The organism is Desulfocucumis palustris (genome assembly GCF_002933875.1).
Taxonomy (GTDB): Bacteria; Bacillota; Desulfotomaculia; order Desulfotomaculales; family Desulfocucumaceae; genus Desulfocucumis; species Desulfocucumis palustris.
Map to the genome: position 1 here is coordinate 57672 of NZ_BFAV01000172.1, position 46106 is coordinate 103777.

Here is a 46106-nt window from a genome sequence, read left to right on the forward strand (position 1 = left end):
AACAGCGCTCCCAGGGATTCCGGGGATATATCCTTAACGGTTATCCGGTAGCAGGGTGTTCCAGTCCCCACCAGACTCATCTCCGTTGACAGCTGCTCTATGGCCAACTGCTCCGCCATGGTATGTCCGGCAAAATAGGAATACTCCTTCTCCTTTGAAAACTCCCCGGTCAGGGGAATGTCCCCGGAGAAGGCTTCAACCCTGGCAAAACCTATTACTTTGTCCGCCGGCCCCTCTTTGAAAAGCTGCAGAATTGAATGCTGGTCCGTGGCTCCCAGGCTGGTTAAAGGAGTGGTCCCCGCGTTAACCGCCTCTCCCTTGCCGGACAGCCTTTTGCCCAGGCTTTCCGCCCAGAGCTGCACAAACCAGAGCCCGAATTCAAAAAGAAAGCTGCTGTAATTAAAAAGCACATGGATGGACTTTCCCTTTAGCGCCAGTTCGTACAGGCATGTTCCCAGGGCGAACAGGCTGTTATTCTCCGGCGGGTTGTCAATTATCGACCCGTGCACCGCCCGGGCCCCCGCCATAAGCCTGGCGCTGTCCACCCCGGCAATTTCCGAGGGCAAAAAGCCCACCGAGGAAAGAACCGAGTACCTGCCGGGCAGATCCCCGGGTATGTGCAGCAGGTGGCACCCCAGGTCCCGGGCGATATGGTTGATGCCGTTGTCCGCTTTATCACAGATTATCACTATATCCTTTACATCCCCGCCGGCCTCCCGGTATTTTTTATAAAAATATATAAACTGCGCCGCGGTTTCCGGGGTGGAGCCGGATTTGCTGGTATAAATCAGGGCTGTCTTTTTAATATCGATGATATTCTCCAGTTTGGCCACCAGCAGGGGGTCAAGATTGTCCAGTATAAACAGCCGGGGCTCATCCCGCCGCTCCATGTTATAAAAGGGCCCTTTGAGGAACTGCAGCACCGCCCTGGCGCCCAGGGCGGACCCGCCGATGCCCAGAACCAGAACGTTTTGGTATTTGGTTTTTATTTTTTGGGCCAGCTCTTTAATGCCGGGTATGGAGGCCTCCTCAGCCAGGGAAAGGGCCAGGGGGGATTTTCCCTCTTTTAATGAAGTTTGAAACTGCTCAAACACCCCGGCATACTTTCGGGGGTATCCCTTAAATTCATTTGCCGGAATAAATCCCCCGGCGCCGTCGCCACCCAGCAGGTGTCCGATATCAACACTCATTATCCCGTTCAAAATAATCACTCCTTGTATGCTATGACCAACAGGCTAATTTCCAGCCGGTCATATTTATTTTTAAAGTTGCTATTGGGTTTTGGGATATACCCCGGGACAAGCACTGTACAACCGATAGCGGGGCGGTTCATTCACTCCTCGCTTACTACCGGTTCGGACGGGGTTGTAAAATCCCTTTCTTCCCGGCGTTTTCCCCCGGAAATGTCCCCGGACAATTCCAGCACGTCCTCCACGTAGGCCCGCAGCACCTCGGCCACACCCCAGGCCTGGGCAATACAGCCCCTGGGTATCACCGGCTCGTTTCCGTCGAATATTTCGGAGATAAAGCCCACCCCGTGATCCCGGAGATGATCCCGGAAGGGCCTGATGAACAATTCCGCCTGCCGGCGGTCTTTTTCCCGGTACCCGTGAGCCTTGCGGTAGGCGGTAATAAAAGGGCCTATCAGCCAGCTCCAGGTGGTGCCCTGGTGATAAGAGCCGTCCCTTTTCACCCGGTCGCCCTGATAAACCCCACGATACCCGGGATGATAAATGGAAAGGCTGCGCAGCCCGTAAGTAGCGTAAAGCTCTTTCCACACCCGGCTTAAAACCTTCCTGGCCCGGTCCGGGGAAACCGGCGAAAAGGGCAGGGCCATGGCCAGCACCTGGTTTGGACGAAAATGGTCGTCGGGTCCCTCCCGGCCAACCACATCGTAGTAATAGCCGCCCTGCTCATACCAGAACTCCCTTTCAAAACTGTCCCTGACCTTTTCCGCCAGCCCTTTAAGCCGGAATTCCTCGCCCGCCAGCTTGTAAAGCCTTTCCATTACCATCAGGGCATTGTACCACAGGGCCGATATTTCCACCGGTTTGCCGTGCCTGGGGGTGACCACCCAGTGGTCCACCTTGGCATCCATCCAGGTCAACTGGTTCTCCGGCCCGCCGGCCCGGATAAGTCCGTCATCGTCCATTTTTATGTTGAACAGGGTGCCTTCCATGTGCCGCCGTATGATTTCCTTTAATACCGGATAGATATTTTCTATTATAAAACTTTCGTCCCCGGTGTATTGCAGGTATTTATAAACGGCATGGAAATACCAGAGGGAAGCGTCCACCGTGTTATATAACGGTTCATGGCCCGCACTGTCCGGAAACATGTTGGGCAGCAGGCCGTCCTTGCAATTGCGGGCAAAGGTGAGCAGTATCTCCGCGGCGTCGCTGTAACGGCCGGTAACCAGGGTGAGCCCGGGCAGGGCTATCATGGTGTCCCGGCCCCAGTCGTTAAACCAGGGGTATCCAGCTATTACGCTTTTCTTCCCGGTGGATTTGCGCCAAACCACAAAGGCGTCCGCGGCCCGGGTCAGGCAGCGGGAAAGCATGTCCGGGCAATTTGCCTTTTGGGTCAGGGCTTGCCGCCTTTCCTCCTCAACCCGGAGCAATTCGCCGCCGTCAAAATTACTGTAAAATAAGCCGCCGTCCTCAATGCTGGCCAGAACCGTAACCGACCTTTCCTCACCGGGGGTTAAACCAACGGTAAAATGTCCCGGTATGTAATGGTCCTCCACCGGGTTTTCCCCCCGCTGGTCCTCCGCCGGATAGAACATTCCGGTAAACCAGCCGTCACCCCGCAGAAAGCCGCCGTCACTGCATATAATTTTCAGCGGGGGAACTCCGGGGGTCACCTTGACCTCCACGCCGCCTTGTATTTCATTGGTTTCAAAGGCTATCTGACCCCGGCGGACGGTCCAGTGAAAATCCCGGCAGTTGACCATCGGCACCAGGCGCAGGGTGGCCGGAGAGGAGCCGTTTTTAACACGGTATAAAATAACGGTGGTATTTTTCCCGTACGGCATAAAAATCCGCTTTTCCATAAAAACATCCGCAAAGCTGTAGATAAACCCGGGTACCGGGTCCGCCGTCATTATCTGCTGATGTATAAAACCGAATTCGGAAACCCCTTGCTCCGTACGGTTGGTGGCCAGGTTGTAGACCTGCCCCCCGGCCTCGAAGCGCTCGTCAAGCTTGGCCAGCAGCAGCGTCCTTTCCACCGGCGGATTGAGGGACGCCACCAGCAAACCATGGTATTTGCGGGTGTTGGCGTTGATTATGGTTGAAGAGGCGTAACCTCCCAGACCGTTGGTAACCAGCCACTCCTTCCGGACAGCCTGCTCGAAATTCGGCCAGTCTCCCTTGCCGTACCTTAACTCGGACAGCTTGAAACCCTCCTTAAAACAATATCTTTAAACTTTACAGCTACTCATAAACATTACTGCGGAAAATCCCCCGGAGGCCGGCCGCCCATGGCCAGAGCCACGGCTCCCAGCAACCCGGAGCGCTTGCCCAGGGCGGCGGGAACCACTTTAACCCTTTCCAGCGCGCCGGGCATTGCCCGGCTGCGAAGCTCCTCCTCCATAGTTTCCCACAGGGGCTTTCCCGCATTCATGGCCCCGCCCCCCAGCACCACCAGGCCGGGATTCAACAAATTTACCACATTGGCCAGGCCCATGCCCAGGGCCCTGCCGGCCCCCCAAAGAATTTCCAGGGCCTCTTCGTCCCCCCTGCCCGCGGCAGCCGCCACGGCTCCGGCGTCTATATCCTCAATCCTGCCCCCGGCCTCGGCCAGTATCGCCCTGCCGGCCCCGGCGCCGGCCATCTCCCTGGCCCTTGCGGCCATGGCGGTGCCCGAGGCCAGTGCCTCCAGACATCCCCTTTTTCCGCAGCCGCAAAGGGGCCCCATGGGTTCCACCACCATATGCCCCACTTCCCCGGCCCCGCCGGAAGCTCCGTGATATATTTTGCCGTCCAGAATGAGCCCCCCGCCGATACCGGTGCTCACGGTGACATATACCATGTTCCTTTCACCGGCCCCGGCCCCAAAGGTGTGCTCCCCCAGGGCCGCCAGGTTGGCGTCGTTATCCACCAGCACGGGAACAGCAAACCGCTTTTGCAATATTTTTTTCAGGTGCACATCCCGCCAGCCCAGATTGGGAGCCTGATAGAGAACTCCCGTTTCCGGATCAACGGGCCCGGGAACCCCCATACCCAAACAGCAGATATCCCGTCCGGCCCCGCCCGAATTATAAACCTCCTCCACCGTCCCGGCTATGCGGCGGATTACCGCCTCCATGCCTTCCCCGGGATTGGTGGGGACCCTGGTTTCGGCCAGCAGCTTGCCCCGGCTGTCCGCCAGGGCCGTATATATTTTGGTACCCCCCAGGTCAACCGCGGCCAGGCACTTATTCAAAGGCTCCACTCCATCAACAGGGTTTGGGTCAACCGGTAATAAACCGCTGGATAACATGAGCCACACCGCCCTCGGTATTGGCCAGGGTTACATAATCCGCCCTGTCCTTAATTTCATCCCTGGCATTGCCCACCGCGACCCCCAGGCCGGCATAATCCAGCATCTCCAGATCGTTGTAGCTGTCGCCCACGGCTATGATTTCCTCCCGGGAAATGCCGTAATATTCAGCCACCATTGCCAGGGCATGGCCCTTATTGGCCAGGGGGTGGGAAAACTCCAGAAAATGCGGCTTTGATTTGGTAATATGCAGCTTTTCCCCGAAAAGGGATTTTAATTCCGGGGAAATTCCGTCCAGCTGCTCTTCCTCGGCCACCGCCAGCACCTTGGTGGGATCAAACCGCTCTTTGAGCAGAAACTCCTCCAGGTCCCCCACTTCTATGGGTTTAACCCCGGCAACGGACACATACAGGCGGCTTTCCGGGGACTCTCCGGCGATCAGCAGATCATCGTCCTTATACAGATTGATGTGGTAGCCATAGGGTTTAATCGCCCTGATTATTTTCATGGCCATATCCCCGGGCACCGGGTAATGGGTTAATGTTTCCCCGCTGTCCGGTTTTTTTACCAGCGCCCCCTGGTAGGATATGGCTGGTGTGTCCAGCCCCAGTTCCGTAATGTAAGGAAGAGTTGCCCGGTACATCCTGCCGGTGGCCAGCACAACCTTTACCCCGGCCTTTTGGGCCCGGCCTATGGCCTCCCTGTCGGCGTCCCCTATGCGCAGCTGTTTATCCAGCAGAGTATCATCCAAATCCATTGCGATCATCTTATAATCCGTCAAAAAATATCACCCCGGTGTCAAAATTTTTGCCGATTAAAAATAAAAACCCCGTGCACTGAGGTCAGTTCACGAAGCTTTCACAGGCTCTCCCTATATAATATCAGTTTTTGTCTGAATAAGAAAAGGAGAAAAACCTGGCCACGGCCTCCGCCGCCCTGCGGTTCATCCCCGGGACCGCCGCCAGCTCCTCCACCGAGGCGCCGCCTATGGCCTCTATGGAAGGATAGGCCCTGGCCAGTTCCCGGCGGCGGACCTCCCCTATACCTTCTATCTCCTCCAGCAAAGATTTTAAATTCCTTTTGGTGCGGAGCTGCCGGTGGTACGAAACAGCAAAGCGGTGCGCCTCGTCCCGCAGTCTCTGAAGCAGGTACAGAGCCCTGGAGTCCCTGGGCAGCCGTATGGGCTCAGGCCTGCCCGGGGCGAAAAGCAATTCCTCCTCCTTGGCCAGGCCGAATATGGGAATACCCGCTATTCCCAATTCCTCCATGGCCTCCAGGGCAGCGGAAAGCTGCCCCTTGCCGCCGTCTATGATGACCAGGTCGGGCATCCGGTGGAATTTGGCCTGCCGGCTGGAAAGCTGGCCGGTGTCGATCAGTTCCTTCTCTTCCCTGCCCCGGCTGAACCTGCGCCGGATAACCTCCTTCATGGAGGCAAAGTCATCCGGTCCCTGCACCGTCTTAATTTTAAACCTTCTATACTGGTCGGAAGAAGGCTTGCCCTCCTGGAATACCGCCATGGAAGCCACCGTTTCGGCGCCCTGGATGTTTGATATGTCAAAACACTCCATGCGGTAGGGCGGTTTCTCCAGTCCCAGTTCCCGGGCCAGCAAAGCCAGCTCCTCCTGGCCGTCCCTCCGGGCGATCCTTTCAAGCTGCGCCTCTTCCAGGGCCAGCAGCGCGTTTTTGGCAACCATGTCAATTAATTGTTTCTTTTCACCCCGGACCGGTATTTTAATTTGAACCCTGGAGCCCTTTTTACCCGCCAGCCAGGAGGATATAACCTCCATTTCACCGGGCTCCAGATCGGAAACCAGTATTTCAGAAGGTATGAAGTCGGCCCGGTGGTAATACTGCTTTATAAAGGCGGTCAGCACCTCCGCCCTGCCGTCCCCCTGGGTGCCGTTCAGTATAAACCGCTCCCTGCCCAAAAGTTTTCCGTTCCGGATAAAAAAAACCATCACGCAGCAGTCGTCCACCCCCCGGGCCATGGCCACGGCATCCTGATCCCCGGCGCCGGAGGAGATAACCTTTTGCTTTTCCAAAATATCTTTTATGGATCTGAGCTGGTCCCTGATTTCCGCCGCCCGCTCAAATTCCAATTTTTCAGAAGCGTCCTCCATGCGGCGGGTCAGCCTTTTGACCAGTTCTTCCTGCTTTCCCTCCAGGAAAAGACAGACCTCCCGCACCATGGAAAGGTAGTTCTCCTTTTCTATCATTCCGCAGCAGGGACCCGTGCACCGTTTGATATGATAATTAAGGCAGGGTCTGCTTTTTATGGCGAACTCCTTTTGTTTGCAGGAACGCAGCGGGAAAAGCCTCTTCAGCAGGCTTAAGGTCTCGTGCACCGCCCCGGCCCGGGTGTAGGGGCCGTAATAGCGCCCCCCGTCCTTAACCAGCCGCCTGGTGATGTGCGCCCTGGGATATTCTTCATTCAGAGTGACTTTTATATAGGGGTAGCTTTTGTCATCTCTTAAAGAAACATTATAGCGGGGCCGGTGCTCCTTGATCAGGTTGGCTTCCAGTATCAGCGCCTCGACCTCGCTGTCGGTGACAATATACTCAAAGTCAGCGGCCCTGGACATTAGGGATCTCACCTTGACGGACAGGGCGGCGGCCGACTGAAAGTACGAGCGCACCCGGTTTTTCAGGGAGAGGGCCTTGCCCACATATATAATTATTCCCCCGGCGTCGCGGAAAAGGTAAACCCCGGGCTTGTCAGGCAAATATTTAAGTTTCTCCTCCGGGGTCACACCCTCACCCTCCTTATCGCATATAACACGGGGACGGTTCTATTGTTATGCATATAACACGGAGTGCGACAGGGGACGGTTCTCAAGTGTCGCATTATTGGCCTTCAATATATCAACAGAACATTTCCTTTGACGGCTTGCATGCTGCAGGGGACGCCGGCTATCCCAAATATAAAGGGGAACAGCAAAAGGTGAGACAAACGGGTTTATTTCGGTGTCCCGCAATTGGTTGACACATGTACAAAGGAATTGTCCCCTTGTTAACGTGTTATTTGGCTCATAACAATAGAACCGTCCCCGTGTTTTGTTATAGAACCGTCCCCGTGTTTGCGGAATGCGACACCGAGAACCGTCCCCTGTCGCACTTTAGAGTGCTTTGGAGTGGCGGATTTCACTGCCGTCACCGTCGGAGCAGCCGTAGGTTCCACCCTCAACCGGGGCCGTATCCAACACCTGGCGCAGGAATTGCCCGGTATGCGACCCGGGTGCCCTGACAACTTCCTCGGGGGTGCCTGAGGCCACCACCGTGCCGCCCCTGTGTCCTCCCTCCGGACCCAGGTCGATGATGTGATCAGCGGTTTTTATCACGTCCAGGTTGTGTTCGATGACAATAACCGTATCCCCGGCGTCCACCAGCCGGTGCAGCACCTTGAGCAGGCGGTCGATGTCGGCCATGTGCAGGCCGGTGGTGGGCTCATCCAGAATGTACACCGTCTTGCCGTTGGAGCGGCGGGACAATTCCGTGGCCAGCTTTACCCGCTGAGCCTCGCCGCCGGAAAGTTCCGGGGCCGGCTGCCCCAGCCTGATGTAGCCCAGGCCCACGTCCTGCAGCGTCTGCAGCCTGCGGTATATTTTAGGAATGTGCCGGAAGAACTCCACCGCCTGTTCCACGGTCATATTCAGCACATCGGCGATATTTTTCCCCTTGTACCTTACCTCCAGGGTCTCCCGGTTGTAGCGCAAACCTTTGCAAACCTCGCAGGGAACGTATACGTCCGGCAGGAAATGCATTTCAATCTTGATTATGCCGTCGCCCTGGCAGGCCTCGCAGCGCCCCCCCTTGACGTTGAAGCTGAACCTGCCCGGCTTGTAACCCCTGACCCGGGACTCCGGGGTCTGAGAAAAAAGCTCCCTGATATCATTGAACACCCCGGTATAGGTGGCGGGGTTTGAGCGGGGGGTACGGCCTATGGGGGACTGGTCCACCTCTATCACCTTGTCCAGGTTTTCCAGGCCCCTGACTTCCCGGCAGGCCCCGGGTTTGATTCTGGACCTGTTTAATTCCCCGGCCAGTTTTTTATAAAGCACCTCGTTCACCAGGGTGCTTTTTCCCGAGCCTGAAACCCCCGTTACGCAAATAAATACATTGAGGGGAAATTCAACATCAATGTTTTTAAGGTTGTTCTCCGCGGCTCCCCTGACCTCCAGAGCCTTTCCGTTGGGCTTCCGGCGCAGGGCCGGCACCGGTATGGATTTTTTGCCGCTTAAGTATTGGCCGGTGACGGATTCCGGAACTTCCATTATTTCATCCACGGTTCCCTGGGCCACCACCCAGCCGCCGTGCTCGCCCGCCCCCGGGCCTATATCCACAACGTGGTCCGCCAGCCGGATGGTGTCCTCGTCGTGCTCCACCACAATCAGGGTGTTGCCCAAATCCCGCAGCCGCATCAGGGTGTTCAGCAGCCTGCGGTTATCCCTCTGGTGCAGCCCTATGCTGGGCTCGTCCAGTATATACAGCACCCCCATCAGGCCGCTGCCTATCTGGGTGGCCAGGCGTATACGCTGGGCCTCCCCCCCGGACAGGGTTCCGGCGGCCCGGTCCAGGGTCAGATAATCCAGTCCCACATTGACCAGAAAACCCAGCCTTTCATTTATTTCCTTCAATATTTGCCTGGCGATCAGCCGCTCCCTTTCGGTCAGGTCCAGCCCCTGGAAAAAGGAGAGAGCCTCCGCCACCGGCATGCGGGTCACCCCGGTGATGTTCATTTCGCCCACCCGCACGGCCAGCGCCTCCGGGCGCAGTCTGGCGCCCTTACAGTCGGGGCATGGCCTGGCGCTCATGTACTGCTCTATTTCATTGCGCATGTATTCGGAATTTGTCTCCCGGTAGCGGCGGGACAGGTTGTTCACCACACCCTCGAAGGGCATGTTGTAATCATGTGCCCGGCCGTAGCCGTCCCCGAATATAACATGAATCTTCTCACCGCCGGTGCCGTAAAGTATTCTATTCAGGTTTGCAGCGTCCATTTCCGATACCGGCACATCCAGGCTGAAGCCGTATTTCTCAGCCACCGCCTCAAAAAAGGAATAGGCGTTGCTGCTTTTCATCCAGCCCTCGATGGCCCCGCCGGCAATGGATTTTCTCCTGTCCGGTATAAGCAGTTCCGGGTCAATTTCCTTGTTGACCCCCAGGCCGGTGCAGGTGGGACAGGCCCCGAAAGGATTGTTAAAGGAGAAAAGCCGGGGGGCGATTTCCGGCAGGCTGATGCCGCAATCCGGGCAGGCAAAATTCTCGCTGAATATGATTTCTTCCCCTTCCGCCACCGATGCCACGGCCAGTCCGGCGGCGTGCTTTAGGGCCGTTTCCAGGGAATCCGCCAGCCTTCTTTCGGAACCGGGCCTGACAATTATACGGTCCACAACTATTTCTATGGTGTGCTTTTTGTTTTTGTCCAGTTTTATTTCCTCGGACAGATCCCTTACCTCGCCGTCCACCCGGACCCGGCTGAAGCCGCTCTTGCGAACCTCCTCAAAAAGTTTCACGAACTCGCCCTTTTTGCCCCGGGCCACCGGGGCCATAATCTGGAGCCTGGTGCCTTCGGGAAGCTCAGCCAGGCGATCCACCATCTGCTGAACCGTTTGCCGGGTTATGGGCTTGCCGCAGCCGGGGCAACCCGGCCGGCCGGCCCGGGCGAAGAGCAGGCGGAGATAGTCGTAAATTTCAGTAACAGTTCCCACGGTGGAGCGGGGGTTGTGGGACGTGGTTTTCTGGTCGATGGAAATTGCCGGGGAGAGTCCCTCGATGTAGTCCACATCGGGTTTGTCCATTTGTCCCAGAAACTGCCTGGCGTATGAGGACAGGGACTCCACGTAGCGCCGCTGCCCCTCGGCATATATGGTGTCAAAGGCCAGGGACGATTTGCCCGATCCGGACAGGCCGGTGATTACCACCAGCTTGTCCCTGGGAATTACCACGTCAATATTTTTCAGGTTGTGGGCGCGGGCGCCCTTAACCACTATTTTGTCAAGCATGTAAAAGCCTCCGGGTTTGTTATTCTATATTATCGGCATGCAAACCCAGGCCCGTAGACTTAACCGCAGGTGGGTTTGCCAAAATTCTGGTGACTGGCCCTGCTGACTTTTTTTAATACTATTTGGTTGTCTTCCAGGTAGATTACAAGCCCCGTGTTCTGATCCAGTTTCAGCACGTCCATGATGTCCTTGGTCAGCGCCAATTCTCCCTGGCTGGTGAGTTTGGTGGTATCGTAAATCATATAACTCCCCTTTCCTGTCTTGAACGTCTTTCCCTAATATATAAAAGGAGTGCTGTACCGGCAAGGGGGTTATAATGTCTGCCGCTGTCACCTTTAAGGAGGCCTGTCGACAGTTTTTAACCGGATCGGGAACTTTTTTTCAGTATTAAATAACCATGACAGTAATTTTATGCCATTATTATAACCACTGGTTCAATAAAACAGTTTTTAACACACCCGCGGGGTTCAGCAATTGTCGATATACATCAGCCCGCGTCGCTGTCCCGGGGGAGCAGCCTGCTGTCCTTACCCTTAAGCTCCAGCCTCAGTTCTATCAAAATGTCCCGCAGCTCGGCAGCCCGTTCGAACTCCAAAAGCCTGGCCGCCTCCCTCATTTCCTTCTCCAGTTTGGCTATGGCGGTCTTAAGCTCTTTTTTGGTCATCCTGCCCTTTTTGGTGCTGGGCAGGTAGGCCGCTTTTTCCTCCGCCACCCTGGTGCCTTCGATAACGTCCCGCACAGCTTTGATCACCGTTCTGGGTGTTATGCCGTGCCTCCGGTTGAATTCCACCTGGAGCTTGCGCCGGCGATCGGTCTCGCCAATAGCCCGGGACATGGAGCCGGTAATCCGGTCCGCGTACATGATCACCTTACCCTCCACGTTGCGGGCCGCCCTCCCTATGGTCTGGATCAGGGAGCGCTCGGAACGCAGGTAGCCTTCCTTGTCCGCGTCCAGTATAGCCACCAGGCTCACCTCCGGCAGGTCCAGGCCCTCCCGGAGCAGGTTGATGCCCACCAGCACATCAAACACCCCCAGGCGCAGATCCCTGAGTATTTCCATGCGCTCTATGGTATTGATATCCGAGTGCAGGTAGCGTACCTTGACGCCCATTTCCTTGAAATAATCCGTTAAATCCTCCGCCATCTTTTTGGTCAGGGTGGTCACCAGCACCCTCTGGCCTTTGGCCGCCCTGAGTTTGATCTCGGCATACAAATCGTCAATCTGCCCCCGGGTGGGACGCACGGAGATCTCCGGGTCCACCAGCCCGGTGGGCCGGATAATCTGTTCCACCACCTGGACGCTGTTCTTCTTCTCATAATCGCCGGGGGTGGCGGATACAAATATCACCTGGTTCAGCTTTTGCTCAAACTCGTTGAATTTCAGGGGACGGTTGTCGAAGGCGGAGGGGAGGCGAAAGCCGTGCTCCACCAGCGAACTTTTGCGGGACCGGTCCCCCTCGTACATTCCCCCCACCTGGCTCACCGCCCAGTGGGATTCGTCGATAAACATAATAAAGTCCTTGGGAAAGAAATCAAGCAGGGTGTAGGGCGGATCCCCGGGAGCCCTGCCGGTAAGGTGGCGGGAATAATTTTCTATGCCGTTGCAATAGCCCATCTCCTGCATCATTTCAATATCGTAATTGGTTCGCTGCTCCAGCCTCTGGGCCTCCAGCAGTTTTTCCCGGGCGCGCAGCTCCCGGAGCCGCTCCTCCAGCTCAGTGGTTATGGTATCAACGGCGCTCCTCATCCTGTCATGGGAAACGGCATAGTGGCTGGCCGGAAATATCGCCACATGGCGGCGTTCCCCCAGCACTTCGCCGGTGAGCACGTCAAACTCCATAATGCGCTCCACCTCGTCCCCGAAAAAATCCACCCTGATAGCTTTTTCCGCCGCAGCCACCGGGAATATCTCCAGAACATCCCCCAGCACCCGGAAGGTCCCCCGGGTAAAATTAATATCGTTGCGGCTGTACTGTATGTCCACCAGCTTGCGCAGCACGGCGTCCCGGTCGTACATGCCCCCCTTGCGCAGGGAAAGAAGCAGGCTGCTGTATTCCTCGGGGTCACCCAGCCCGTAAATGCAGGAAACACTGGCCACGATAACAACGTCCCGGCGCTCAAAAAGGGCCATGGTGGCGGAGTGGCGCAGTTTATCGATTTCCTCGTTTATTGAGGAATCCTTCTCAATGTAGGTGTCCGTATGGGGAATATAGGCTTCCGGCTGATAATAATCGTAATAGCTGACGAAATACTCCACGGCATTTTCCGGAAAGAACTCCTTGAACTCGGAGCAAAGCTGGGCGGCCAGGGTTTTATTAGGCGCCAGCACCAGGGCGGGACGCTGCGCCCGCTGTATCACCTGGGCCATGGTGTATGTTTTGCCGCTGCCGGTAACTCCCAGCAGGGTTTGGTATCTATATCCCTTTCCCAGCCCGTCCACCAGCTGGTTTATGGCCTTCGGCTGGTCGCCCTGGGGAAGGAAATCGGAACTCAATTTAAATTCCGGCATTGTAATCACCCGCGTTTCTTTAGCATAGCAGACCTTTGTAAAAATTAATTGCAACACTATTAATTATACCAGAAGAGGCAACCAAGGCAAACATATATTCTATTTCATAAAGCCCCTTTAATCCGCCTGTTGCCTCCGAACAAAAAGAAGACGCCCCAAAAGCATCTTCCCCGAATATTTTATAAACCAATGTTATATTTTCAGCACCGCTTCCACGAACTTTGTCAAATCATCAAGATGGTGCTCAATAATTTCCTTGACAATATTCAGATTTATCTTCTGGTAATCGTGAACGGCTATATTGCGAAAACCCACCATGGCCTTTAACCTGTGGGCCATTTCCCCGTCCAGCAGGCCGGCCTGGCAGATTATATCAAAAACCTCCCGGCTGCTTTGGGGGATTCCCAGCCTCCGCTCGGACACAATGTGCATTGCAACGTCTATGGCCGCCTCGCAGGCCCTTTGTATATTAAGTATTATGGAATCCTGTCTGGTTATATTCGCCAGATTCTCGGGATTATTGCGGTATTCTTCGTTAATTCTCCGTAAACATCGCTCAATGGTGCGGGATTTATTAATGGTAATATCGTCAACCATATATGCTCCCCCTTTCAGCCAGCTTTTCCAGAATACAGCGCCGCTCCTCGTTTAATTTTGCGTATTTTTTCAGCACGGTCAGGCAAAACAGCATTCTTTTCTTTTCATCAGTGGAGTGCACTACGGTTCCCTTGCCCACAACCTGGGCCTGAAAAACCGTCGAGGCTTTTTTTAAATCTACCAGGTCCACTTCCCTGCCTAAAAGGCCGGCCAATTCCTGGGCGGTCATGAAAACGAAATAATCGCCGTGTTCTTCATCACTTAAAAACGCGATATCGACATCGCTGTAAACACCGGCGTTTCCTTTGGCATATGAGCCAAAAACAATAATAAGATAGGGTGAAACCCTCTGCAACAGCAAATTTTTTATTATTTCCTTATCAAAATGGCTTATCTCCAAGCTCATATCAAAACACCCTCCCGGGCTATCTAAAACAACACTAATAACTTTTTTCCGGCGGAAATGTCCCCGGACAAAACCATACAACAATGCTACCATATATTGTAACATTGTTCACGCCGATTTTAACCTTAAATTAAGCCTCCGGTAACAAGGAAATGATGCAAAATATGGTGAATAATGAAATATATACCCCGGAATCAAAGAGGTGGCTCTGACATGCCAAAAATTTTTATATCTTTAATATTTATATTTATGGCCGTTATGCAATTTAATCCGCAGCCGTGTTACGGAAAAGACGTCAGCATTATCTGGAAGGTTACCGGGTTAAATAAGCCTTCCTCCGAACTGCTGGTCAGCCCCGGCGGACTGTTGTGCGTCCCCTCGGGAAATAAACTGTTCATGGTGGACGCAAACGGCAAAAAGGTGTTGGAATTTAGCTGCCCCGGCGGCTCAAAGGACTCCCGCCCGGTATTGGGCGGTAATGGCTCGGTTTTTTTACCCGGAGATAATTCCGTCCAGGAGATCAAGCCCAACGGGAATATGGGCTGGAACTTCAAGGTTCAGGGGGTTAACAAAGCCACATCCATTATTTCTTCCGGCCCCCCGGGCCTGCTGTACCTGCCCCTGCCCTCGGCTCTTTATGCCATTGACGAGCAGGGAAATTACAAGTGGAAGACAGCCTGGGACAGCACCGAAATCAACCGGCCCTGGGCGGACACCAAAAGGGAAATAATAGCCTGCGCCGCCGGCGCCGATTATCTGTACGTGGTATATGGAGAAAAAAAGAGCGGTTATACACTGGCGGCGGCAACCAGCGAGGGTGAAATCAAATGGCGTTACCGGCTGGGAACTATTAAAAGCGCCGGCCTGACAGCCTTACCGGACGGCAGCCTCTATGTTTCGTCCAACCCCGGCAAAATAGACCTGCGCACCAAGGGTAAAGTTTACCTTTTTGAAAAGGACGGCAAAGGCAAGCCAAAATGGATTTTTTCCGCGCCCTTTGAGGAACTGACGGCTCCCACCGTTTCAGAACACGGCAATATTTATTTCCGGGCCGCGGAATACCTGTATGCCGTTGATATGGACAACGGGAAGGAAGTCTGGCGGCAAAAGCTCCTGGAAGCAAAAACACCGCCGGTGGTGGATGAAACCAAAAGGAGGATTTACCTGGGAACGGACGACGAACGGCTGCTGGCTCTCAATCCCCAAAACAGACTGATCTGGGACCTGAAACTGGAGGGCAAGGTTGTGGGCAGGCCCCGGGTGGCTGCCGGCGGGGTGCTTTATGTTGTAACGGATAAGGGCAACCTCTATAAAATAAAGGATGAGGAGCCGGACTACCGGAAAGGTGAGACAAATGTTATCTAATAAAAAAATGATATCCCAAATCGCCATGCTGGCATTAATTATACCGACCCTTCTGCTGTGCCGGTTTTCTCCCGCCATGGCGGCCACCGCAAGCAGCACGCCCATATATACCGATTTACAAAACCATTGGGCGCAAAGCCGGATCACCCGGCTGGCAACCCTGGGCTGGCTGGGCCTTTTCAGAGGCCAAGAGATGTATCCGGACCAGGCGGCAAACAAACTGGAAGCCCTGGCCCTTACCATGAAGGCCGCGGGTTTTACCCCCGCCCCGGTGAATAGCTCCGCCGCCGGGAAAAAAACCGTAAAACCGGCGGCCGCCGCTAAAAATATGAACATCCCCGCCTGGGGAAGGCGGTACTTTGAGCTGGCAGTGGAAAAAGGCTTTGTTCCCGACCAGGCCCAGGAAGCTTTTGCTCCCGAAAAACCCGTGACACGGCTGGACCTGGCCAAAATTCTGGCCAGGACGCTATACCTGACGCCGCCGCTGAACGCCTCCTCCCTGACTGCGGAAAGCCCAAACACAACCCCATCCCCGGCATTCACGGACGGCTACCTGATACCGGCCGAGGATCTCCCATTGCTCCAGGCGGTTGTGGACGCGGGAATTATGGCCGTGTACCAGGACGGCACATTTGCCCCTTACGGCACCGTCACCCGGGCCGAACTGGTATCAATCATAAGCCGGCTGATCGACCTGGGATGGATAAAAATCAGTAATGGGCAGCAGTTTACAGGGCGCATCGCAAAGATTGCCACCACCGGGAAAACCCGGGAACTGGAGCTGGTTACCCTGTCCGGTTCCAAAAAGTATAAATTGTCCGGAAGAGTGTTGTGCTACAAGGACGGAACGGCATGGCCCGTTTCCCTGTCGGCCGGATATCGTTCCGAGATAATACTGGACAGCAAAAAAACTGTGGGCTGGATAAACCTGCTGGAGAAAAGCACCACCGCGGCAAACCCGGAGAAAATTAGAGGGTCGATAAAATCAATTGTGCTGGGCAACACCAATTATTTGATTATAAATGATTTATTTTGCAGGGATCATATGCTGCCCCTGGCCTGGGACCTGGTTATTGACGGCAAAAAAGCGTCCCAGAACGTTAAAAACCTGAAAAACGATTCCTTTGTGGATATAGAAGTCGACGGGGGACAGGTTAAAAAGATAACCCTGCTGGATACCAAGACCAAATCGGACACCGTTGTAAAAGCCGGAGACGGGACATTATATCTAAAATCCAAAGTGTCTAAAAACAAGCCGGGGTGGCTAAACCACTGGGATCTGGCAAGAATTGTGGATCTGGACGGCAACCCCCGGAGCGACATTCTGCCGAACGACAAGGTGGAAATCACTTACCTCGATCCGTTTCCAGACGAAATAGACGACGAAATACCCCTGGAAATTAAAATTACCACCAAAAAGAAATAAAGCGACTCCTCCGGCGGTCTCCCAAAGCCCGGGCCGATCTCCCCAAGGCTATTTAGCAAAGCCCATACTTTCAAAAAATTAAACGCCCGATTTTCCGGGCGTTTAATTTTTTTACTGTCCCCCCTGGCCGCCTTCCTGCTGCTCCTGCCCTCCCTGGCCCTGCTGGCCCTGACCTCCGTCCGTGGCTTCTATCTTCTTTACCTGTCCGTTAATCTGCACTTCCACCGTTTTGCCGTCCATGGTGGTTATCTTCAGCATGGTTTTCTGGCCCTGTTGACCTTGCTGCCCCTGCCGGTCACCCTGGGAGGCCTGCTGTTCTCCGCTTCCGGAGCCGCCGGAAGAGCCGCCGCCTCCCTGCCCGCCGCCGTCCTGTTTTTCCTTGCCCGTATCCTTTATGCCGGCCCAGCGCTGCTTCAGCAGATATATATTTTGAGGCTGCACCAGGCGTACCGGGGTTATGCGGGAGGGCACGGAATAGCTTCCGCTGGTGGACTGCCCGTCATATTGCCAGCGATCGTCTTTGGCCAGGCCCACCGCCGCGTCCAGGGCATACTGTCCCAGCAGATCCGGCCTGGTGTCGACTTCAGCGTCATGCTCCCCGGCAGCCAGGGCATCAGAGGCTTTTTTATCGGCCCCCACACCCACGGTAAGCACACTGTTGTTCAACCCCGCCGCCTTCAACACATCCACCGCCGACAGCGCCAGACGGCTGTCCGTCGCTATCACCGCGTCTATCCCGTTTTTGTTTGCCGCCAGGGCCTGCTGCAGGTTAAAGGGCACCTGGGCCGGGTCTCCCCTGAAATGATTATATTCCGCCACAACCCGGGCCCACTGGCTGTCCGCCAGCACCGCCCTGGCTGCGGCCGCTATTTCCCGGGAGGCCGAATCGCCCGGATCGCCGGCCAGAAGAACCACGTTGGCCGCCTGCCTGCCCCGAAGCTGCGCTTCCGGAGGCACAGCGCCGGCGCCTGCGGCCTGCTGGCCTCCCGTCTGCTGCCCGCCTCCGGCTCCCTGCTGCTGGCTTTGATTCTGCTGCCGGGACTGGCCCTGCTGCTGCCCCTGGCCGCCTCCCGGGGCGGCGCCCTGGCCTGACTGGGTTTGCCGGTTTTCTGTTTCACCGGCTGTGCCGGGCTCTCCAGGGGCCACTGGAAGCCCGTTTCTTTTTCGCACCGCGTTTATCACGTATTCCGCCATCAGGCGTCCCGCCAGGACGTGGTCGGAGGCAATATAGGCCTCCACCGGGGCGTCCACGGGCAAAGTTTCCAGGGCCACCACTTTAATATTTTTTTCCACCAGGCTCCGGAGAAGCCGGGCTCCGTCCTGGGGGTCCACCGGCTGCAAAACCACGGCCTTAACCTTCTGCCCGGCCAGCTTTTCCAGTTGGCCGGCTTGCCGCAGGGGGTCATTTCCGGCATCAAGCCAGGTTATATCAAGCTTCTCTTTTTTCTTTCTTTCCTCCATCACTTTTTTTATTATTTTGTTTCCGTCCCTTTCCATATCCGCCACACAGACGGCAATCTTCGTTGGCGGAGACAGCGGCTTACTCTCCGGCCCCCCCCTGCCGCCGCACCCGGCAAGTCCTACGGTCGTTATACACGAAAAAAGAAGCCCTGTGATAATTGTTCTTAACGGGAGCACCATCATTAAACACCCCCAAATTGATTACTGATAATTTTTATTATGCTTAATTACCCGGGCAAATATTTAACGGGCGCTTCTGAACGCCCGTCATGCGGCATAGATTTAACTGGAGGTGTTGAAATGAAATATATGGAAAAAATATTTCGCCAGGTCGCATCCATGATATTTATTCCCCAGAAGCCGGTAACCGATCTCCTCTATATGGTGGAAGAATGCCGTCACGCCTGGCAGTACGCTAAAAAGGAATTTGATATGTGCGATCAGGAAATGGTGGACTACGTGGTTTTCAAACTGAATGCGGCGGAAAGGCAATACATGGCATTGCTGGCCAAGGCCAGGCGCGAGGGTCTTAAAGCCTGGCCGGACGAAATCGCCGCTGCCGCCGCCCGGCAGGAATGCGCTGAAAAACAGCGCTGCCGCAAATCCATAGAAATAAATTAACAATGTGGTGAATAGTGATCCTTATCAACCAACTGACGATATCTGGCAACCACCTGTTTCAAATCCTCCCAGGCGTCCCTTTTAAGGGAAGGGTTGCGCAAAAGGGCGGCGGGGTGGTAGGTGGGCATGATGTGGACGCCGTCCTTTTGCACCCATCTCCCGCGGTCCCTGGTTATCCTGCCGCTGGAACTGACAAGCTCCTGCAGGGCGCAGGCGCCCAGCAGCACCATGATAACTGGCCGGATCAGCCTTAACTGGGCGTCAAGATTGGGCCGGCAGGCCGCCCGCTCCTGCTCCGTGGGAGTTCTGTTGCCCGGTGGGCGGCATTTTATTGTATTTAATATGTACACGTGCTTAAACCTTTCGAAACCGCAGGCAGCCAGCATTTTATCCAGCAGTTGTCCCGCCGGGCCCACGAAGGGCCGCCCCAGGCGGTCCTCTTCACCGCCGGGACCTTCACCGCAAAACACTATCCTGGCTTCCGGATTGCCCTCCCCGAAAACAACGCCCCGGCAGCCTTTCCTTAAATGGCAATTGTCGCACTGACGAACTGCTTGCTCAAGGATTTTGAAGTCGTCTATGGCGGACAGGTCCATACCAACACTCCTTGCCTTTTATTAATTCCATAATTTCATTAAGAAATGCCCCCAATAAGGCGATCTATTTTACCCTGTTGTAAAGCTCCTCCATAAACCTGGTGAAGTCCTCCTTGTAGTTGTCCGAGTCCAGGCAGATTATTTTCATGCCCTTTCTGCCGTATACCGCGTCGAAAACAAAATTCGGCTTCACTGTCACCATGTAAGCCTTGCAGTTGGTTTTCATCACTTTAAAGAGTTTGCTCCACATGTACCTGATATCCAGATCCCTGAAGCTGTATCCCAAAAATAAAACGGTCTTGCCCAGCAGGTCGGAGCGCAGTTTAATGTCCAGGGCGCCCTCCATGTCCAGCCGGTTGTGATAATCCGTTTCGCTAATAATCAATGTTTCGTCGTGGTCCAGGGTTCCGTGAAATTTTACAATCTGGGTGACATTTTCCCCGGCGCAAATTATATCATCAAGGGTGGCGATGCGGCAGTACGGCACCCTGTGATGGCGAAAGGCCGTTTCTATCAGTTCGTCAAAGTTTGTTGTATAAATCAGAGGAAAATGCATTCCCACCAGGTACCGGTGAACCAGTGAGGAACCTATATCCACCTCAACGGAGCGCAGGCTTCTGTCTATGAGCTTGCTGATCCTGTTTTTGCTGCCCCCGTTTTTAATTATATGGTACTCGCAAATTTGCAGGTAGTCCCCGTGGCAGCCTAGAATGTCGGGATCAATCTCCAAATCCTGGGCCACCAGCTCAATCATCGACTCCCAGCCCGGCAGGCCTAAATTTTTGGACATTCCCGCTCCGATAAAGGGTATTATCTTTTTGTCCTTTATTTCCTGGGCCAGTTCGTCCACTATTTTGTCGTAGGATTTATCGTACAGGAGGAACACCCCCTGCCGGGTTAGTCAAATATTGTTTAAATTTATCCGCGGCCAGCCTGCGGTGGGAAAAGGCGTTTTTCTGTTCCCTGGTCATCTCGGCCATGGTAATGTCGAATCCGTCGGGAATAAACAGACACATCCAGGTGGATACGCAGCCCGCCGGCTCCCGGGCTATGGTACCCCGGACTTCCCCTTCAAAATAATGTATCTGCCTGCCGTCGCAATAGCCTATGGTGGTCCTGACCAGGGCACCGCGACTGTCCTTGCAATGGATCAGGCTCAACAAACCATCCACATTCATGCGCTTCCAGAAAAGCTGGGTAAAAGGGCCTGGTATCCCCCCCAGTTCATCTATAAACAGCCCGGTATGGTCCACAAAAAGAGGCGCCCGCTTGGTCTCATAAGCTTTTAAAACCTTTTCCCTGACCACATCCCGGGGATCGTCGCTGAAGGTCTCCCGGATTATCAGCTGCAGGGGGGCAAATTCCACCGGCTGCAGCAGCTCCCTGTATTCCGTTATTTTCAATTCACTGGAACTTACAAAGCGAAGAATACCCAATCCTTTCCTTCAACCCCTTCCACAACACCACCTGCCGAAAGCGCGCCCGGCGAGTCTAAATTATGATTGTCTGCAATTAATATTTTTATAACAAAAAAAGGGCGGTTAGCCCTTTTACGAACGTTAATTATCTTCCTTCTCCAGTATAATCTTGTGGTCCACCAGGGCAAGCTCGGCGATTTTGGCTTTGATTATCTTGCGGCGGCCGAAAATATCCTCAAGCACCAGGCCGTCCTCGTGGGGCAGCACCTTATCCACCATTTCCAGCAGCAATTCATCCTTTCCCGACTGACGCAGGTAAGCGTTGGCTTCACACATCGAAAACCACCTCCCGGTTTTATAGAAAGAATTATTAAATTATAGCCCCGATCTCCCTGCCATGTCAACTCCCTGAAAAGTCAGGCGGCCTTGCCTCCAACCTTGCTTTTCAGCACTTCCAGGCCCCTGTTGAACTGTTCGTCCGGCGTACCGGGTTTTTCTCCCCGGGATACGGTAACATCCGGTACAATACCCTTTTTATTTATATCATGTTTTCCCGGGGTGAGATAGCGGGCTGTGGTAAGTTTGACCCCGGCCCCGTTATCCAGCTCAAAAACCGTCTGCACCACACCCTTGCCGAAGGTCTTCTGGCCCACCAGGGTTCCGGAACCCGTGTCCTTTATGGCCCCGGCCAGTATTTCCGCGGCGCTGGCGCTTCCCCCGTTCACCAGCACCACCAGGGGCAGCTCCAGATTGTTCCCCCCGGCAGGCAGCATCTCGGTCCTGCCGCCCCGGTATTCAATATAGACCGCCGGTCCCCTGGGTATAAAATTGCCGGATACCTTCACCACCGATTGCAGTTCCCCCCCGGGATTGTCCCGGAGATCCAGCAAGATGCCCTTTAGCCCCTGCTTTTTTAAATCCCCCAGCAGTTTTTGCAATTCATCCGGGGTTTTCTCCGAAAACTGGGAAATTACAATGTAACCGAGGTTATCCGGAAGAAGCTTTCCCTCCACCGTGGGAACGCTTATTTCCTCCCGGGTCAAGGGTACCGTAAAGGGCTCCTTCTCTCCCGGGCGCAGCAGGGTAAGATTGACTTTAGTGCCCACCGGGCCGCGCATTAACTGAACCGCGGTGTCAAGATCAATGCCCTTGGCGTCCCGGTCGCCTATCCTGGTAATAATGTCGCCGGTGATTATTCCGGCCTTATGCGCCGGAGTTCCGCTGTAAGTGCGGGCCACGGTCAGAAAATCATCCTTTATACCCACCAGAATTCCCAATCCGCCGAAGGTGCCTCTTATCTGGTCCTGGAGTTGCGTATATGTCTTGGGCTCAAGATACACTGAATAAGGATCGCCCAGGGCGTCCACGATTCCTTTAATGGCGCCGTCCACCAGCAGAGTGGATTCCGTTTCGTACAGGTACTGGCTGCGCACCAGGGATATCACCTGAAATAGATTCCCAAAATGTTTAAAATTGTGCACCAAAAGCCAGCCCGAGAAAAAAATAATACCCAGAAAAACTGCAGCAAGGCCGGTAAGCCACCGGCCTCTCTTTCCATAATAACCGCCTCTGCCGTAATACAAAAAACTTCCACCTTTCCGCCTGCGGGTCGCTCCCGCGGCTCAACAAATGGCAACTCCGGCACCCTGGGGACATTCCTTCACGAAACCAGCAAAATTAAGGGATACCTGGTTTTTTGCGAAACCTGTTATAAATAAGGCTTTTGATAAACATAAGAAGGTGTGTCCCCATATCTTATTATACTACACCAGGCAGAGGTTAATTACAACAATATGGAAGCGCCCCTGTGGCCGGGTTTGAAACTTACAGGTACCCGGTGGGATTCACCGCGGTGCCGCTTTTATACACTCCGAAATGCAGGTGCGGGCCGGTGGACATCCCTGTGGTGTCCACTTTGCCGATGGCCTGGCCCTTCACTACCTCCTGGCCCTTGGAAACCGATTGGGACATCAGGTGGGCGTAAAGGGTTGTCAGCCCGGCGCCGTGATCTATAATAATCACCTTGCCGTAACCGCTCATGGTGCCCACATTTATCACCGTGCCGTTCTGGGCGGCCACCACCTTGGTGCCGTTGGGCGCGGGGATATCTATACCCTCGTGCTTGCGGACGTATTTTAATATCGGGTGCATCCTGCTGCCGAAGGGCGAGGAAATACCGGTATGCCCCGGCACCGGCCAGGTAAAAGCCCCGGTGCCCTTGGCGGGGGTGTTCTTCTGCTCCCTATTTACAATCTCCCGGATTATAGCCTGCTCCTTGGCCTCCAGCGCGTCGGCCTCCTGCTCAAAACGGTCCAGGTCATTTTTGGCCTGGCCCAAAAGCTGTCTTTTTTCCGCCTGTTTGGCCTCCAGCTCATCCTTAGCTTTTTGCTGCTGGACGATCAGGGAGGAAATCAGCTGCATACTCTTCTCATAGCGGTTTTTTTCCTCTTCCACCCGCTTCTTTTCCTCGTTCACCTTTTTAACTATTCCGGCGTCCCGGTTTACCACCCTTTTCAATAAATCAAGCCTGTTGACAAAATCCCCGAAGTCGTTGGAATCCAGCAATATCTCCAGGTAGCTCACATTCCCGGCCAGGTACATTCCCCGCACCCGCTGATTTAAAACTTCTTTGCTTTCCTCCAGTTTTTCCCGGGCTTCCTTTAGATTATCCTCCGCCTGCCTCAGCCCGGTCTGGGCCGCCCGCAGATTGCCGTTCAACTGGTCAATCTGCTTTTCCCTGGCATAAATGGAGTCATTCAGGGTTTCCACCTGGGAGGCATAACTGCGAACCTCTTTTTTGGAATTATTTATTTCCTGCTGCTTTTGTTTAAGCTTGTTCCTGGTGTCCTGAAGGGTCTGCTCCAGGCTGGCGCCTCCGGCAACCCCCGTCCAAAGGGCCGTCACTGCGAATACCCCGGTTAAAAGCAAGGCAATTTTCCTGCGAAAACCGCTGTCGTTCAAGGGTAACCCCTCCGTATCTACTTATGGTACATTCCCTCCCCCGCATGTTTCACAGGAAGGAATTCCGGTAACACCATATCACACCTGAATATATTTCCTCACGGAAAACGCGCTTCCCAGCGCCCCCACAACAATTCCAATACCCATCAGCCCGCCGGTCACGGTCAACAATATCTGGCGGTCGGTTACCAGGGTTACGAAGGGAAGGACTTCATCCAGCCGGTTGACCAGCGACACATACCCCAGGTAAACCACTGAGGACGCTATGGCGGCCCCAACAAAGCCCAGAATCATCCCCTCCAGCAGAAAGGGAAAGCGCACGAACCAGTTGGTGGCCCCCAGGAATTTCATAATGCCGATTTCCCTGCGCCGGGCGAAAAGGGAAAGGCGAATGGTGGTGGATATCAGCAGCAGCGCCGCCACGCCCAAAATCACCATCAAGCCGCCACCGGCCAGGCGGACCCATTTAATCACCGCCAGCAGTTTCTCCACTATGCCCCGGCCGTAATTAACCTGGTCAACTTTTTCCAGCTTTTCCATTTGCGAAGCCAGGGCAGGGACGTCATTGGCCTTTTCGGCCTTGATTTTAAAGGCGTCGGGCAGGGGGTTGTCCTCTTCCAGCCCCTCCAGTATATCCTTGCGGTCCCCCAGATTTTCCCTCATTTCCTCCAGGGCCTCGTCCCTGGAGACAAATTCCACCGTGGCCACCCCGGGGGTTTTTTTCAATTCCTTTTCCATATCCCTGATTTCTTCCCTGGTGGCTCCATTTTCCAGAAAAACCCTTATTTCAACCCCTGATTCCAGGCTTTTGGTAAAAGCCTGGGCATTCATCACCAGCAGCACGGATATGCCCAATATCAACAAGGAAATTGTAACAGTCCCCACCGAGGCCAGGGAGAGCCAGCCGTTGCGGAAAATGGATAAAAAAGCCTCCCGCCAGTAATACCCCAGTGTGTTAAGACTCATTGCTGTAGACCCCGCCTTCCTCGTCCCGGGTAATCCGCCCCGCTGTCATGGAGAGAACCCTTTTTTTCATGGTATCAACAATTTCCCTGGCGTGGGTGGCCATCACTATGGTGGTTCCCTTGCTGTTTATTTCATTGAAAAGATTCATCAGCTCCCAGGAAGTGTCAGGGTCAAGATTGCCCGTGGGCTCGTCGGCAATAATCATCACGGGATTGTTTACTATGGCCCTGGCTATGCACACCCTCTGCTGCTCCCCGCCGGAAAGCTGGGCCGGCATCATCCCGGTCTTCTCCTCCAGACCCACCTGGGCCAGCACCTCGGGAACCCTGTTTCTGATGGCCCGTTTGCCCGCCCCCACCACCTGCATGGCAAAGGCCACGTTCTCATAAGCCGTTTTTTGGGGCAGCAGCCGGAAGTCCTGAAAAACCATGCCTATTTTCCTGCGCAAATGCGGTATTTCCCGCCCCTTTAACCTGGCTATGTTTTTGCCGCTAAAAAGGGCCTGTCCCCGGGAGGGCAGTTCTTCCCGGAAAACTATTTTAATCAGGCTGGATTTTCCAGCCCCGCTGGGTCCCACCAGAAATACAAATTCCCCTTTACGCACATGCAGGGTTACATCGTTTAAAGCCTTAACCCCGTTGCTGTATATTTTTGAAACATTATAAAGTTGGATCATTTTACACCTCTTGTTATGCCTGCTTTACTCCGCACTCCGAAGCATTTCGACATTTACGGCAAAAAGTCCTTTCCAAAAAGTTAATAGAAAAGGGAATTTAACCTAAATTGACGAACTAAAAATTAATACAAAAAGAAAATCGAAGCTGGAACTTTTTGGGGGTTACCATCGTCAATAATTAAATAGAAACATAAGGAGGGTGTTAATTGATTAAAAAATATATTACCGCCGGGATTTCCGCTGCGTTTGCGGTATCCGTGATTATGACCCCGCTGAGTGCCGGGGCCGCCGTTACACCGGGCAAAACATACAATGACACCACGGGGCACTGGGCCCTGCAGGTGGTGGAAAAGGCTTCAGCCATAGGGTTGATGTCGGGGTATCCGGGGGGTTACTTCAAACCGGAAGGCCAGATGAGCCGCCTGGAAGCCATTTCAGTGATCATCAGGGCCATGGGCCTGGAAGACCAGGCGCTGCAAACAAAAGCCCAGGGCAGCGGAATTACCATGCCCCCGGGGATGACCTGGGGCGAGGGCTATCTGGTGCTGGCCGCCCAGAAAGGACTTTTAAGCAAGGAGTACGTGCCTTCGCTGAAATACCGGGATGCCATCACCCGGGCGGAAGTGGCCACCCTGGTGGCGGTGGCCCTGAATATTAAAGGCGACCCCGCAAAATTAACCTATTCGGACAACAATTCCATACTGGAGCTGTATAAACCTTACGTGGCGGCCGTAACGGAAAAAAATATAATGACCGGTCTGGGCGGCAACCAGTTCGGCCCCAACCAGGTTATGAAGAGGGGGCAGATGGCGGCCCTGATGGCCAAGCTGGCCCAGGACGGCTGGTTTAAATTTGGAGCCGACCGGCTGATTGGCGGGACAGTGGTAAGCTTCGACGCCGCCACCGGACTGCTGGTGTTCAAAAAAGCCGACGGCACCGTATTGCAAAAAACTCTCTCCGAAAAGCCGGCTTTGTTCAAAAATAGCTCCGCCGCCACCCTGGAGGACATAAAATACGGAACCCCCATTGTGGTGGCCCTGAAGGGCAGCGAGGCAATTCAATACCTGGAGGTATCCTCCGCCGCCCCGCCGGCCACCAGCCCGGTATTTGACACAACGGTAACGGGCAGGGTAACATCCACACCCGGGGCGGCCGGCACCAGCATCACCATTGCCGACGGAAAAAACAGCGGCAAAAATTATACACTGGCCCCGAACCTGGTGGTTAAGGACAGCACCGACACCTCCTCCCTTTCGGCGGTAACCGCGGGCAAGTACATAACAGCCCAGATAAATAGCAGCCAGGTATCGTACATCCAGATACTGCCCACGGTTTCCAACCAGGGAACCGTGCAGACAATAAGCTCCGGCTCATTGAAAATTTCCACCGGCAGCGGCAGCTACACCTACACCCTGAAGAGCGGCGAAACCATTGTCAGCGGGGCCGCTCCGAAGACCGGCGACACGGTAAAGGTAATATCATACCAGGGCAAGGCGCTGGAAATAATTATCAATTCATCGGCGGCCAGAGTGGAAGGCGTTATAACGGAACTGGACACCGACTCCTCCCCGGGAATCACCCTGGAGGATGAGGACGGCGGCGAGAAAACCTTTGATATTACCGACGATACGGCAATGACCAGGGATGGCGACGATATCGATCTGGAAGATATAATGATCGGAGCCGAAGCCAGAATCAGATATATTGCTAAGGAAGCCATTGAAATTGAAATAACCGAGGACGAGAACATCACGGTTGAAGGCGAAGTGGTAAAAGTCGATGAATCCAACGAGAGGATAACCATCGAGCAGGACAGCGGAAACCAATTCCGCCTGGATGTGGACAGAAACTGCTCCTATAGAAACAGCGCCAACTCCACCAGCGTCAGTGATTTGGGAGATATAAGAAAGGGCTGGACCGTGGAAATCACCCTGGATGACTCCGAGGCCACCAGGATCAAAGTGGTGGACGACGACGGAAATTCCGACGACGAAGTAGAAGGTACCGTAACCAACCTTAAGCTGGGCTCCAGCACAAAGATCACCGTTAAAGTCAACGGCAGCACTAAAACCTATAAAATTACCGATGACACAGACATTACAAAAGATGGGGACGACATAGACGAAGACGAAATAATGATCGGTGCTGAAGTGAGGATTGAACTGGACGACGATGAGGCCACAGAAATTGAAGTTACCAACGACACCGACGACATTACCGTGGAAGGAACAATATACAGCATAGATGAGAATAATGACCGCATCACCATTAAACAGTCCAACGGCGCAAAATTCAGACTGGATGTCGACAGAAAATGCAGCTTTAAAGATACGGTGGACACCAAAAACAAGCTGGATGAACTGGATGATCTGGAGACCGGCTGGGAGGTGAAGCTTACTCTGGAAGACGGGGAAATAACCACATTGAAAGTTACCGATAAATAGCCCCGTGCCATAACCAAAGCCCCCCCCCCGGTAACAAGGGGCTGTTGCAAATTGCATTTGGAAACAAATAGGCGCCTGGGAACTCAAAAAATTTAAGGGTTCTCGGACGCCTTTTTTACCTGAAACTTATTTTTTTACATTTGTCAAACAACCTGGTGCTCAACCTGGAAGCTTTCAGTTACTATTTCTTCAACTTTAACACCGCTTTAACCGCGCCGGCAATTCCCGCCGGGGTCAGGTTAAACTTCTCCAGCAGCGCCTTGGGGTCTCCGGATTCCCCGAACACATCCGGCAGGCCTACCCGCTTAATGGGGACGGGACAATTCTCACCCAGCACCTCGGCTACAGCCCCGCCCAGGCCGCCTATAATGCTGTGCTCCTCGGCGGTTACCACCGCCCCGGTTTCCTTTGCCGCCTTAACCAGAGCCTCAACGTCAATAGGCTTGATGGTGTGGACGTTCAGCACCCTGGCGTTTATGCCTTCCGCGGCCAGGTTTTGCGCCGCCTCCAACGCCGCGGCCACCATTATTCCGGCAGCCACCACGGTAACATCGCCGCCATCCCGCATCTGCACCGCCCGGCCGGGTTCAAACACAAAATCCTCCCCGTGCAGGTCCGGCACCCCGGAGCGGCCCAGGCGAATATACACGGGGCCGTTTATTTTTACCGCGGCCCTTACCGCGCCGGCTGTTTCCGCCGCATCGGCGGGCACGAACAAGGTCATGTTGGGAAGGCTGCGCATTATGGCGATATCCTCCACGGACTGGTGGGAACCTCCGTCCTCCCCCACGGTGACCCCGGCGTGAGTGGCGGCAATTTTAACATTAAGTTTTGTGTAGGCAATTGAATTTCTTATTTGCTCGAAGGCCCTTCCCGCCGCGAAAACGGCAAAGGAACTGGCGAAGGGTATTTTCCCCGCCGCGGCCAGGCCTGCGGCGGTGCCCATCATATTCTGCTCGGCCACACCCATGTTGAACAGCCTCTCCGGAAAAACCTTCCCGAAGTCCGCGGTTTTAGTGGACTTGGTGAGGTCGGCGTCCAGCGCCACTATCCGGCTGTCTTCCCTGCCAATTTCCGCCAGGGCTTTTCCATAAGCCTCCCTGGTAGCTATTAATTTTCCCATGTATATTACGAGTCAAGCAACGATCCTCAAGTCAGGGGTGAGTCACAGGAACCGTCCCCTTGACTCACTCCTGACCCTTTGACTTAACCCCGGAACCGTTACCTGACTCAACACCTGCCTTTCTTCATCAATTTAATAAAGACTATGCCAATTCCTCCAGCGCCCTTTTCAGTTCCTCGGGCTTGGGGGCAACCCCGTGCCAGCCGGCCTGGTTTTCCATGAAGGACACACCTTTGCCCTTTACGGTTTCCGCTATGATCATCTGCGGCTTGCCTTTTACCTCCCCGGCCTTTGCCACCGCGGCCAGTATCTCTTTGATGCTGTGACCGTTGATTACCTGTACGTCCCAGCCGAAGGCCCGCCATTTGTCCGGCAGCGGTTCGGGACACATAACGTCCTCAATACACCCGTCAATCTGCAGGCGGTTGTGATCCAGAAAAGCCGTTACATTGTCCAGCTTGTAGTGGGCCGCGGCCATGGCCGCCTCCCAGACTTGTCCCTCCTGGGATTCCCCGTCCCCAAGCAAAACATACAGCCTGTAATCCCTGCCGTCCAGCCTGGCCGCCAGGGCCATGCCGTTGGCAGCCGAGAGCCCCTGTCCCAGTGACCCGGTGGACATTTCCACCCCGGGAAGTTTCTTCATGTCGGGGTGCCCCTGCAACGGGCTGCCAAGCTTGCGCAGGGAGAGCAAATCCTCCTCGGGGAAATAGCCCCTCCCGGCCAGTGCGGCATACAGCACCGGCGCCGCGTGCCCCTTGGAAAGCACGAAACGGTCCCGGTCCGGCCAGCCGGGCTTTGCCGGATCTATGCGCATTACATTGTAATACAGGGCGGTAACTATGTCCGCCGCGGAGAGGGAACCCCCGGGGTGCCCGGAGCCAGCCGCCGCCACCATCTCAACAATCTTCCTTCTGATGTGCTTCGCTTTTGATTCCAGTTCCTCCACAGTGTAGGGTTGCATTTTACTTCCTCCCAGTTTTTATTTATTAATTTACAGCTTTTTCAATGTGTTTTTCAACACTCTCCTAGCGCGGCGTTTTAACCAGGGGCTTAAAACCCTCCCCCAGCACCTGGTGCACGTCGGCCAATATGACAAAAGCCTTGGGGTCCAGCCGGTAAACCAGATCTTTCAGCAATGTAACCTGGGACCGGTTGACCACCACAAGCAAAACATCCTTTTCGTCGCCGGTATACATCCCTCGCCCCTTTAGGGCCGTGGCGCCCCGGTCCAGCTGTTGCAGCACCGACTGGCCTATGGCGTCGGATCTGTCGGAAATGATAAAAAAGGCCTTGGCGTAGCTCATACCCTCCTGCACCAGGTCAATTAGCCAGGACGTTACAAAAATGGTTATCAGGGCATACATGGCCAGCTCCCAGGAATTGAAAGCAATCCCCGCGGCCAGCACCACCATGGCGTCCACCATGAATAACAACTGTCCCACATTGGCGCCGGTATATGTGCGCAAAATGGCCGCCGCAAGATCCGTCCCCCCGGTTGTTCCCCGGAAACGAAAGGTGAGTCCCAGTCCAAGACCTGTCAGCACCCCGCCGAAAACGCTGGCCAGCATCGGCTCCCTGGTGAGAACAGGCAGGTGGGAAGAAAGAATATCCACCAGGATGGACAGGCTGATGGTACCGTACAGGGAGCGAAAACCGAACTTAAGTCCCAGCCTGTATATACCCATTAAAAAAAGCGGTACGTTCAGCGCCAGCATGGTCATACCCACCGGCGCCCCGGCCACGTAATGGAGCACCGTGGCGATGCCGCTTACCCCGCCGGCGGCAATTTTATTGGGAATTAAAAACATGTCCAATCCCAGGGCGGTAAGGATGACCCCCGCGCTGACCCCGATAAACTCAAAAACAATGCCCAGCATATTATTCCATACCCCATGTTTTTTCAACTATATAATAACCAGGGCGGAGAAAAATATGAAAAAGTTGGCACAACATTTAAATATTCTGTATTCAGCAAAATTATCCTCTAATTTTGTCGGTAATTACCTTTGGCATTTTGCCTGACGATATTCCTTAAAAGGCGAAAAAAACAGGCTGCTTTTACCTATAAAAAGCCGCCTGTTCCTTTTTTACCCGGTCAGCAGTCTGTAAGACCCCGTCCGGCTTACTTATATTTACCCCTGGCTGTTTCCCTGAGATAGGCCGAGATGAACTGGTCGATGTCCCCGTCCATTACCCCGTTTACATTTCCCATTTCCACCCCGGTGCGATGGTCCTTCACCAGGCTATAGGGGTGAAAAACATAAGATCGTATCTGGCTGCCCCAGGCGATATCCATCTGCTCCCCCCGCATGGCAGCCAACTCCTCTTCTTTTTTCTTCATTTCCCGATCCAGCAGCCTGGCCTTTAACAGTTTCATAGCCGTATTCCTGTTCGATATTTGGGACCGTTCACTCTGGCACTGAACCACTATTCCCGTGGGCAGGTGGGTAATGCGAACGGCGGAGTCGGTTTTGTTGACATGTTGACCGCCTGCCCCGCCGGAGCGATAGGTGTCAATTTTTAGATCTTCCGGATCGATATCCACGTCAATATTGTCCTGCACCTCGGGCAGCACATCCACCGAGGCAAAGGAGGTGTGCCTTCTGCCGGCGGCGTCGAAGGGGGATATCCGCACCAGCCTGTGCACCCCCTTTTCCGGGCGCAGGTAACCAAAGGCATTAGGCCCGCTGACAATCAGTGTGGCGCTTTTAACACCGGCCTCGTCCCCGGGCAGCAAATCCGCCATGGTCGTTTTGTAGCCATGGTCCTCCGCCCACCGGGTATACATCCTGAGCAGCATTTCCACCCAATCCTGGGCTTCGGTGCCCCCCGCCCCGGCATGCAGTGCAAGAATGGCGTTGCCCCGGTCATAGGGCCCGCTGAGCAGCACCTGCAATTCCATATCTTCCAGCCGTTTTTTGAATTCCCGAATGTCTTTAAGCAAGTCCTCGGCCAGGGATTGGTCGTCCTCCTCCTCCCCCAATTCCAGCATAACCTGTAAATCTTCAAAGGCGGCATATAAGGAGGTGAAGGAGGCCACCCTTTCTTTAAGGGCCGACAAACTCTGGGTGACCTGCTGCGATTTTTCCTGGTCATCCCAAAATACCGGAGCCATCATGGCTTGCTCAAGGTTTTTTATTTCATCTTCCTTTTTAGCGATGTCAAAGAGAAACCCTCAAATCTTCAACTCTTTTACCCAGGGTTTCAATTTCCTTGTCCAGTTCGGCAAACATTTAAATCACTCCTAACAAGGTATGGGGACTCATCTTCTCTGATTATTTTTACTCTTTACCTTTTAACAAGTCAAGATGGGAAAGTTAAATCCTTTATAATTAATATTCGTGAAGGAATGTCCCCAATTTATGCAAATTAATTACTGGGGGGTGCCGCAGCACTTTTTGTACTTCTTTCCGCTGCCGCAGGGGCAGGGGTCGTTACGGCCCACCTTGCTTTCGTTCTTTACCGGCTTTTTCGGGCCTTCCTCGGCGTAACGGTTTTCCACCGTTTTGCGCTGCTGGGCCGGCTTGGCCTCCCGCACCAGATTAACCCGGAAAAGATAACGCACCGTGTCTTCCTGAATGGTGGAAATCATATTCTGAAACATCTCATAGCTCTCGAATTTATACTCGATAAGCGGATCCTTCTGTCCGTAAGCCCTTAAGCCTATGCCTTCCCGGAGCTGATCCATGGTGTCCAGGTGATCCATCCACTTCTCGTCCACGATCCGGAGCATCAGTACCCGCTCCAGCTCCCGCATGTTTTCCGGCCCCAGTTCTTCCTCCCTGGCGTCGTATGCGGCCAGGGAGGCATTGGTTAATAATTCCTTTATATCGTCCCGGCCGGTTTCCTCCAGTTCGGAGGCCTGCAATTGGTGATTCGGCAGAAAAATCTGTTCGGCGTGATTCAACAGCCCTTCCAGGTCCCATTCCTCCTGGTGAACCCCGTCCGGACAGTAGGTGTCCACAGACCGGGATACCGAATCCTCGATCATTTGCCTGATTACATCTTTTAGATTCTCCCCGGTCAGCACCTGGCGGCGCTGGCGGTAAATCAGCTCCCGCTGCTGGTTCATCACGTCGTCATATTGAAGCACGTGTTTACGGATGTCAAAGTTGCGGTTTTCCACCCTTTTCTGGGCTGTTTCAATGGATTTGCTGATAAGGCCGTGCTCAATGGGCATGTCTTCCTCTATGCCCAGTCTCTCCATCAGCCCGGCGATATTGTCCGAGCCGAAGAGTCTCATCAGATCATCCTCCAGGGAGCTGTAAAACTGGCTGGAGCCCGGGTCACCCTGACGTCCCGAGCGGCCCCGCAGCTGGTTGTCTATGCGCCTGCTCTCGTGGCGCTCGGTGCCTATTATATGCAGGCCTCCCTGCCCGCCCACATTATTGCGTTCCTCTCCGGTGGCATTTCTGTATTTTTCCAGAAGAGACCGCTCCGTCGCTTCCAGCTCCGTATCCCCGGCCGCTTCTAAATCCAGTTTGCGCAGCTCCGCCTGGGAAAGGAATTCGGGATTGCCTCCCAGCAGTATGTCGGTACCCCGGCCGGCCATGTTGGTGGCGATGGTGACCGCCCCCAAACGCCCCGCCTGGGCGATAATCTCGGCTTCCTTGTCATGATACTTGGCGTTGAGCACCTGATGGGAAATGCCCTGGCGCTTCAACATGGAACTGAGCACTTCCGATTTCTCGATGGAAATGGTGCCCACCAGAACCGGCTGCCCGGTGGCGTGACGCTGCTGGATCTCATCCACCACGGCCCGGAATTTGGCAGCCTCGGTTTTGTAGACCACGTCGGGCATATCCTTGCGGACCATGGGTTTATGGGTGGGAATGACCACCACGTCAAGGTTGTATATTTTCCTGAATTCGTCTTCCTCCGTCGCCGCCGTGCCGGTCATGCCGGCCAGCTTTTCGTACATACGGAAATAATTCTGGAAGGTAATGGTGGCCAGGGTCTGGGACTCTCTTTCAATGCGCACCCCTTCCTTGGCCTCAATGGACTGATGCAGGCCGTCGCTGTACCGCCGTCCGAACATCAGCCTGCCGGTGAATTCGTCGACTATTATTACCTGGCCGTCCTTTACAACATAATCCCGGTCCCTTTTCATAAGGGCATGGGCTTTAAGGGCCTGGTTCATGTGGTGGGTCAGCTCTATGTTGGTGTCGTCATAGAGGTTTTCAACCCCCAGCATTTTTTCCACCTTGGCCACGCCCTCCTCGGTAATGGCCACAGTGTGAGCCTTTTCATCCACCGTATAGTCCACTTCCCCGGACAACCTTGGGATGACCTTGGCAAAGGTATAGTACAAATCCGTGGCTTTGTCCGCCTGCCCGGAAATAATAAGCGGCGTCCTGGCCTCGTCCACCAGAATGCTGTCCACCTCGTCCACGATGGCGTAATGCAGCTCCCGCTGCACCAGCTGGTCCGGATGGGTGGCCATATTGTCCCGGAGGTAGTCGAAACCAAATTCGTTGTTGGTGCCGTAAGTAACGTCGCTCCAGTAAGAGTTGCGCCTCTCATCCCACTCCAGGCCATGGACGATGAGTCCCACCGACAGTCCCAGAAATCTGTATATCTGACCCATCCAGTCGCTGTCCCGGCGGGCCAGATAGTCGTTTACCGTAATGACGTGCACTCCCCGGCCGGTGAGCGCGTTAAGATAAACCGGAAGGGTAGCCACCAGGGTCTTACCTTCACCGGTTTTCATCTCGGCGATACGTCCCTGGTGCAGCACAATACCTCCCATCAGCTGCACATCGAAATGGCGCATGCCCAGCACTCTTTTGCTGGCCTCCCGGACCACCGCGAAGGCCTCCGGCAATATATCGTCGGTGCCGGCTCCATTATCAAGCTTATCCTTTAAATATGCGGTTTTTGCCCGCAGGTCGGCATCGGACAGCGGCGTCACGGAACTCTCCAGTCCGTTGATTTCGTCCACCACCCGTTGCATCTTCTTCACTATCCGAGCATTATCATCCAGCAGGTTGCGCAGAAAACCAAGCAATTCCATCACCTCCAAGTATATAAGGAAAGGGGGCGTATCTTCCCGGCTGCCTGAAGTTCATCAATCCCGTACAATTCCGGGAAGGTATGTCCACCCAATAATATCATTCATAATAATGAAAAGGGGGCCTCGCTCCCCCTGTATCCTAAAAAATTACATCAAAATTGTAACACTAAGCCCCGAATGTTGCAAGAGGCACAATTAAAGGCCCCCGAAACCGCAGCAGCGGTCCGGGGGCCGCACCCCTTCATTCGCTAAAATGTCGGCTCAATCAATCCGTAATTTCCGTCTTTACGTTTATATACCACATTAACCTGTTCGGTATCGGCATTTGAAAACACAAAGAAGCTATGGCCCAGCAGGTTCATCTGCAGCACCGCCTCCTCCACGGCCATGGGTTTGAAAGCAAACTTTTTGGTCCGCACCACTTCCGGACCGTCGCTATCGTCACCTGCCAATACAGGGGGCCTGTGCTCTCCGGTGGGTTTGCCAACCCGCCTTAGTATGCGGCCCTTGTACCTTTCCACCTGTTTTTCCAGTTTTTCTACAACCTGGTCAATGGATGCGTACATATCGCCTGTGGATTCCTCGCCCCTTAGAATCATGCCATTAATGGGAATGGTAACTTCGATGCGGTGGGTTTCCTTTTCCACACTCATGGTTACCTGCGCCTCGCCAAGATTTTCCATGTACTTGTCCAACTTACCCAGACGCTTTTCCACATAATCTTTTAGAGCGACGGTAACCTCCATGTTTCTCCCCCGTACCTGTACCTTCATGGGGCAACAACTCCTTTCGGGTCCTAGTATATATACCACTACATCCTCCGGGCTGGAGGAAAGGCAATCAGAATATAACCAATAGTATGTGAAAAAAATTCAAAGTGCATAACACAAGGGAAGTATGCCTCTTACCTTAATAAAAAACCCCAGCCTTTTTACAGACTGGGGTTGATTGGCCTTATAACTTTGTCACATTGGAAGCCTGAGGACCTCTGGCACCATCGACTATATCGAATTCAACCCTCTGTCCTTCATTTAAGGTTTTAAAGCCGTCATCCTGGATAGCAGAGAAGTGCACGAATACGTCCCCGCCGTCCTCCCTTTCAATAAATCCATAACCCTTTTCAGCACTAAACCATTTTACCTTGCCTTGCATTAACTACATTCCTCCTAATCTTTATCCCGGCTTATGAAGCCGTACACGTATGGTAGCACAATAAAATTAACGTGTCAAGTCTTTCCATGAATACCTGTACATAGTCAATACGACAGCATATAACGGTAATCCGGCATGTCGAAAAATACCTGTTGAAACCCCGCTTGTGGAGCAATTTGCTGTGGGTAATGTGGATAAGTCTGTTAATAACCGCCCCCGCAAGGTTTCATTTTGTGGGTAATCAAATTGAATGTAAAATTTTTGTCACAAATATGATAAAGTTGTGTGAAATTGTGAAAAATCAAACCAGGGTCCTGCCCGCCGCGGCTGCCAGACCCAGCACCAGTGAAGCGCCGCCTTGGGACAAAGCCGCGGCCACAGCTTCCATGGTGGCCGCCGTTGTCACAACGTCATCCACCAGCAGGATAACCTTGCCCCTTACCCCGGTTTTATCCGTGACCTCAAAGGTGCCCCTGAGGTTGTTTAACCTCTGCGCCCTGTCTAGCCCGGTCTGGGCCGGTGTTTCCCTTATCTTTTGAACCGGACGGATAATTGGCAGCCCAAGGCCGCAAGCAACTTCCCCGGCCAGCAGTTCCGCCTGGTTAAAGCCCCTGTCCCGCTGGCGACCCGGCCACATGGGCACGGGAACCACGGCGCCGGCCCGGTTGTACCGGGAGTCATTACCGGCGGCGGCAATCATGTAAAGGGCCAGGTTCCGGGCCAGCCACCTTTTATTTTGATATTTTATTTTACGTACCGCTTCCTTTATGATCCCCTCGTATGGCCCCGCCGCCCTTACCAGCTTAAAGGGCCTGGAGGACTCCCGGCAGTCCCTGCAAAGGGTGTCTCCCCCGCCGTTAAAAAACCTGCCGCAGATTAAACAGTGAGGTTCCTTCAAATAGGACCTCATCCGCCGGTGACAGGCCCCGCACACCTTCCCTTCCGGACTGCGGCAGCCGCAAAAGGGGCATACCTCCCGGGGAGGAAAAATCAAATCAAGTAAGTCCAGCGCCAGTCTTTTTAACAGCACTTTCAAGCCACCACCTTTGGCAGCAGGCCTGCCCGGCCAAATATCCGGGGATCGGACTAAAACCGTTTAGCTTGAGAGATGAGAGCCGGAAGTAAGAAATGAGAAGTGGGGATACAGAGATACTCACTTCCAACCTCTCACCTTCCGATTTTACAGCTGGGAGGCGCACACTACCCTGTCCTTGCCCGTGCGTTTGGCCCTGTGAAGGCTTTTTTCACATAATTCCAGCAGTTTATCGGTGTTGTCTCCGTCCCCGGGGAAAACCGCCACCCCGCAGCTTATCCGTATATTCCCAGGCAAACCCTCCGGGAGACGGCTTTCGCCCACCGCCTGCCTGATATCCTCCGCCAGGACAAAGGCCTCTTCCTCATTCATTCCGGGCAGCAGCAGAATAAATTGGTCGCCGCCATAACGGCCCGCCTGGCTTCCCTCCGGTTTCATTTCGTGAATGACGCGGGCGACTTTCTGCAGCACCCAGTCCCCGGCCCTGTAGCCGTAGCGTCTGTTCAGCTGATCCATGTAATCCACACCGGTAATAACCAGCGCCCCGGTTTCCGGTTTGCCGGGCTCATCCCCGAAATAATCCAGACACAGTTGATAAAAACAACCGCGGTTGTATAAACCGGTCTGGGTGTCTATTTTTTCAAGATAATCGATCCTTCTCTCCAGCAGGCTGTTATTGAGGGCAACGGAGAGAACCCCCACAATTACCGCCAGGGTTTGGAGATGATGCTCCCCGTAGGCCATGGGCCTTTTTTCCCCCAGAACCAGCAGCCCAACCACGCTCCCTTCGGCCGTCAGCGGCACCAGAACCATTGAGCGGTACACCTGGGGCATCCCGGGGTCTCCCTTAACCCTGAAATCCGCCCTTGAATCGTATATTATTTCCGGCTCCCTGTTGGTCACCACGAAACCGAAAAAGCTTTCGCCGGCATATACCACGGTTTTTTTCATTTGCTTGGAGAACTGGCCGTAAACGGCCTCCGCCTTGTATACTCCGGGATTATCCGACTGCAGATAGACCACCCCGCAGTGAAAGGACATCGCCCTTCTGGCCTCCTGCAAAAGCAGCCCGGGTATTTCCTTCGCCACCAGCTTGCCGCCGAGCCTCCTGGATATTTCATACATGGCCCGCAATTCCCGGTTTGCCAGCTCCACATGGACATACATGCGCAGCACAAACTGCACCACCAACAGCGGTACAAAGAGCAGCACCGCGGTGGCCATTCCCATCCGGAAATACAGCAAAGCCATAATTATCCCGAAGGGCGCGGTTATTAAATAAGTAAGCCCGTCCCAGCGAAGGGCGTCCTGCCACGGCATGGCCCTCTGCCTGGGCTTCCGGGGGTATGCGTATATATAAACCAGCCCGTGATTGATGACAAAATAAAAAAGCACAAAGGCTGCCATCCCGGCGCCGTACGTCAAATCAAGGCGCTCCTGGGACGAAGCCTGGAGTTTAACCAGGGGCAGGAGGGAGCAAAGGTAGGACGCTCCCATTACCGCCAGCACCTGCTGAGAAGAATTGAACAGGGTGGTGGGCAGCGGATCACCCCGGTTGGCCACCCCCCTGGCAATCAGGTAAGCCAGGGCGCCGATCCAGGCGCAGGTCTCCGGCCCGTAAATAAGCATACAGGCCATCACAATGGAAAATCCCCCGGAAAGCCTTCCCAGGGGAAAGGAGACCACCAGCCATTCGGACAAAATACCCAGCCCGATCATCAGCAGATATTCTGTGATTTTATCCAGGTCAACCGCGGAAAAATAGTAAAAAAGCAACCAATAGCCGGATAATATTACCAGCCAGACATACAATATATGCAAAAAACCCCGTCCGGATTTCATAAAGACTTAAACCTCCCCCAGCCTTAATTTTCGACAAGGGGAGGTTTTTTCCTTTTCAGCATAATTTTCCAGCCAGAGCAAGATTAATTAACTGTTTATTGGAAAACCCCCTGAGATCATAAACAGTCTGGCTACAATCCCGGACGGTTTGCCAGCGCCCGTGGCTATCCACCGGAGGCCCCACACCGCTGCCCGGCGCCGTCAGAGTAATATTTTCCCTGTAACGGCGGTATGTATCAATAATCCTGCCGGTCCGGTCCGGGGAATCGTCCTGCACCTGGAACCGGTAACAGGTGCGGTTTATCCCCGGACAGCGGTAAAGGCTGCGGAGCAAAAATTCCACCGAGCCGTCGTGGCTCCCTAAAATAATTAATACTTTTCTTTTTTCCGGGCAGGCTTCTTCCCGGAAAATACCGGTCACCACCCACAGGAACCAGGTTCCCAGCAAAAGATAAAGCACAGCCAGCATAAAGCAACACCCCCGGTTGCTACCATTGTATGTTTGAAGCAAACCGGAGGTGATTTTTGTTCCGCATCACCTGGCCAGTAATTTTCTTACAGGCGGTGATTCCATATTTTCAATAATTTAGAAATTATTTATGGAATATATGATTCTAAACAATCCCCTCTTACACACCGGATTGTTTTTTTAACAAATCGGCCTTATCCGTTCTTTCCCAGGGCAGGTCCACATCGGTGCGGCCGAAATGGCCGTAGGCGGCGGTGCGTTTATAAATGGGCCGGCGCAAATCCAGCATTTTTATGATGCCGGCGGGCCTTAAATCAAAATTATTGTTAATTAGCCCGACTATCTCTTCCTCCGGCAGTTTTCCGGTGCCGAAGGTCTCCGCCATTACCGACACAGGGCTGGCCACCCCGATGGCGTAGGCCAGCTGGACCTCGCAGCGGTCCGCCAGTCCGGCGGCCACAATATTTTTAGCCACATAACGGGCGGCATAGCTGGCGGAACGGTCCACCTTGGTGGGATCCTTGCCGGAAAATGCCCCGCCGCCGTGACGGGCCATGCCTCCATAGGTGTCTACAATTATTTTGCGCCCGGTGAGCCCCGTATCCCCCTGGGGTCCCCCTATAACAAACCGGCCGGTGGGATTGATGAAAAAGCGGGTGGTGGAATCAAGCAATTCCCTGGGAGCCACCGGTTTTATAACCTTTTCGATGATATCCTCCCGGATGGTTTTTAAATCCACCCTGGAGGAATGCTGGGAGGAAACCACTATTGTGTCCAGCCTCACGGGCCTGTGATCTTCGTACTCCACGGTAACCTGAACCTTGCCGTCCGGCCTTAAGTAGGGCAACTCCCTGGTTTTCCTGACCACGGAAAGCCGGCGCGCCAGCCTGTGGGCCAGGGCTATGGGCAGCGGCATCAGCTCCCTGGTATCGTTGGTGGCATAACCGAACATCATTCCCTGGTCCCCGGCGCCGATGGCCTCTATCTCCTCATCGGTCATCCGGCCCTCTTTGGCCTCCAGCGCTTTATCCACGCCCATGGCGATATCCGGGGACTGCTCGTCAATGGATGTCATTACCGCGCAGGTATCGCAGTCAAAGCCGTATTTGGCCCTGGTGTAACCAATTTCTCTAACCGTCTCCCGGACCACCCGGGGTATGTCAACATAACACTGGGTGGTAATTTCCCCCGCCACCAGCACAAGGCCGGTGGTAACCAGCGTCTCGCAGGCAACCCTGGCATTGGGGTCCTGTCCAATTATCTCATCCAGAATGGAATCGGAAATCTGGTCAGCTATTTTATCGGGGTGCCCCTCCGTCACCGACTCCGAAGTAAACAACCTCCTGGCCATAAAATCCCTCCTTCAATTAAGAAATGGGCCCACACCTTACAGCAAACTTTTACCATAATAATACCCACAAAGGAAAGTCCCCAATTTATGAAAGGGGACTCAATTTCAGGAAAGGTATGTTCCCAATTTAAACAGCCCCTCCCGGGTCTTGCCCGGCATGGGACAAATTCTGGTTTGAATGCCAAAAATATTCTAGCAAATAGGCCTTCTTCTGTCAAATATCATATACCGGCAATGGGATTAAGCCGGGGGCTTTACGGCCCGCCCTGGTAATTTAAATTGTGGAATGTGTCCAGTTCCACCAAAACGGCGTCAACGCCTATTTTTTTAATCTTTTCCCAGGGCACCACCACATCCCTGCCGGCGCTGAGCACCCCGTATTTTTTGGGTCCCTGCAGCACGAAGGCTTTTATGGTGCCTGTGGACGGATCAATGTGCATGTCTTTTATGGCGCCAAGTTTGGCGCCGTCCGTAAGGTTGATTATATCCCTGCGGGTCAGGTCGGTAACTTTCATCATATTCGACTCACCCCTTCAGGCAACATAATATGCGGGGGGTGGAGTTTTGGTTAACGGTTATAATTGCATATTACTGTCAATAATATTAACCAGTTGTAAATTATTTTCAGGGAGTATGGATACATGGAAGCATCCGAAATTAAAAAAATTTTAAACAACCGGAAAAAAATGTACCAGGAATATCTGGCGGAAATCCGTGAAGAAAACAGGTGTCCCGCCGGGGATGTCAAAAAGCAAACCGTAACCGTCAAAAAATAAGCAAAGCTATTTATTCCACAGTTCCATGGTTTCCCTTAAACCCGCCCTCAGATCATAGCCGGGAATCCATTCCAGAATCCTGCCCGCCAGGGAATTGTCCAGGCGGCTGTCCTTTATATCCCCCGGTCTGGGGGGACGATATTCGGGTTTTACATCCCTGCCCCACAGTTGGGCAATCAGAGCGGATAACCTGTTTACCGTGGCTGCCTGCCCGGTGCTTACGTTCATCACCATGCCCCCGCCCCTTTCCGCGGCGGCCAGATTCGCGGCCACCACATCCTTTACATATATGAAATCCCTGGTCTGCTCGCCATCACCGAATATAACGGGGGCCTCCCCTTTCAAAATCCTGTCCAGGAAAATAGCCACCACGCCCCCCTCGCCGCCGGCGTCCTGCCTGGGCCCATAGACATTGGCGTAGCGCAGCACGGTATAGTCCAGCCCGTACAGCGACCTGTACACGGACAGGTAATGCTCGGCCGTGTATTTTGATATTCCGTAACCGGAAAGAAGAGACACGGGATGGTTCTCATCCACCGGAAGGCGGCGGGGAATGCCGTAAACCGCCGCGGAGGAAGCGTACACCACTTTGGCCGCGCCGCTAAGCCTGGCTGACTCCAAAAGATTTATAATTCCGGTAATATTAATCTGCGCGTCCAGGGCCGGGGATTTAATGGAGCGCTGAACATCAGCCTGGGCCGCCTGGTGGAAAATAACCCCGGGCTTTTCCTTTACCACCGCGTCCGTCACAAATTCCGGGTCCCTTATATCCCCCCGGTAAAAATTAACGGGATGTTTTATATTTCCAAGCCTGCCGGTGCTGAGGTCGTCCAGCACCGAAACCTGGTCACCCCGCAGCGCCAGAGCGTCCACAATATGCGACCCGATAAACCCCGCCCCGCCGGTTACCATTACTCTCACGTCAAATACCCCCGGTCAACATGCGTTAAAATGGCGGGCCGTCACAGCCCGCCTTGTTTTAAAGATTATATAACGCATCCGGCTGCCTGGCAATATTTTCACCAACCAGCTCCCTCAGGTATTCCGCAAATTCCCGGGAAAGGTCCGGGCGGTCCAGGGCGAATTCCACCATGGCTTTAAGATAACCCAGCTTGTCTCCCACATCATAGCGACGCCCGTCAAACAACAGGCCGTACATGGGCTCCTGCCGGCAAAGCACCCTCAGCGCGTCGGTAAGCTGTATCTCCCCCCCGGCGCCTGGCTCAATGTTGGACAGTATATCAAATACCGCCGGGGTTATTATGTACCTGCCCATAATGGCCAGCCTGGAGGGGGCTTCCCCCGGAGCCGGCTTCTCCACCAGATCCCTTATTCTATATACGCCCTTATTAATTTCCTCCGCATCCAAAATACCGTATTTGCTTACATCCTCCGGGGGCACCTCCTGCGCCCCTATTACAGAAGCGCCGGTTTCCCCGTACAGATTAATCAGCTGTTGTAGACAAGGGGTATCGCTTTTTACTATATCGTCTCCCAGTAAAACCGCAAAGGGCTCGTTCCCAACGAATTTCCTGGCGCAGTACACCGCATGACCCAGACCCAGTGGCTCTTTCTGGCGCACGTAACAAATGTCCGCCATTTCTCCGATGCCCATGACCAGGTCCAGCAAATCCTCTTTTCCCTTCCTTTTAAGATGTGCTTCCAAACTGGGGAATTTGTCAAAGTGATCTTCAATAGATTTTTTGTGTCTGCCTGTAACAATAAGTATATCTTCTATACCGGAGGCCACCGCTTCTTCGATTATATACTGTATGGTGGGCTTATCCACAATTGGCAACATTTCCTTGGGCTGGGCCTTGGTGGCGGGCAAAAACCGCACTCCCAATCCCGCAGCAGGTATAACAGCCTTTTTAATCCTCATCAGATCACCTCCTGGTAATATTATATATCGGTTTACATAAATAGTAATTAACATATGGGTATTATTTTTTATCATAACCGCGTCGTAATACTTATCATTCAACAGTATTGGATTCAGTTGGAATAATCAAAACGGTCCGCGTTTTTTAAACCGCCAATAGCAAGCCCCCGGGAAAATGCGGCGCCGGCAGCACCGGATTTTCCCGGGGATAAAGGTAAGGAGTGCACCTCCGGGGACACATCCCTAAAAGGAAAGGGGATATACCTCTAAAAAAGGTAAGGGGACACACCTCTATAAAAAGGTAAGGGGACACACCTCTTTCAGAGGAATGTCCCCAACGTATAATGTCCCCAACATATAATGTCTCCAGCGTATAATATTCCAAGCGTATAATGGAGCCAGCGTATATGTCCTCAAATGTATTCAACCAATACCGGCCGGCAAGTCTGTTTTAGCAACGGCCTGTTAGGAGCGTTCTTGGGCTTTTTTGTTGATTGCGGTCTCTTTAGCCGCCCGGTTTCCCAAAACCCCTATTTTATTGGCCCCAATCAGCACCAGGGCTGAAAGCATCAACAGCAGCACCGCCGCCTGGTCCGTGGAGATAATGTTCAACACCACGGCGCTGACACCCATAACCAGGCTTATTCCGTAAATAACCAGAACCGCCTGGGCGTGAGTGAACCCCAGAGCCATAAGCTGGTGGTGCAGGTGCTCCCGGTCCGGCTGGAAAATGGGCTTGTGTTTTTGATAACGCCTTAATATGGCGCAGATTGTATCCAGCAGGGGTATACCCAGTATCACCAGGGGAAGTATTACGGATACCGCGGTAAAGCTTTTGGTCAAACTCACCACGGAAAAAGCCCCCAGGCTGAAACCCAGCAGCATTGAGCCTGAATCTCCCAGGAAAATGGTGGCCGGATGGTAGTTGTGCTTCAAGAAACCCAGTATGGAAGCTGCCAGAATCAGGGGCAGCAGTATACTCTCGCTTTGGCCGGCAAGCCCCAGCACGCTGAACTGGGTCCAGGCCACGGCCGCCATGGTAAGGGCGGCTATTCCCGACACGCCGGCGGCAAGCCCGTCCAGGCCGTCTATAAGGTTTATGGCGTTGGTCACGGCTATCAGCCAGAAAATTGTAACCGGAACAGCCCAAATGCCGAGATTTATTATATCACCGTTAAAGGGGTTGGTAAAAAAATCCACTTTTATGCCAAAGGGAATAACCGCCGCGGCCGCGACAATCTGTCCCGACAGCTTCACCCAGGGGGAGATGCCTTTTATATCGTCGGCTATACCCAGCAAGATAATTATGGTAATGCCGACAAGCAGGCCCGCCGTGAATTTGTTAAAGGGCTGAACCATCAGCATGGCGGGCACAAAGGCCAGATATACCGCCAGTCCGCCCAGCCGGGGCATCAACTTGCTATGCACCTTGCGCTGGTCGGGATGATCCACGGCACCCCAGTCAAAGGCCTTTTTTCTAACCCAGGGGGTAATTAATAAGGCCACAGCAAAAGCCGCCAGAAGGGACATTATGGGATAAAACAACAAATATCCCCGCTTTCATAAAAAGAAATATTCTAAAATCAAAAGAATAGCAGAAAAATAGACAAGACCTATGTTATTTTACCATTCAATTAATTAGAATTACAAACCTCAAAAAAACATCCTTCGACGGCCATAAAAGGACAATGGGACAAGTTATCGCAAAATATCTGTATAATTCGCAGCATTCCGTGTTATTTGAACATTTATATTCAGCAATAACACCGATTATTTATTTATCCGTAACCGCGAATAAAAGCTCCGCCTCGGCAGCCGCCTGGCCCTCCACGGTGGCAACGGCCTTGCCCCTGCCGATGGGGCCGCGCAGTTTAAGTATTTCCACTTCTATCCGCAGCTGATCTCCGGGCAGCACCTGCCTGCGGAACCTGGCTCCGTCAATTCCGGCCATTAGCCCGATTTTGCCCTCCATTCCCGGTGACGACAGCAGGGCCACCGCCCCCACCTGGGCCATGGCCTCAATTATAAGCACCCCCGGCATCACCGGATAATCCGGAAAATGCCCCTGAAAAAAGGGCTCGTTACCGCTTACGTTTTTAATTCCCACCGCCTTTTTGCCGGGCTCCACTTCCAGCATCCTGTCCACCAGCAGAAAAGGGTAACGGTGCGGCAATATTTTTTGTATCTCTTTAAAATCCAAGTATAAACACCTCCATTATGCCATTGGTAAAATTATAGACGCCGTGGAAACTTTTAATTCTTCCCCGCCCCCTTAAAATCCTCCCTTTTAAATCCTTCCCCGGACACATATCCGTTCACATTGACCGGGAGCAAAAAAAATATTATATTTTAGTTGGGGACATTCCCCGCCCCAAAGCCGGGTTTGCATTAGAGGAATGTCCCCTGACATACGTTGGGGACATTCCTCACCCCAAAAGCCGGGCTTTCATTAGAGGTGTGTCCCCTGACATACGTTGGGGACATTCCTCACCCCAAAAGTCGGGCTTTCATTAGAGGTGTGTCCCCTGACATACG

Annotated in this window: 40 protein-coding genes (1 of these 40 only partly in view); 5 read left to right on the top strand and 35 right to left on the bottom strand. The window is 53.7% G+C overall.

The genetic code is table 11. From position 1 onward, the window contains the following. From DCCM_RS17055 to mntA, 10 genes are all read right to left on the bottom strand, one after another. Nucleotides 1-1211: the 5' portion of a phosphoglucose isomerase-related protein gene (locus DCCM_RS17055; protein WP_373855511.1), read on the bottom strand. The gene continues 193 nt to the left of window position 1, outside the view; the window shows 1211 of its 1404 coding nt (coding positions 1-1211); the start codon lies at nucleotides 1209-1211; the stop codon falls past the left edge of the window. Between the two features lie 122 nt (nucleotides 1212-1333). Further along, nucleotides 1334-3394: an amylo-alpha-1,6-glucosidase gene (locus DCCM_RS17060; RefSeq protein WP_104373591.1), complete on the bottom strand. Its 2061-nt coding sequence runs from the start codon at nucleotides 3392-3394 to the stop codon at nucleotides 1334-1336. Nucleotides 3395-3447: 53 nt separating this feature from the next. Then, complete coding sequence (locus tag DCCM_RS17065) at nucleotides 3448-4425, bottom strand: ROK family protein (protein ID WP_231702835.1); 978 nt, start codon at nucleotides 4423-4425, stop codon at nucleotides 3448-3450. 28 nt (nucleotides 4426-4453) lie between these two features. Then, nucleotides 4454-5263 (bottom strand): Cof-type HAD-IIB family hydrolase, encoded by an 810-nt coding sequence (locus tag DCCM_RS17070; RefSeq protein ID WP_104373593.1) that lies wholly within the window; start codon nucleotides 5261-5263, stop codon nucleotides 4454-4456. Nucleotides 5264-5363: 100 nt separating this feature from the next. After that, the gene (gene uvrC / locus DCCM_RS17075) at nucleotides 5364-7232 is read right to left on the bottom strand and encodes an excinuclease ABC subunit UvrC (RefSeq protein WP_104373594.1); all 1869 of its coding nucleotides are present in this window, start codon (nucleotides 7230-7232) and stop codon (nucleotides 5364-5366) included. A gap of 366 nt (nucleotides 7233-7598) precedes the next feature. Beyond that, on the bottom strand, nucleotides 7599-10484 hold the full coding sequence (gene uvrA, locus DCCM_RS17080) for an excinuclease ABC subunit UvrA (protein ID WP_104373595.1): 2886 nt from the start codon (nucleotides 10482-10484) through the stop codon (nucleotides 7599-7601). Nucleotides 10485-10543: 59 nt separating this feature from the next. Then, nucleotides 10544-10726: a hypothetical protein gene (locus tag DCCM_RS17085; RefSeq protein WP_104373596.1), complete on the bottom strand. Its 183-nt coding sequence runs from the start codon at nucleotides 10724-10726 to the stop codon at nucleotides 10544-10546. A gap of 245 nt (nucleotides 10727-10971) precedes the next feature. Continuing rightward, nucleotides 10972-12993 carry an excinuclease ABC subunit UvrB gene (gene uvrB / locus DCCM_RS17090; RefSeq protein WP_104373597.1) on the bottom strand — a complete coding sequence of 674 codons (2022 nt, stop codon included), beginning with the start codon at nucleotides 12991-12993 and terminating at the stop codon, nucleotides 10972-10974. A 192-nt stretch (nucleotides 12994-13185) separates the two neighbouring features. After that, entirely contained in the window at nucleotides 13186-13590 is a 405-nt protein-coding gene (gene hepT / locus DCCM_RS17095) for a type VII toxin-antitoxin system HepT family RNase toxin (protein ID WP_104373598.1), read from the bottom strand. Continuing rightward, a complete protein-coding gene (gene mntA, locus DCCM_RS17100; RefSeq protein WP_104373599.1) occupies nucleotides 13583-13996 on the bottom strand; it encodes a type VII toxin-antitoxin system MntA family adenylyltransferase antitoxin in 414 nt (137 codons plus the stop codon). Before mntA ends, hepT begins: the two co-directional genes overlap by 8 nt. Before the next feature lie 213 nt (nucleotides 13997-14209). Here mntA and DCCM_RS17105 point away from each other — a divergent pair, with 213 nt between their 5' ends. After that, nucleotides 14210-15361, top strand: coding sequence for a PQQ-binding-like beta-propeller repeat protein (locus DCCM_RS17105; protein ID WP_165792232.1), 1152 nt, complete (start codon nucleotides 14210-14212; stop codon nucleotides 15359-15361). Continuing rightward, nucleotides 15351-16787, top strand: coding sequence for an S-layer homology domain-containing protein (locus DCCM_RS17110; RefSeq protein ID WP_165792233.1), 1437 nt, complete (start codon nucleotides 15351-15353; stop codon nucleotides 16785-16787). Before DCCM_RS17105 ends, DCCM_RS17110 begins: the two co-directional genes overlap by 11 nt. Nucleotides 16788-16898: 111 nt before the next feature. On the opposite strand, the gene DCCM_RS17115 is transcribed toward DCCM_RS17110, so the two are convergent. Next, on the bottom strand, nucleotides 16899-18431 hold the full coding sequence (locus DCCM_RS17115; RefSeq protein WP_104373602.1) for a substrate-binding domain-containing protein: 1533 nt from the start codon (nucleotides 18429-18431) through the stop codon (nucleotides 16899-16901). Between the two features lie 117 nt (nucleotides 18432-18548). Between DCCM_RS17115 and DCCM_RS17120 the strand changes: the two genes are divergently transcribed. Beyond that, on the top strand, nucleotides 18549-18869 hold the full coding sequence (locus tag DCCM_RS17120) for a DUF2508 family protein (RefSeq protein WP_104373603.1): 321 nt from the start codon (nucleotides 18549-18551) through the stop codon (nucleotides 18867-18869). On the opposite strand, the gene DCCM_RS17125 is transcribed toward DCCM_RS17120, so the two are convergent. From DCCM_RS17125 to ftsE, 8 genes are all read right to left on the bottom strand, one after another. After that, nucleotides 18866-19465 carry a uracil-DNA glycosylase gene (locus DCCM_RS17125; RefSeq protein WP_104373604.1) on the bottom strand — a complete coding sequence of 200 codons (600 nt, stop codon included), beginning with the start codon at nucleotides 19463-19465 and terminating at the stop codon, nucleotides 18866-18868. The two genes, DCCM_RS17120 and DCCM_RS17125, sit on opposite strands and share 4 nt — an antisense overlap. Before the next feature lie 64 nt (nucleotides 19466-19529). Next, nucleotides 19530-20351 (bottom strand): SIR2 family protein, encoded by an 822-nt coding sequence (locus DCCM_RS17130; protein ID WP_104373605.1) that lies wholly within the window; start codon nucleotides 20349-20351, stop codon nucleotides 19530-19532. Continuing rightward, complete coding sequence (locus tag DCCM_RS17135) at nucleotides 20332-20901, bottom strand: non-canonical purine NTP pyrophosphatase (protein ID WP_104373606.1); 570 nt, start codon at nucleotides 20899-20901, stop codon at nucleotides 20332-20334. The genes DCCM_RS17130 and DCCM_RS17135 overlap by 20 nt, the downstream gene beginning before the upstream one ends. A gap of 123 nt (nucleotides 20902-21024) precedes the next feature. Further along, on the bottom strand, nucleotides 21025-21219 hold the full coding sequence (locus DCCM_RS17140; RefSeq protein ID WP_104373607.1) for a CooT family nickel-binding protein: 195 nt from the start codon (nucleotides 21217-21219) through the stop codon (nucleotides 21025-21027). 80 nt (nucleotides 21220-21299) lie between these two features. Next, nucleotides 21300-22466 carry a S41 family peptidase gene (locus DCCM_RS17145; protein ID WP_174705174.1) on the bottom strand — a complete coding sequence of 389 codons (1167 nt, stop codon included), beginning with the start codon at nucleotides 22464-22466 and terminating at the stop codon, nucleotides 21300-21302. 241 nt (nucleotides 22467-22707) lie between these two features. Then, a complete protein-coding gene (locus tag DCCM_RS17150) occupies nucleotides 22708-23844 on the bottom strand; it encodes a murein hydrolase activator EnvC family protein (protein WP_104373608.1) in 1137 nt (378 codons plus the stop codon). 78 nt (nucleotides 23845-23922) lie between these two features. Continuing rightward, entirely contained in the window at nucleotides 23923-24810 is an 888-nt protein-coding gene (gene ftsX / locus DCCM_RS17155) for a permease-like cell division protein FtsX (protein ID WP_104373609.1), read from the bottom strand. Beyond that, entirely contained in the window at nucleotides 24800-25486 is a 687-nt protein-coding gene (gene ftsE / locus DCCM_RS17160) for a cell division ATP-binding protein FtsE (protein ID WP_104373610.1), read from the bottom strand. The genes ftsX and ftsE overlap by 11 nt, the downstream gene beginning before the upstream one ends. A 206-nt stretch (nucleotides 25487-25692) precedes the next feature. Between ftsE and DCCM_RS17165 the strand changes: the two genes are divergently transcribed. Continuing rightward, nucleotides 25693-27930: an S-layer homology domain-containing protein gene (locus tag DCCM_RS17165; RefSeq protein ID WP_104373611.1), complete on the top strand. Its 2238-nt coding sequence runs from the start codon at nucleotides 25693-25695 to the stop codon at nucleotides 27928-27930. A gap of 181 nt (nucleotides 27931-28111) precedes the next feature. Here DCCM_RS17165 and DCCM_RS17170 read toward each other — a convergent pair whose 3' ends face one another. From DCCM_RS17170 to DCCM_RS17225, 12 genes are all read right to left on the bottom strand, one after another. Beyond that, nucleotides 28112-29053: a transketolase family protein gene (locus tag DCCM_RS17170; protein ID WP_104373612.1), complete on the bottom strand. Its 942-nt coding sequence runs from the start codon at nucleotides 29051-29053 to the stop codon at nucleotides 28112-28114. Between the two features lie 142 nt (nucleotides 29054-29195). After that, nucleotides 29196-30014 (bottom strand): transketolase, encoded by an 819-nt coding sequence (locus DCCM_RS17175; RefSeq protein ID WP_104373613.1) that lies wholly within the window; start codon nucleotides 30012-30014, stop codon nucleotides 29196-29198. Between the two features lie 64 nt (nucleotides 30015-30078). Next, on the bottom strand, nucleotides 30079-30930 hold the full coding sequence (locus DCCM_RS17180; protein ID WP_104373614.1) for a YitT family protein: 852 nt from the start codon (nucleotides 30928-30930) through the stop codon (nucleotides 30079-30081). A 245-nt stretch (nucleotides 30931-31175) separates the two neighbouring features. Continuing rightward, nucleotides 31176-32286 (bottom strand): peptide chain release factor 2 gene (gene prfB / locus DCCM_RS17185; RefSeq protein ID WP_104373615.1). Its coding sequence is split into 2 segments (ribosomal slippage): nucleotides 31176-32216 and nucleotides 32218-32286, totalling 1110 coding nucleotides; the frame shifts between segments, so codons are not numbered across the junction. 140 nt (nucleotides 32287-32426) lie between these two features. Further along, nucleotides 32427-35060 (bottom strand): preprotein translocase subunit SecA, encoded by a 2634-nt coding sequence (secA, locus tag DCCM_RS17190; protein ID WP_104373616.1) that lies wholly within the window; start codon nucleotides 35058-35060, stop codon nucleotides 32427-32429. A gap of 254 nt (nucleotides 35061-35314) precedes the next feature. Continuing rightward, complete coding sequence (gene hpf, locus DCCM_RS17195; protein ID WP_104373617.1) at nucleotides 35315-35839, bottom strand: ribosome hibernation-promoting factor, HPF/YfiA family; 525 nt, start codon at nucleotides 35837-35839, stop codon at nucleotides 35315-35317. Between the two features lie 181 nt (nucleotides 35840-36020). After that, a complete protein-coding gene (locus tag DCCM_RS17200) occupies nucleotides 36021-36218 on the bottom strand; it encodes a cold shock domain-containing protein (protein WP_104373618.1) in 198 nt (65 codons plus the stop codon). A gap of 301 nt (nucleotides 36219-36519) precedes the next feature. Continuing rightward, a complete protein-coding gene (locus DCCM_RS17205) occupies nucleotides 36520-37248 on the bottom strand; it encodes a ComFC family protein (RefSeq protein WP_128739184.1) in 729 nt (242 codons plus the stop codon). A 150-nt stretch (nucleotides 37249-37398) separates the two neighbouring features. Then, a complete protein-coding gene (locus DCCM_RS17210; protein ID WP_104373620.1) occupies nucleotides 37399-39093 on the bottom strand; it encodes a GGDEF domain-containing protein in 1695 nt (564 codons plus the stop codon). Between the two features lie 55 nt (nucleotides 39094-39148). Then, nucleotides 39149-39562, bottom strand: coding sequence for a hypothetical protein (locus DCCM_RS17215; protein WP_104373621.1), 414 nt, complete (start codon nucleotides 39560-39562; stop codon nucleotides 39149-39151). A 160-nt stretch (nucleotides 39563-39722) separates the two neighbouring features. Further along, entirely contained in the window at nucleotides 39723-40913 is a 1191-nt protein-coding gene (gene metK / locus DCCM_RS17220) for a methionine adenosyltransferase (RefSeq protein ID WP_104373622.1), read from the bottom strand. A gap of 254 nt (nucleotides 40914-41167) precedes the next feature. Then, entirely contained in the window at nucleotides 41168-41431 is a 264-nt protein-coding gene (locus DCCM_RS17225; RefSeq protein WP_104373623.1) for a YlmC/YmxH family sporulation protein, read from the bottom strand. A 123-nt stretch (nucleotides 41432-41554) separates the two neighbouring features. On the opposite strand from DCCM_RS17225, the gene DCCM_RS19560 reads away from it, so the two are divergent. After that, a complete protein-coding gene (locus DCCM_RS19560) occupies nucleotides 41555-41689 on the top strand; it encodes a hypothetical protein (RefSeq protein ID WP_269433767.1) in 135 nt (44 codons plus the stop codon). Nucleotides 41690-41695: 6 nt separating this feature from the next. Here DCCM_RS19560 and DCCM_RS17230 read toward each other — a convergent pair whose 3' ends face one another. From DCCM_RS17230 to fabZ, 4 genes are all read right to left on the bottom strand, one after another. Continuing rightward, nucleotides 41696-42601, bottom strand: coding sequence for an NAD-dependent epimerase/dehydratase family protein (locus DCCM_RS17230; RefSeq protein WP_307718826.1), 906 nt, complete (start codon nucleotides 42599-42601; stop codon nucleotides 41696-41698). Between the two features lie 67 nt (nucleotides 42602-42668). Then, on the bottom strand, nucleotides 42669-43571 hold the full coding sequence (gene galU / locus DCCM_RS17235) for a UTP--glucose-1-phosphate uridylyltransferase GalU (RefSeq protein ID WP_104373625.1): 903 nt from the start codon (nucleotides 43569-43571) through the stop codon (nucleotides 42669-42671). 465 nt (nucleotides 43572-44036) lie between these two features. Further along, a complete protein-coding gene (locus DCCM_RS17245) occupies nucleotides 44037-45116 on the bottom strand; it encodes an MraY family glycosyltransferase (RefSeq protein ID WP_104373627.1) in 1080 nt (359 codons plus the stop codon). 229 nt (nucleotides 45117-45345) lie between these two features. Further along, a complete protein-coding gene (fabZ, locus tag DCCM_RS17250) occupies nucleotides 45346-45771 on the bottom strand; it encodes a 3-hydroxyacyl-ACP dehydratase FabZ (protein ID WP_104373628.1) in 426 nt (141 codons plus the stop codon). Between the last annotated feature and the right edge of the window lie 335 nt (nucleotides 45772-46106).

Bases quoted from the DNA above. Each gene is read 5' to 3' on its own strand.
- uvrA (WP_104373595.1), bottom strand. From the start codon at position 10,484: ATGCTTGACAAAATAGTGGTTAAGGGCGCCCGCGCCCACAACCTGAAA.
- DCCM_RS17085 (WP_104373596.1), bottom strand. From the start codon at position 10,726: ATGATTTACGATACCACCAAACTCACCAGCCAGGGAGAATTGGCGCTG.
- uvrB (WP_104373597.1), bottom strand. From the start codon at position 12,993: ATGCCGGAATTTAAATTGAGTTCCGATTTCCTTCCCCAGGGCGACCAG.
- hepT (WP_104373598.1), bottom strand. From the start codon at position 13,590: ATGGTTGACGATATTACCATTAATAAATCCCGCACCATTGAGCGATGT.
- mntA (WP_104373599.1), bottom strand. From the start codon at position 13,996: ATGAGCTTGGAGATAAGCCATTTTGATAAGGAAATAATAAAAAATTTG.
- DCCM_RS17105 (WP_165792232.1), top strand. From the start codon at position 14,210: ATGCCAAAAATTTTTATATCTTTAATATTTATATTTATGGCCGTTATG.
- DCCM_RS17110 (WP_165792233.1), top strand. From the start codon at position 15,351: ATGTTATCTAATAAAAAAATGATATCCCAAATCGCCATGCTGGCATTA.
- DCCM_RS17115 (WP_104373602.1), bottom strand. From the start codon at position 18,431: ATGATGGTGCTCCCGTTAAGAACAATTATCACAGGGCTTCTTTTTTCG.
- DCCM_RS17120 (WP_104373603.1), top strand. From the start codon at position 18,549: ATGAAATATATGGAAAAAATATTTCGCCAGGTCGCATCCATGATATTT.
- DCCM_RS17125 (WP_104373604.1), bottom strand. From the start codon at position 19,465: ATGGACCTGTCCGCCATAGACGACTTCAAAATCCTTGAGCAAGCAGTT.
- DCCM_RS17140 (WP_104373607.1), bottom strand. From the start codon at position 21,219: ATGTGTGAAGCCAACGCTTACCTGCGTCAGTCGGGAAAGGATGAATTG.
- ftsX (WP_104373609.1), bottom strand. From the start codon at position 24,810: ATGAGTCTTAACACACTGGGGTATTACTGGCGGGAGGCTTTTTTATCC.
- ftsE (WP_104373610.1), bottom strand. From the start codon at position 25,486: ATGATCCAACTTTATAATGTTTCAAAAATATACAGCAACGGGGTTAAG.
- DCCM_RS17170 (WP_104373612.1), bottom strand. From the start codon at position 29,053: ATGGGAAAATTAATAGCTACCAGGGAGGCTTATGGAAAAGCCCTGGCG.
- DCCM_RS17175 (WP_104373613.1), bottom strand. From the start codon at position 30,014: ATGCAACCCTACACTGTGGAGGAACTGGAATCAAAAGCGAAGCACATC.
- DCCM_RS17180 (WP_104373614.1), bottom strand. From the start codon at position 30,930: ATGCTGGGCATTGTTTTTGAGTTTATCGGGGTCAGCGCGGGGGTCATC.
- hpf (WP_104373617.1), bottom strand. From the start codon at position 35,839: ATGAAGGTACAGGTACGGGGGAGAAACATGGAGGTTACCGTCGCTCTA.
- DCCM_RS17200 (WP_104373618.1), bottom strand. From the start codon at position 36,218: ATGCAAGGCAAGGTAAAATGGTTTAGTGCTGAAAAGGGTTATGGATTT.
- DCCM_RS17210 (WP_104373620.1), bottom strand. From the start codon at position 39,093: ATGAAATCCGGACGGGGTTTTTTGCATATATTGTATGTCTGGCTGGTA.
- DCCM_RS17215 (WP_104373621.1), bottom strand. From the start codon at position 39,562: ATGCTGGCTGTGCTTTATCTTTTGCTGGGAACCTGGTTCCTGTGGGTG.
- metK (WP_104373622.1), bottom strand. From the start codon at position 40,913: ATGGCCAGGAGGTTGTTTACTTCGGAGTCGGTGACGGAGGGGCACCCC.
- DCCM_RS17225 (WP_104373623.1), bottom strand. From the start codon at position 41,431: ATGATGAAAGTTACCGACCTGACCCGCAGGGATATAATCAACCTTACG.
- DCCM_RS19560 (WP_269433767.1), top strand. From the start codon at position 41,555: ATGGAAGCATCCGAAATTAAAAAAATTTTAAACAACCGGAAAAAAATG.
- DCCM_RS17230 (WP_307718826.1), bottom strand. From the start codon at position 42,601: ATGGTAACCGGCGGGGCGGGGTTTATCGGGTCGCATATTGTGGACGCT.
- galU (WP_104373625.1), bottom strand. From the start codon at position 43,571: ATGAGGATTAAAAAGGCTGTTATACCTGCTGCGGGATTGGGAGTGCGG.